Source organism: Rheinheimera muenzenbergensis, assembly GCF_036984005.1.
GTDB classification, from domain to species: Bacteria; Pseudomonadota; Gammaproteobacteria; order Enterobacterales; family Alteromonadaceae; genus Alishewanella; species Alishewanella muenzenbergensis.
The window spans coordinates 57672-115342 of the sequence record NZ_JALAAR010000009.1 but is presented as its reverse complement, the minus strand read 5'-3'; the positions used below and the strand labels follow the sequence as shown (position 1 = coordinate 115342).

General features: G+C 50.9%; 51 protein-coding genes and 1 riboswitch (2 of these 52 cut by a window edge). Of the genes, 32 read left to right on the top strand and 19 right to left on the bottom strand.

Going from position 1 to position 57671, the window contains the following annotated elements; all coding sequences use genetic code 11:
* Both MN202_RS11900 and MN202_RS11895 read left to right on the top strand, forming a co-directional pair.
* A protein-coding gene (locus MN202_RS11900) for a TonB-dependent receptor (RefSeq protein ID WP_335736347.1) crosses the window boundary here: on the top strand, positions 1-513 show its 3' end. Its footprint begins 2460 nt before the window's first position; 513 of the gene's 2973 nt are visible here — the last part of the coding sequence; its start codon lies beyond the left edge, outside the window; its stop codon occupies positions 511-513.
* A gap of 93 nt (positions 514-606) precedes the next feature.
* The gene (locus tag MN202_RS11895) at positions 607-2013 is read left to right on the top strand and encodes a peptide MFS transporter (protein ID WP_335736346.1); all 1407 of its coding nucleotides are present in this window, start codon (positions 607-609) and stop codon (positions 2011-2013) included.
* Between the two features lie 38 nt (positions 2014-2051).
* Here the strand turns inward: MN202_RS11895 and MN202_RS11890 are convergent, their stop codons facing one another.
* Complete coding sequence (locus tag MN202_RS11890) at positions 2052-4289, bottom strand: S9 family peptidase (RefSeq protein ID WP_335736345.1); 2238 nt, start codon at positions 4287-4289, stop codon at positions 2052-2054.
* A 241-nt stretch (positions 4290-4530) separates the two neighbouring features.
* On the opposite strand from MN202_RS11890, the gene MN202_RS11885 reads away from it, so the two are divergent.
* On the top strand, positions 4531-7281 hold the full coding sequence (locus tag MN202_RS11885; RefSeq protein ID WP_335736344.1) for a M9 family metallopeptidase: 2751 nt from the start codon (positions 4531-4533) through the stop codon (positions 7279-7281).
* A 55-nt stretch (positions 7282-7336) separates the two neighbouring features.
* Here the strand turns inward: MN202_RS11885 and MN202_RS11880 are convergent, their stop codons facing one another.
* The gene (locus MN202_RS11880) at positions 7337-7999 is read right to left on the bottom strand and encodes a GntR family transcriptional regulator (protein ID WP_335736343.1); all 663 of its coding nucleotides are present in this window, start codon (positions 7997-7999) and stop codon (positions 7337-7339) included.
* Between the two features lie 141 nt (positions 8000-8140).
* On the opposite strand from MN202_RS11880, the gene MN202_RS11875 reads away from it, so the two are divergent.
* The 11 genes from MN202_RS11875 (at position 8141) to MN202_RS11825 (ending at position 21128) form a co-directional block, all read left to right on the top strand.
* Complete coding sequence (locus MN202_RS11875) at positions 8141-9214, top strand: M24 family metallopeptidase (protein ID WP_335736342.1); 1074 nt, start codon at positions 8141-8143, stop codon at positions 9212-9214.
* Positions 9215-9604: 390 nt separating this feature from the next.
* Positions 9605-10513 carry an ATP phosphoribosyltransferase gene (gene hisG, locus MN202_RS11870; RefSeq protein ID WP_335736341.1) on the top strand — a complete coding sequence of 303 codons (909 nt, stop codon included), beginning with the start codon at positions 9605-9607 and terminating at the stop codon, positions 10511-10513.
* Between the two features lie 2 nt (positions 10514-10515).
* The gene (gene hisD, locus MN202_RS11865; RefSeq protein ID WP_335736340.1) at positions 10516-11835 is read left to right on the top strand and encodes a histidinol dehydrogenase; all 1320 of its coding nucleotides are present in this window, start codon (positions 10516-10518) and stop codon (positions 11833-11835) included.
* Between the two features lie 7 nt (positions 11836-11842).
* A complete protein-coding gene (hisC, locus tag MN202_RS11860) occupies positions 11843-12943 on the top strand; it encodes a histidinol-phosphate transaminase (protein ID WP_335736339.1) in 1101 nt (366 codons plus the stop codon).
* Positions 12940-14010, top strand: a complete 1071-nt coding sequence (hisB, locus tag MN202_RS11855; RefSeq protein WP_335736338.1) for a bifunctional histidinol-phosphatase/imidazoleglycerol-phosphate dehydratase HisB — start codon at positions 12940-12942, stop codon at positions 14008-14010. Before hisC ends, hisB begins: the two co-directional genes overlap by 4 nt.
* Entirely contained in the window at positions 14010-14603 is a 594-nt protein-coding gene (gene hisH / locus MN202_RS11850) for an imidazole glycerol phosphate synthase subunit HisH (protein WP_335736337.1), read from the top strand. Before hisB ends, hisH begins: the two co-directional genes overlap by 1 nt.
* Positions 14600-15337: a 1-(5-phosphoribosyl)-5-[(5-phosphoribosylamino)methylideneamino]imidazole-4-carboxamide isomerase gene (hisA, locus tag MN202_RS11845; RefSeq protein ID WP_335736336.1), complete on the top strand. Its 738-nt coding sequence runs from the start codon at positions 14600-14602 to the stop codon at positions 15335-15337. Before hisH ends, hisA begins: the two co-directional genes overlap by 4 nt.
* Positions 15319-16092 (top strand): imidazole glycerol phosphate synthase subunit HisF, encoded by a 774-nt coding sequence (gene hisF / locus MN202_RS11840; protein WP_335736335.1) that lies wholly within the window; start codon positions 15319-15321, stop codon positions 16090-16092. Before hisA ends, hisF begins: the two co-directional genes overlap by 19 nt.
* Positions 16093-16404: 312 nt before the next feature.
* Positions 16405-17019, top strand: coding sequence for a bifunctional phosphoribosyl-AMP cyclohydrolase/phosphoribosyl-ATP diphosphatase HisIE (gene hisIE, locus MN202_RS11835; protein WP_335736334.1), 615 nt, complete (start codon positions 16405-16407; stop codon positions 17017-17019).
* A gap of 96 nt (positions 17020-17115) precedes the next feature.
* Positions 17116-18813 (top strand): PocR ligand-binding domain-containing protein, encoded by a 1698-nt coding sequence (locus MN202_RS11830; protein WP_335736333.1) that lies wholly within the window; start codon positions 17116-17118, stop codon positions 18811-18813.
* A 161-nt stretch (positions 18814-18974) separates the two neighbouring features.
* On the top strand, positions 18975-21128 hold the full coding sequence (locus tag MN202_RS11825) for a S46 family peptidase (RefSeq protein WP_335736332.1): 2154 nt from the start codon (positions 18975-18977) through the stop codon (positions 21126-21128).
* A gap of 163 nt (positions 21129-21291) precedes the next feature.
* Here MN202_RS11825 and MN202_RS11820 read toward each other — a convergent pair whose 3' ends face one another.
* Together MN202_RS11820 and MN202_RS11815 are read right to left on the bottom strand one after the other, a co-directional pair.
* Complete coding sequence (locus MN202_RS11820) at positions 21292-21723, bottom strand: CBS domain-containing protein (protein ID WP_335736331.1); 432 nt, start codon at positions 21721-21723, stop codon at positions 21292-21294.
* Between the two features lie 82 nt (positions 21724-21805).
* On the bottom strand, positions 21806-22666 hold the full coding sequence (locus tag MN202_RS11815) for an EamA family transporter (protein WP_335736330.1): 861 nt from the start codon (positions 22664-22666) through the stop codon (positions 21806-21808).
* 314 nt (positions 22667-22980) lie between these two features.
* Between MN202_RS11815 and MN202_RS11810 the strand changes: the two genes are divergently transcribed.
* A complete protein-coding gene (locus tag MN202_RS11810) occupies positions 22981-24264 on the top strand; it encodes a DUF3422 family protein (RefSeq protein ID WP_335736329.1) in 1284 nt (427 codons plus the stop codon).
* A 64-nt stretch (positions 24265-24328) separates the two neighbouring features.
* Complete coding sequence (locus MN202_RS11805; protein ID WP_335736328.1) at positions 24329-25024, top strand: lytic transglycosylase domain-containing protein; 696 nt, start codon at positions 24329-24331, stop codon at positions 25022-25024.
* Here the strand turns inward: MN202_RS11805 and MN202_RS11800 are convergent.
* From MN202_RS11800 to MN202_RS11790, 3 genes are read right to left on the bottom strand one after another with little or no spacing between them, the layout of a single operon-like run.
* Positions 25021-25428 carry a CBS domain-containing protein gene (locus tag MN202_RS11800; protein ID WP_335736327.1) on the bottom strand — a complete coding sequence of 136 codons (408 nt, stop codon included), beginning with the start codon at positions 25426-25428 and terminating at the stop codon, positions 25021-25023. The two genes, MN202_RS11805 and MN202_RS11800, sit on opposite strands and share 4 nt — an antisense overlap.
* Before the next feature lie 37 nt (positions 25429-25465).
* On the bottom strand, positions 25466-26590 hold the full coding sequence (locus MN202_RS11795) for a PilT/PilU family type 4a pilus ATPase (RefSeq protein WP_335736326.1): 1125 nt from the start codon (positions 26588-26590) through the stop codon (positions 25466-25468).
* Positions 26591-26595: 5 nt separating this feature from the next.
* Positions 26596-27648 carry a type IV pilus twitching motility protein PilT gene (locus MN202_RS11790; protein ID WP_335736325.1) on the bottom strand — a complete coding sequence of 351 codons (1053 nt, stop codon included), beginning with the start codon at positions 27646-27648 and terminating at the stop codon, positions 26596-26598.
* Positions 27649-27678: 30 nt separating this feature from the next.
* Here MN202_RS11790 and MN202_RS11785 point away from each other — a divergent pair, with 30 nt between their 5' ends.
* The 7 genes from MN202_RS11785 (at position 27679) to MN202_RS11755 (ending at position 34080) form a co-directional block, all read left to right on the top strand.
* A complete protein-coding gene (locus MN202_RS11785) occupies positions 27679-28353 on the top strand; it encodes a YggS family pyridoxal phosphate-dependent enzyme (protein WP_335736324.1) in 675 nt (224 codons plus the stop codon).
* Positions 28354-28373: 20 nt separating this feature from the next.
* Positions 28374-29189, top strand: a complete 816-nt coding sequence (proC, locus tag MN202_RS11780) for a pyrroline-5-carboxylate reductase (RefSeq protein WP_335736323.1) — start codon at positions 28374-28376, stop codon at positions 29187-29189.
* 29 nt (positions 29190-29218) lie between these two features.
* A complete protein-coding gene (locus MN202_RS11775) occupies positions 29219-29758 on the top strand; it encodes a YggT family protein (RefSeq protein ID WP_335736322.1) in 540 nt (179 codons plus the stop codon).
* Positions 29759-29939: 181 nt separating this feature from the next.
* Positions 29940-30362, top strand: a complete 423-nt coding sequence (locus MN202_RS11770) for a DUF4426 domain-containing protein (protein WP_335736321.1) — start codon at positions 29940-29942, stop codon at positions 30360-30362.
* 4 nt (positions 30363-30366) lie between these two features.
* Complete coding sequence (rdgB, locus tag MN202_RS11765) at positions 30367-30969, top strand: RdgB/HAM1 family non-canonical purine NTP pyrophosphatase (RefSeq protein WP_335736320.1); 603 nt, start codon at positions 30367-30369, stop codon at positions 30967-30969.
* A complete protein-coding gene (gene hemW, locus MN202_RS11760) occupies positions 30969-32123 on the top strand; it encodes a radical SAM family heme chaperone HemW (protein WP_335736319.1) in 1155 nt (384 codons plus the stop codon). The genes rdgB and hemW overlap by 1 nt, the downstream gene beginning before the upstream one ends.
* A gap of 112 nt (positions 32124-32235) precedes the next feature.
* A complete protein-coding gene (locus MN202_RS11755; RefSeq protein WP_335736318.1) occupies positions 32236-34080 on the top strand; it encodes a DUF885 domain-containing protein in 1845 nt (614 codons plus the stop codon).
* Between the two features lie 55 nt (positions 34081-34135).
* Here the strand turns inward: MN202_RS11755 and MN202_RS11750 are convergent, their stop codons facing one another.
* The 5 genes from MN202_RS11750 to MN202_RS11730 all read right to left on the bottom strand — a co-directional run bounded on the left by MN202_RS11750 (position 34136) and on the right by MN202_RS11730 (position 39993).
* Positions 34136-34543, bottom strand: coding sequence for a VOC family protein (locus MN202_RS11750; protein WP_335736317.1), 408 nt, complete (start codon positions 34541-34543; stop codon positions 34136-34138).
* Between the two features lie 123 nt (positions 34544-34666).
* The gene (locus MN202_RS11745; protein ID WP_335736316.1) at positions 34667-35203 is read right to left on the bottom strand and encodes a DUF924 family protein; all 537 of its coding nucleotides are present in this window, start codon (positions 35201-35203) and stop codon (positions 34667-34669) included.
* 27 nt (positions 35204-35230) lie between these two features.
* Positions 35231-35674, bottom strand: coding sequence for a GNAT family N-acetyltransferase (locus MN202_RS11740; RefSeq protein WP_335736315.1), 444 nt, complete (start codon positions 35672-35674; stop codon positions 35231-35233).
* A 74-nt stretch (positions 35675-35748) separates the two neighbouring features.
* Complete coding sequence (locus MN202_RS11735; protein WP_335736314.1) at positions 35749-37983, bottom strand: S46 family peptidase; 2235 nt, start codon at positions 37981-37983, stop codon at positions 35749-35751.
* Between the two features lie 153 nt (positions 37984-38136).
* The gene (locus MN202_RS11730; RefSeq protein ID WP_335736313.1) at positions 38137-39993 is read right to left on the bottom strand and encodes an FTR1 family protein; all 1857 of its coding nucleotides are present in this window, start codon (positions 39991-39993) and stop codon (positions 38137-38139) included.
* Positions 39994-40182: 189 nt separating this feature from the next.
* On the opposite strand from MN202_RS11730, the gene MN202_RS11725 reads away from it, so the two are divergent.
* From MN202_RS11725 to MN202_RS11710, 4 genes are all read left to right on the top strand, one after another.
* Entirely contained in the window at positions 40183-41145 is a 963-nt protein-coding gene (locus MN202_RS11725; protein WP_335736312.1) for a magnesium transporter CorA family protein, read from the top strand.
* Positions 41146-41171: 26 nt separating this feature from the next.
* Complete coding sequence (gene mgtE / locus MN202_RS11720; protein WP_335736311.1) at positions 41172-42521, top strand: magnesium transporter; 1350 nt, start codon at positions 41172-41174, stop codon at positions 42519-42521.
* A 102-nt stretch (positions 42522-42623) separates the two neighbouring features.
* Complete coding sequence (gene rimK, locus MN202_RS11715) at positions 42624-43541, top strand: 30S ribosomal protein S6--L-glutamate ligase (RefSeq protein ID WP_335736310.1); 918 nt, start codon at positions 42624-42626, stop codon at positions 43539-43541.
* A complete protein-coding gene (locus MN202_RS11710) occupies positions 43541-44593 on the top strand; it encodes a succinylglutamate desuccinylase/aspartoacylase family protein (RefSeq protein WP_335736309.1) in 1053 nt (350 codons plus the stop codon). The genes rimK and MN202_RS11710 overlap by 1 nt, the downstream gene beginning before the upstream one ends.
* Here the strand turns inward: MN202_RS11710 and MN202_RS11705 are convergent.
* The 4 genes from MN202_RS11705 to MN202_RS11690 all read right to left on the bottom strand — a co-directional run bounded on the left by MN202_RS11705 (position 44590) and on the right by MN202_RS11690 (position 48281).
* A complete protein-coding gene (locus MN202_RS11705) occupies positions 44590-45354 on the bottom strand; it encodes a DUF2884 family protein (RefSeq protein ID WP_335736308.1) in 765 nt (254 codons plus the stop codon). The genes MN202_RS11710 and MN202_RS11705 overlap by 4 nt on opposite strands.
* Positions 45355-45456: 102 nt before the next feature.
* Entirely contained in the window at positions 45457-47115 is a 1659-nt protein-coding gene (locus tag MN202_RS11700; protein ID WP_335736307.1) for a FapA family protein, read from the bottom strand.
* Between the two features lie 108 nt (positions 47116-47223).
* Entirely contained in the window at positions 47224-47559 is a 336-nt protein-coding gene (locus MN202_RS11695; RefSeq protein ID WP_335736306.1) for a hypothetical protein, read from the bottom strand.
* Between the two features lie 59 nt (positions 47560-47618).
* Positions 47619-48281, bottom strand: coding sequence for a DUF2982 domain-containing protein (locus MN202_RS11690; protein WP_335736305.1), 663 nt, complete (start codon positions 48279-48281; stop codon positions 47619-47621).
* A 210-nt stretch (positions 48282-48491) separates the two neighbouring features.
* Here MN202_RS11690 and MN202_RS11685 point away from each other — a divergent pair, with 210 nt between their 5' ends.
* The 3 genes from MN202_RS11685 to msrA all read left to right on the top strand — a co-directional run bounded on the left by MN202_RS11685 (position 48492) and on the right by msrA (position 53312).
* Positions 48492-49544 (top strand): efflux RND transporter periplasmic adaptor subunit, encoded by a 1053-nt coding sequence (locus tag MN202_RS11685; protein WP_335736304.1) that lies wholly within the window; start codon positions 48492-48494, stop codon positions 49542-49544.
* Positions 49545-49546: 2 nt separating this feature from the next.
* On the top strand, positions 49547-52672 hold the full coding sequence (locus MN202_RS11680; protein WP_335736303.1) for an efflux RND transporter permease subunit: 3126 nt from the start codon (positions 49547-49549) through the stop codon (positions 52670-52672).
* 103 nt (positions 52673-52775) lie between these two features.
* Entirely contained in the window at positions 52776-53312 is a 537-nt protein-coding gene (msrA, locus tag MN202_RS11675) for a peptide-methionine (S)-S-oxide reductase MsrA (RefSeq protein ID WP_335736302.1), read from the top strand.
* A 67-nt stretch (positions 53313-53379) separates the two neighbouring features.
* Here msrA and MN202_RS11670 read toward each other — a convergent pair whose 3' ends face one another.
* On the bottom strand, positions 53380-55140 hold the full coding sequence (locus tag MN202_RS11670) for a TonB-dependent receptor domain-containing protein (RefSeq protein WP_335736301.1): 1761 nt from the start codon (positions 55138-55140) through the stop codon (positions 53380-53382).
* A 37-nt stretch (positions 55141-55177) separates the two neighbouring features.
* A riboswitch (cobalamin riboswitch) is annotated at positions 55178-55363 on the bottom strand.
* A 71-nt stretch (positions 55364-55434) separates the two neighbouring features.
* Positions 55435-55917: a YajQ family cyclic di-GMP-binding protein gene (locus tag MN202_RS11665; RefSeq protein ID WP_335736300.1), complete on the bottom strand. Its 483-nt coding sequence runs from the start codon at positions 55915-55917 to the stop codon at positions 55435-55437.
* A 91-nt stretch (positions 55918-56008) separates the two neighbouring features.
* On the opposite strand from MN202_RS11665, the gene MN202_RS11660 reads away from it, so the two are divergent.
* Positions 56009-56365: a VanZ family protein gene (locus MN202_RS11660; protein WP_335736299.1), complete on the top strand. Its 357-nt coding sequence runs from the start codon at positions 56009-56011 to the stop codon at positions 56363-56365.
* Complete coding sequence (locus MN202_RS11655; protein WP_335736298.1) at positions 56332-57240, top strand: ketopantoate reductase family protein; 909 nt, start codon at positions 56332-56334, stop codon at positions 57238-57240. The genes MN202_RS11660 and MN202_RS11655 overlap by 34 nt, the downstream gene beginning before the upstream one ends.
* Here MN202_RS11655 and thiI read toward each other — a convergent pair.
* Positions 57237-57671 carry the final stretch of a tRNA uracil 4-sulfurtransferase ThiI gene (gene thiI / locus MN202_RS11650; RefSeq protein ID WP_335736297.1) on the bottom strand. The gene runs 1023 nt beyond the window's last position, so only the last 435 of its 1458 coding nucleotides appear in the window; its start codon lies off the right edge, out of view; its stop codon occupies positions 57237-57239. The two genes, MN202_RS11655 and thiI, sit on opposite strands and share 4 nt — an antisense overlap.

Below are 57671 nucleotides of genomic sequence, written 5' to 3'. Positions count from 1 at the left end.
TTAATGGACCACGCCGCGGGTAACCTGCCGAACGATCACCGCCATGCCTTTAAACTCAGCGGGGTTTATGACATTAGCGACAACTGGGCACTGGGCTTTGTTGCCCGGGCCACCTCAGGCGCGCCACTGAATAAGTTTAGTATTCACCCCACCGGTGTCGACAGCTGCGCTGAGCCCAGCCTGTGGGCCGACTGGTGTGCCAGCCAGTGGTACGATGAAAGCTCGTTTTACGACTGGGACGGCACCCCGGCACCACGCGGCTCGGCCGGCCGGCTGGACTGGTTATATGAGTTTGACCTGAGCCTGACCTATCAGCGAGAGCTGGGCGATGGCGATTTATCGGTTAAAGCCACGGTGTTTAACCTGTTTAACTTTGACACGCCGCTTAGCGTGAACGAAGTGGCGCAAATTACCCAGACCGACAACAGCTTTGCCGCTAATCCGGACTGGAACACCGCCACTGGCCTGCAAACTAACCGCACTGTGTCCTTAGTGGTGCGTTACCAATTCTAGCCTGACGGCAAAAACCACTCCTAGAGGCGGGATAGCTGCGCCAGCAGCGCCCGCCTTGTTTTCAGTTAACCGATGAATGCGGACCTTGTTATTATGCAAGCAAACTCAACTGACTGCTTTGGCCACCCCAAAGGCCTGTTTTTACTGTTTGGCACCGAAATGTGGGAGCGCTTTTCCTATTACGCTATGCGTGCATTACTGGTGCTTTATCTGGTTGATCACGTTCAGGCGCAGGGCGGCGGCCTGGGCTGGGATCATGCCAGTGCGCTTAAACTGTACGGTAGCTTTACCATGCTGGTGTATGTTACGCCGCTTATTGGCGGCTGGCTGGCCGACAACTGGCTGGGGCAACGCAGTGCCATTCTGGCCGGCGCCGTATTAATGGCGCTGGGCCAGTTTTGTCTGGCGTTGCCGCATAGCTGGTTTGCTTCACCACTGCCGGCATTCTACACTGGCCTGGCCCTGCTGGTGGCCGGTAACGGCTTGTTTAAGCCCAATATTTCTACCATGGTTGGCGAGCTGTACTCAGCGACCGACCGTCGCCGTGACAGTGCCTTTACCGTGTTTTACCTCGGCATTAACGCCGGTATGTTTTTAGCCGGTATTGCCGTCGGTATTACCATTGACGCCTTTGGCTATCAGCAAAATGGTGAGCTGGTGCGTAACTATCAGGCGGGCTTTTTGCTGGCCGGTATCGGCATGTTATTGGCGCTGCTATTGCAACTAAGCCTGGCCAGACCGCTACTCGGTGCCATTGGTACTGAGCCGGCAGCACGCAAAGCCCGGCGTTTACAGCCAGAGCAAAATACAAGCCTGAGCAAAGAAGAAATTGACCGGCTTAAGGTATTACTGGTGATGGGGCTCTTTACCATCATCTTCTGGGCCGGTTTTGAGCAAGCCGGCGGCCTGATGAATATCTACGCCGACCGTTTTACCGAGCGCAATGTCGGCAGCTGGCAGATTAACCCGACTTATTTTCAGTCGCTTAACCCCTTGTTTATTTTAATTTTTGCCCCGCTTATGGCGGCCTTGTGGTTAAAACTGGGTAAAGCCGGGCCTAATTCGCCGGTTAAATTTGCACTGGGGTTACTGCTTTTAGGGCTGGGCTTTTTATTTATGGTTGGTGCCAGTTGGCAAGCCAGCCCGCAACTTGGTGGCGATGGCAAAGCCAGCCTGTGGTGGCTGGTACTGGCCTATTTGTTTTTTACCCTGGGCGAGTTGTGCATATCACCTATTGGTTTAGCCCTGGTATGCAAGCTGGCACCGCTTCGGGTGGTATCGCTGTTAATGGGTGCCTGGTATCTGTTTCTGGCCGCCGCCAACAAACTGGCCGGCCTGATTGGCGCTTTGGTTGGCTCTGGTAGCGCCGATAATGACCAGCAGATGCTGAGCAATGCTCTGGCTATCTTCGGTGGCTTTAGCCTGACGGCGATACTGGCCGCGCTGTTGCTGTATCTGCTGGCCGATAAACTGGTGCACTGGATGCACCGCAAAGACTAAGCGCATGGGGCGCAGCCTGCTGCTGCGCCCTCATCGTGTTAGTTACTGCTTAGCTGAAAAAACGCCGGTGGCGCTTTGCCAACCAGGTGCTGCACAAAATAGTCCCAGCGCCGGCGGGTAAAGTAGCAGTCTTCGCGCAAGTCGTGATCTTTATTCGCTAACATCAGTAAGTCGACATCGCGGTTAGCAGCCTGGATCGCAGCCGCCAGCCGCAAGCTATTGGCCGGGTTAACGTTGTTATCCAGATCGCCGGTAGCCAGTAACAACTTGCCGTTTAGCTGATGCGCCAGCGTCATATTGCTGTTGCTGTCGTAGTGCGTGCCTTCATCTGGCATGCCCATCCACATTTCCGGCCACCAGGCTTTGGACATGCGGTGATCATGATTACCGGCCGAGGACACTGCTACCTTGTAAAAATCGCCATATTTTAGCAGCGCTCTTGCGGCATCATAGCCACCGGCAGAATGGCCGTAGGCGCCAACCCGGTTTAAATCCAGGTACGGCCGTTTTGCTGCCAGCTGTTTCAGGCCGCTTAGGTAATCCGGCCCGCCGATATCGCCAAGGTTTTTATAACTGTGCAAATGAAACGCCCGCGAGCGGTGCGCGGTGCCAAGCGGATCTAAATTCAGCACCACAACCCCTAACTGGGCGATGGGAGTCTCGGTATTGGCAAAGGCGCGCGAGAAGCGCTTGGCACTGACAATGGTATGCGGGCCGGCATACATATGTTGCACCACGGCGTAGCGTTTGGCCGGGTCAAAGTTAACCGGTTTATACAGCAGGCCGTAAAGCGGCGTTTTACCATCCCGTGCCAGCACAGTTACAGGCTCGGGTGGTTGCCAGCCGGTAGCGCGCAGTGCGCTGTCATCGGCTACGGCCAGAGTGTGCAGCAGCTGGCCATCCTTGCTCTGGCGCACGGTGCTGACGGTGGGCAAATCAACCCGCGAGTAGCTGTCGTAAAAATATTGCCAGTCTGGCGACATACTGATCTGATGATCGGCATATTCCGGCGTTAACAGCGTCAGTTCAGTGCCATCGAGGTTAATACGGTACAAGTAACGAAAGTACGGATCGCCACTCTCGCGGCCGGATGCCGTGAAATACAGCTGCCGGTTTGCGTTATCGATACCATGCAGCTGGCGCACAACAAAGTCGCCGCGGGTAAGCTGCTGCGTTGTGCCATCAGCCTGCTGCAGATATAAATGGTTCCAGCCATCGCGCTCCGAGCTAAACACAAACTGGCCGCCATCGAGCCAGGCAATGTCATGTTTGGCATAATCAAGAAACTGCTCGCTGCGCTCCTGCCACTTGATACTTGCCGCCCCTGTCGGGGTGATCTGCCACAGCGTCAGCGCCCGCATGCCGCGATCGCGCGCCACCAGATAAAAAAAGCCGTCCGGGTGCCAGCTGACATCGCCCCAGTTTTGCGTTGTTTCCAGCGGCGGTAGCTGAGCCAGGCTGACTTTGCCGCTTTGCGTATCGACTATTGCCAGTTGATAATGCGAGCGCTGATCATCGCCCGGCAAGGCCCGCTTATAGGAATGCAGCACGGCGCTATAGCCCTGCTGTGGCAGGTTTTGTAACATATGCAGCGTCGGCATAGTACGCCGGTCCAGCACAAAGGTCGCAGCAAAGCGGCTATCGTCTGACCAGACAAAGCGGCTGCTGCGTTTAGGTGGCTGTGCTACGCCATTTAGCGCGTCCAGTTGATACCAGTCATTTAACTCGCCCCAGGCATAATCGGCACTGCCATCTGTAGTTAGCTGCTGTGTCTGCCCCGAGTTAACATCGGTCAGCTGCAGATTATGCGCCACACTATCAAGCTGCCAGCGCTGATCCGGCGATACCACCGCTGTTGGCGCTGTCACCATCTGACACTGATACGCCGAAGCCAGCTGACAACGCCAACTTTGCTGCTGGTACTGCAACCTCGCCTGCCAGTGCTGTTCAGTGCGGTTAAGCGTAAGATTAAGCTTATCAGCCTCCAGCGCGTCATCTGCCGCCAGAGCGCGCGCAAGCTCAGCCATATTTAGCTGTTGCGGCGCCTGCTGCAAACTGTCGGCAAAGTAAAAGCGCCGGCCATCGGCTTCTTGCCGGCTAAACCAATAACCTTGCTGCTGCCAGTAAAACGGCAGTTCAGCATTGCGCACCAGTGGCCGCACCTTGGGGAAAAAAAACTGCGCCGCCTGCTGGTAGGCAGCCTGCATAGCGGCGGGATCAGAGGCAGATACCGGCGCCGCCAGTAAGGCAGCGCTTAACAATATAAAACGGGCCATCGTAGATTTTCCTGTTTAACCATCGGCATTGCAGCTTAGCAAGCTTTTATTTTGTATACAATATCCAATTAGCACCGCTCGGTTGTCCCTTATTTTTCTTATGTCAAAACGCTATTTTCTGCGCGGTTTTAAACGCAAACTAAACTATAGATTATATTGTATACAATATTTTTTATGCTAAGTTAGAGCAGCCATTAACGGCAAATAACTATAATGACAGCTCCAGAAGGAACAAATAGAGATGAAAACCAACACCTTGCTGCTTAGCCTGCTCTTTGGCAGCAGCAGCCTAATAGCTGGCGAGCCGGCCACCTTATCGCACCCGGGCCAGCTTGCTCAGGATTTACAACACGGCCATGAGCACAATGTGCGCCAGCAAAGCCCAAAGCCACCGCGGCTGGTATCACCGCACGAGTTTGAAAAAGTGCAGGCCAAGTTGTATGCCGAACGCAACCACAAGCCGCTGCCGGCCCGCTTAGTTCCGGCAGCCGATAAAGCGATGTGGCCGCAACAAACGTTGCTGGCGCAAAACAGCTGCAACTCGCCGGACACGTTGCTGCCACTTAGCGGTGCCGAGCTGGTCAGCGCGATAGAAAGCGCCAACCTGACCAGCTGCTTGTACGGGCTGTATGACAATAGCCTGCTTGGCAGCGGCCATTTTAACGACGCTAAACTACTTACTGTGGTGCAGGCCATTCAACAACGGATGGCGGCATTTGATGGCTCTGACGCCAGCGGTGCGGCCGAGCTGGAAAAACTGGTGACCTATTTACGCGCTATGCATTGGGTTGAAGCCGGCAGCAACCGCCAGTTTAGTGCTGTGTATTTGCAGACCTTGCAGCAGGCCTTTGATCAGTATTTTGCCGGGGCGCATTTTGTCCGCTTTGATGGCAATGCCTCACGCAATTTTATGCTGCGCTATGAAATGCTGATCCTGGTTAACAGTTCCGGCAGCGATGCACTGCGCTATTTAACCCGCTTTAGTCAGGCGCTTAAGGGTTACAGCGCCAGCGTATCGCGTAGCGATAACTGGGGCCTGGCCTATGAAGAAAATGGCCTTACCCAGGTATTAACCCACTATTTTAACGCCACCAATAACGGCAGTGCCGCGCTGCAGCAATTGCTGCTAAGCGAGCCGCAAATTATTAATAATCTGCGGGATTTTGTCATGACTGACGGCTTATGGCTGGTCGGCCATACCCGCGAATATCAGTGGTCAGATGCGGTAACTGAACTGGGCCGGTTGTTAAAGTTTGGCGGTGCCATTGCCGAGCAGGTTCGCCCGGCTATGCAAAGTATTCTCAGCAATTATCAGTTTGGCGGCACCGGCTCTAATGGCTGGGTTAATGCCCAGGGCATGGTGAAATTTTATGACAGCGCCAATTGTGATCTGTATGGCGATGCCTGCGACTTTGATCTGGAAAGTACAGTGTTAAGCGGCCAGCATAGCTGTGGCGATACACTGAAACTGCGCTATCAACAACCGATAGCAGCCAACAACCTGCAGCACATTTGTACCTCGTTGGCCGCACAGGAACAAAGCTTTCACGCCATGTTTAACCATGCTGGCCCGGTGGCTAATGACAACAACACCGCCCTGGAAATGGTGATTTTCAGCTCATCTGCCGATTATCAGAATTACGCCGGTACCTTTTTTAATATCGACACCAATAACGGCGGCATGTATCTGGAAGGCACACCCTCTGATCCAAATAATCAGGCGCGCTTTATTGCCTATCAGGCCACCTGGTTGCAGCCGGAATTTGTGGTGTGGAATTTAGAGCATGAATATGTGCATTATCTGGATGGCCGCTTCAATCAATGGGGCAGCTTTAGTGATCAACCGGCTAATTCAGTCTGGTGGGGCGAAGGTTTGGCCGAATATGCCTCTAAAGGCAATGACAACCCTACTGCACTGGCAATAGCGCCGGCGAAGACCTATCAGTTAAGTGAGCTGTTTCAGACCACTTATGCCAACAGCAATACCGAGCGCACCTACCACTGGGGTTACTTAGCCAGCCGTTTTATGTTTGAACGCCAGCGCCAGCGCATTGACACTGAATTACTACCCAGCATGCGCGCGGCTAAATATATAATCTCAGACGCGCCGTGCAGTTTTGACTGGGGCTGGCAGAGCAAAAACGATGCGATTGCCAATAACTGGAGCTGGTTATACGACGACAGCGAATGGAGCGAAGGCAACTGGGTTTGGACCTGTGGCCAGATCAACGACGGCAACACGCCGGAGCTGCCGGAATACACGCCTTATGCAGAGATTATTGCCACCTGGGGTACGCAATTTGATGCCGAGTTCCATAGCTGGCTTGATTGTATCGTTAGCAACGAGGATTGCAGCAACACTACTGAGCCGGTAACAGCGCTGCAAAACGGCGTGCCGGTTGCCGTCAGTGGCGCTAAAGATTCTGAGCAGCACTTTCGGATTGCCCTGCCCAACAACGCTTACGATCTTAACATTACGACGGCAGGTGGCAGTGGCGATCTCGACTTATATGTGCGCCAGCAACAGGCTGCCAGCCTGACCGAGTGGGATTACCGGCCTTATGTTATTGGCAACCGTGAGCGGGTCAGCATTTTACAGCCGGCACAACCAGACTGGTTTGTGATGCTGCATGGTTACCGTCAGTTTAGCGATGCCACAGTAACCGCCAGCTGGAAACTGGGTACACTAACTTCATTACAGCAATGGCCCGCGCTTAGCAGCAATCATGCACTATACCAATGGGTATACGTGCCGCCACAGGCCAAAGCGCTGTATTTCACGCTGGAAAATGGCAGCGGCGATGCCCAGCTGTACGTTAAACGCCAGGGTTGGCCAACGCCGGGTAACTACGATGGCGCGTCCAGTACCACCCGTGGTACCACACAGAAGATCCATCTGCCCAATATAGTACCGGGTAGCTACTACCATATAATGGTCAATACGTTAGAAGGCTTTAATAACGTCGATTTAACGGTGTATATGGTGGAATAACTGCACAAAAAAACGGGCAGCCAGGCTGCCCGTTTTATCTTACAAACACAATGGATTAACTGGCATCCAGCTTGGTAACCAGCTGCTTTATTTCCGCAGCCGCGCCAAGGATATGCTGCTTAAGTAGCTTGCAGGCAGCGTCGGCTTTTTTCTGCCGCACTAACTGCAATAAACTACTGTGTTCCGGCTCGGCTTTTTTTACGCCACCAGCCAGCATTAAATGCACGCGGATATAACGGTCGGAATTACTGTTCAGGTTTTGCACCATTTCATAGGTCAGCGGCCGGTTAGCCGCGCGGTATAAGCTCATATGAAAGCGGCTGTTCAGCTCACTCCAACTGCCCGAGGTGTCCGCCGCCTGATAGGCCGTGCTCATTTGCTGCAGTAACTGCTCGCTTTGCGCCAGTTCAGCCTCTGTCAGCTTTGGGATCGCCAGCCGTAATAACTCGCACTCGAGTAAGGCACGCAGTTCAAATAACTCGGTTACCTGCTCAGCCGATAACTTGGTTGCAGTGGCACCTTTATGCGCTTCAAACTCAACCAGGCCTTCGGCTTCCAGTTGCAGCAGCGCCTCACGCACCGGAATACGGCTAACCTTTAACTCCTCTGCCAGCGCCGCCTGGCGCAATGGCTCACCGGCTTTAATGGCACCGGTAAGAATTTTTTCCCGGATCGCCTCAACTACTACCTGGGTACGGGTTTTATATTCAACAACCATCAGTCAGCCTGCTTTTACCTAAACATGGTATGCAGTATATCAAATACATTTATTGCTGCAGCAATAACTTAGCCTGACGTTAAAAACACCACTTGCTGAGACTGGCAACATTGGATACTGTATACAAAAAGGAGATTGCCGATGCGCTTAACTAAATTACGCCAGCTGATGGCCCAGCTGGACTATCAGGCCCTGTTGCTGACAGAACCACTCAATATCCGCTACCTGTCAGGCTTTAGCGGCAGCTCGGCCAGTTTGTTGATCACCGCTGAGCGGCAATTTTTGATCACCGATTATCGCTACACTGAGCAAGCTGAAACCGAATGCGCTGGCTTTGACATTGTCTGCCGCGATCGCTCAGCGCAAAGTCTGGGGCAATGCATCGCCGCGTTGTTGCGGCCCTTACCGGTTAACCGCTTGCAGTTGGAATATGGCCATCTGAGCGTCGAGTTATTTTCACAGTTGCAGCATGATTTGCCGTTAACACTAAGCCCCTCAACCAATCTGGCCGAGCAAATGCGCGCCTGCAAAGATCCACACGAGCTTAAATGCCTGCGCCAGGCGGCCTCTATTGCCGACAGCGCTTTGGCCTGGTTACTGCCGCAACTGCAACTGGGCATGACCGAGCGCGAAGCGGCCGATTTATTACAGCAGAAAATCTATGCACTGGGCGCGGATGAGCTGGCTTTCCCTACCATTTTACTGTCCGGTGAGCGCAGTGCCCTGCCCCATGGTAAGCCGGGCCAGCGCCGCTTTCAGCATGGCGATTTTATCCTGCTTGATTTTGGTGCCCGCATCGAAGGCTACCGCTCGGATATGACCCGCACTGTAGTACTGGGACAGGCCAGTGCAGAACAGCAGCAGTTTTATCAAACCGTTTTTAACGCCCAGCAGGCGGCGTTGGCGGCGGTAAAACCCGGTATCAGCGGCCATCAGTTAAATCACATCGCACAGCAGGTACTTAACGCCTCGCCGTATGCCGCTTATGCCGGTGAAGGTTTAGGCCATGGTGTCGGCTTAGCGCTGCACGAATACCCGCTAATGCGCCGTGGTTGCCAGGTCGCATTGCAAGCCGATATGGTGGTTACCATTGAACCCGGCCTGTATAAACCGGGCTTTGGCGGTGTACGCATCGAAGATGATATTGTGATCACCCGGCACGGTTATCAGCTGTTGACGCTAAGCCCAAAACAGCTGCAGCAGTTACCCGCCTGAGCCAGATTGACTATACAACTAGCGCAATTATTGACCACAAACACAGCAGAAATCAGCCGGCGGCGTGCAAATATATTTTTCACGCCAAAAGCAATAATCATTAAAAGCCATTTATAATCATACATTTAATGGCTTCCCGCTTAATAATAAAAACCAAACTTTTACTTGCAGTTTAATGCGCCAGCGATTAAGTTGTATAACATCTTAGTTAGCAAGAATTGCCCAATGAACAACGTCACTGTACTGCATCATCATAGCGACTAGCCGTCCGGATATTTCGGAGGGCTATTTTCTGGCGCTCCGGTGGTACAGCAACAAAAACCCCGAGCCCAGGCCCGGGGTTTTTGTTTATTCGCATTACATAGTTTAATTATCGTCACGGAGACCAGTATGAGTCCGGCAACAGAATCAAAACGTTTACGCATCGCCATGCAGAAATCCGGCCGTTTATCGGTCGACTCCCAAGCCCTGCTGACCAGCTGTGGCTTAAAAATTAACCTGCGCGAGCAGCGGCTGATTGCCCATGTCGAGAATATGGACATCGATATTCTGCGGGTGCGCGATGACGATATTCCCGGCCTGGTAATGGATGGCGTCTGTGACTTGGGCATTGTCGGCGAAAACGTGCTGGAAGAAGAATCCTTGCAGCGTAAGCTGGATAACGACAGCTTTGATTACACCGTACTAAAGCGGCTCGATTTTGGCGGTTGCCGTTTATCCATTGCAGTGCCGCAGGAAGAAAACTACACCGGCGCAGCCTCGTTAGACGGCAAAACCATCGCCACCACTTACCCGCGCTTGCTCGGCCGTTATTTAAAACAGCAAGGCGTTAATGCCCGCATTGTTAATTTAAAAGGCTCGGTTGAAGTCGCACCGCGCGCGGGTTTAGCCGATGCTATCTGTGATCTGGTGTCTACCGGTGCCACGCTCGAAGCCAATGGCTTAAAAGAAGTGGAAGTGATTTACCGCAGTAAAGCGGTGCTGATACAGCGCAAAGGGCTAAGCGATGAGCGTCAGCTAAAACTGATTAATAAGCTAATGCCGCGTATTAACGGCGTAATGCAGGCCAATGAAAGCAAATACATTATGCTGCATGCCCCGCGCGCGCGTTTAGATGAAGTCATTGCGCTGTTGCCGGGGGCAGAAAACCCGACCATGCTGCCGCTGGCCGGTAACGATGCCATGGTAGCTATTCATGTGGTGAGCAGTGAAACGCTGTTCTGGGAAACCATGGAGCAGTTAAAAGCGCTGGGCGCCAGCTCCATCTTAGTGCTGCCAATTGAAAAAATGATGGAGTAGCCATGTCAGCCGTGATTGATTGGGCTTCATTATCCGAAAGCGGGCAACAGGCGGCGCTGGCAAGGCCAGCGCTGGCCGACTCGGCATCGCTAAGTACGCAGGTAGCAGAGATTATCCGCAATGTACGCGCCAACGGCGATGCAGCGCTAGGTGCCTATAGCCAACAGTTTGATGGCTTAGATAGCAACCCGCTGGCATTAAGCGAAGCAGCGAAACAAGCGCAGCTGGCTAAACTGTTGCCAGAGCGTAAAGCCGCTATTGAGCTGGCGTACGACAATATTCGCAAGTTTCACGCTGCCCAGTTGCCGCGAGATATCGAAGTAGAAACCAGTGCCGGTGTTATGTGCCAGCTAAAAAGCCGCGCCATAGCTGCGGTCGGTTTGTATATTCCTGGTGGCAGTGCGCCACTGCCCTCAACCGTGTTGATGCTGGGTGTACCGGCGCAGTTAGCCGGCTGTAGCCGTATTGTGCTGGTGACACCGCCTGGCAAGCCAGCTGCAGGCGATATCGCGCCGGAGATTCTGTATGCGGCAGAGCTTTGTGGTATCAGCGAGATTTACACTATCGGCGGCGCCCAAGCCATTGCTGCACTGGCCTATGGCACCCAAAGCATCGCCAAAGTGGATAAAATCTTTGGCCCGGGTAACCGTTATGTTACTGAAGCCAAACAGCAGGTGAGTCTGGATGCCAAAGGCGCCCAAATAGATATGCCAGCCGGCCCGTCGGAAGTGCTGGTACTGGCCGATAGCAGCGCCAACCCGGCGTTTGTCGCTGCTGACTTATTATCACAAGCCGAACACGGCCCTGACTCGCAGGTGATCTTGGTCAGCGACAGCAGCAACTTAATTGCTGCCGTACAGGCAGAAGTGGCCAGCCAGCTGACGCAACTGCCGCGCAAAGATATTGCAGAGGCCGCGCTTAGCCACAGCCGCTATATTTTAACCGCCGATTTAGCCCAGGCGGTGACAGTAACCAATGCTTATGCGCCGGAGCATTTAATTGTGCAAACCGCTTTTGATGATGAGCTGATAGAGCAATTTAACAGCGCCGCCAGTATCTTTGTCGGTAAATGGACGCCAGAGTCTGCCGGTGACTATGCCAGCGGCACCAACCATGTGCTGCCCACCTACGGTTACAGCAAAACGGTATCCAGCTTGTCGCTGACCGATTTTTACCGCCGCTTTACGGTGCAAAAGCTAAGCGAACAGGGCATGCGTAATATCGGCCCGGCCATAGTCACGCTGGCTGAGGCGGAAAGCCTGGACGCGCACGCCAATGCGGTGCGGCTGCGTCTGGCAGAACTCACAACTATTGAAGGTTAAGCACAAGATGGCAAACTCAACCCCAACTGGCGTAAATAACCTGGCCAGGCAAATTGTGAAAGACCTCGTGCCCTACGCCTCGGCGCGCAGCAGCATGAGTGGTGGCGCTGTCTGGCTTAATGCCAATGAAAATGCCTTAGCGCCCAGCTATCAGCTGGATGGCACCTTTAACCGCTACCCATCCTGTCAGCCCAAAGCCGTGATCGAATCTTATGCCGCCTATGCCGATGTATCACCTGAGCAGGTACTGGTAAGCCGCGGCGCAGACGAAGGCATTGAGCTTTTGATCAGAAGCTTTTGCGAGCCGAAACAGGACAGCATTACTATTTGCCCGCCAACCTACGGCATGTATGCGATAAGCGCTGAAAGCAACCAAACGGCTGTGAATAAAGTCCTGCTGATTAATAACGAGCAGCTGGATTTAGCCGGCATTTTTGCTACCAGCCCCAAGCTGGTGTTTATCTGTAGCCCGAATAACCCGACTGGCGATCTGATCCCGCGTGAGCAAATTATTGCCGTACTTGAGCATTTCGCCGGTAAAGCTCTGGTGGTGGTCGATGAAGCCTATATTGAGTTTGCGCCACAAGCGACACTGGCCAATGAGCTGGCAAACTACCCGCATTTAGTCATTTTACGCACCCTGTCTAAAGCCTTTGGTCTGGCCGGGCTGCGCTGCGGCTTTACCCTGGCGGCACCGGAAGTGATAAACGCGCTAAAAAAGATGATCGCGCCCTACCCGATTGCCGAGCCGGTAGCGCAAATTGCCGCTCAGGCGTTATCGCAGGCCGGTATTGCACAAATGCAGCAAAGTGTGGCGACAATAAACGCGCTTCTGCAGCAGTTTATCGCCTTTGCCGAAACCCAAAGCGGCATTAACAAAGTCTGGCCCAGTAACGCCAACTATGTGCTGCTGCAGGTAGACAACGCTGCGGATTGCGTAAGCAGCCTAATTAAAAGCGATATTTTAATTCGCAATCAGTCCAGTCAGTTAGGCCTGTCAGAGGTAGTACGGGTATCGATTGGCAACGCCGATGAAATGCAGCGCTTAATGCAAGCGATGCAGCAGTATTTTTCTAACACCGATAGCAAAGAGAGAGTAAGCGCATGAGTGGCCAGCCTATTTTATTTATCGACCGCGACGGCACCATGGTTGAAGAGCCGCCAATAGACAAGCAGCTCGACAGCCTGGAAAAGCTGGCGTACGAGCCTGATTTGGTGCCCTCTTTATTAAAGTTGCAGGCCGCTGGCTATCGATTAGTGATGGTGACCAACCAGGATGGCCTGGGTACTGATAGCTTCCCACGTGATACTTTTGATGCGCCGCACGACAAGATGATGCAGCTGTTAACTTCGCAAGGCATCAAATTTGACGATGTGCTGATTTGCCCGCACTTTGAACGCGATAACTGCAGCTGTCGCAAGCCGAAACTGGGGTTGGTAAAAGACTACCTGCAGCAGGGCAAAATCGACTTTACTAACTCTTATGTGATTGGCGATCGTATTACTGATGTGCAACTGGCTGAGAATATGGGCTTGCCGGCGTTTCAGTATAACCGCGACAGCTTAGGCTGGGCGCACATCACCAAACAGCTGTTAAGTCGTGGCCGTAAAGCAACCGTACGTCGCACCACGCGGGAAACCGATATTGAAATCAGTGTCGATCTGGACAGCAACGGCAATAACAGCTTTAACACCGGCGTTGGCTTTTTCGACCATATGCTGGAGCAAATTGCCACCCACGGCGGCTTTTCACTGCAGGTAAAGGTGGAAGGTGACTTGCACATCGACGATCACCACAGCGTTGAAGATACTGCACTGGCACTGGGCCAGGCGTTAAAGCAGGCGCTGGGCAACAAGCGCGGCATTAACCGTTTTGGCTTTGTACTGCCAATGGATGAATGCCGTGCTGAATGTGTGCTGGATTTATCCGGCCGGCCACTGTTTGTGTTTAACGGTGAGCTCGGCGAAGGCGCCGTGGGCGGTTTAACGCTTGAAATGGTACCGCACTTTTTCCGCTCATTAAGCGATGCCATGCTGATGACGCTGCACCTGAGTATCACTGAAGGCAACAAGCACCACAAAGTGGAAGGCCTGTTTAAAGCCTTTGGCCGCGCATTACGCCAGGCTATCACGGTGTCGGGCGAAGCGCTGCCAAGCTCAAAAGGAGTGCTGTGATGAAGCTGGTGATAGTCGATACCGGCTGCGCCAATATCAGCTCGGTGTATTTCGCTTTTAAACGCCTGGGCGTTGACGCCAGCATCAGCCGCGATGCCAAAGCTATTAAAGCGGCCGATAAGGTGCTGCTACCCGGCGTTGGCACCGCGCACAACGCCATGGCCAAACTTCAGCAAGCCGAACTTATCGATACGTTGCAACACCTGCAGCAGCCGCTGCTGGGTATTTGCCTGGGTATGCAAATGCTGACTGCGCACAGCATGGAGGGCGATGTCGCCTGCTTAAACCTTATCCCGTCAGAAGTACGGCCCATGCAAAGCGCTGGCCTGCGCCTGCCACATATGGGTTGGAATACATTGCACAGCATAAGTGAACATCCGTTAATGCGAGGTTTTTCTGTCACAGACTATCTGTACTTTGTGCACAGCTTTGCCGTGGCACCAGACGAGTACAGCCTGGCACAGTGCGATTACGGTACTGATTTTGCTGCAGTAATTGGCAAAGACAATGTCGCCGGCGCCCAGTTTCACCCCGAGCGCTCGGGTAAAACCGGCGCACGCTTATTACAGAATTTTCTGGAGTGGCAGTTATGATTATTCCCGCCATCGACTTAATTGACGGCAATGTAGTGCGGCTTTATCAGGGCCGCTACGATAACACGACCCAATATGACTTCAGCCCAATCGGGTTGCGTAATCAATACGCCCAAGCCGGTGCAGACTGGCTGCATATTGTCGATTTATCCGGCGCTAAAGATGCCACTAAACGCCAGCTTAAACTGTTAACTGAGCTAATGACAGCTTCACCTTTGCATATTCAGGTCGGCGGTGGCGTGCGCTGCGAGCAGGATGTAATTGATTTACTTGATGCCGGTGCCGGCCGCGTCGTTATCGGCAGTTTAGCCATACGCCAGAGCGAGCTGGTGCAAGGCTGGGTACGCAAATACGGCGGCGAGCACATCGTACTGGCGCTGGATGTCGCCATAAATGACAAAGGCGAGAAAACCCTGCCCTCGCATGGCTGGATTGAGCAATCGAATATCACCTTAGAGCAGGTGCTGGACGGTTATATCACCGCCGGTGCGAAACATGTGCTTTGTACCGACATCAGTAAAGACGGCACCTTAACCGGCTCTAATGTGCAGCTATACAAAGAACTGGCCAGTAAGTATCCGCAGATACAGTGGCAGGCTTCGGGCGGCATTGGCAAGCTGGATGATATCCGCGCCTTAATTGGCAGCGGCGTCGCTGGCGTCATTTTGGGCCGCTCACTGCTGGAAGGTAAGTTTACGCTTGAGGAGGCCATAGCATGCTGGCAAAACGGTTAATTCCCTGCCTGGATGTACGCGATGGCAAGGTGGTTAAAGGCGTGCAGTTTCGTAACCATGAAATTATCGGTGATATAGTGCCGCTGGCACAGCGCTATGCAGAGGCTGGCGCTGACGAACTGGTATTTTATGACATTACCGCCTCCAGCGATGGCCGCGTGGTAGATAAAAGCTGGGTTAAACGTATCGCCGAGGTGATCGATATTCCGTTTTGTGTCGCCGGTGGCATTAAAACAGTGGCCGATGCCGGCAAAATTCTGGAAATGGGCGCGGATAAAATTTCGGTAAACAGCCCGGCCTTGCTAAGACCTGAGCTTATTAACGAGCTGAACCACAGTTTTGGCCAGCAGTGTGTTGTGATTGGCATCGACAGCTTTTTTGATGTCACTTCCGGCCAGTATCAGGTATACCAGTTTACCGGTGATGAAAGCCGCACCCGAAAAACCCAGTGGCTGACCCGCGATTGGGTCAGCGAGGTGCTAAGCCGGGGTGCCGGCGAGATCGTGCTTAACTGCATGAATCAGGATGGTGTGCGCCAGGGCTATGACATTGCCCAGCTAAAAAGCATTCGCGAGGTGTGCAGCGTGCCGCTGATTGCCAGTGGTGGCGCCGGCACTATGCAGCACTTTACTGATGTATTTGAAAAAGCCGATGTTGATGGTGCTTTGGCCGCCAGTGTGTTTCACAAAGGTATTATTGAAATTGCTGAGTTAAAAGCCAAATTGATTGCTGATGGCATCAGTATTCGGCCATAAAGGCACAAACGGAGCTTCGAACACGCAATCGCTGCGTACATTTTTGCTGTGACACGCCGTGAACCCATCCATGGGGGCTCTTCTCAGCCCGTCCGGGGCTTCAATGGTCACAGCAAAAAGTACATCCGCGCTTGCTTTGCTTGTGCCAGCCGGAACGCCAATGTCCCGAGCGACGAGGATTAACTGCTAAACAGAGCGTCTGTGGCAGGGAGGCCACAGAGGAGCCTACAGGGAGGTATTTACAGCGTCTCTGTGTGCAGTTAAACCTCAGAGCCATAACCTGACTGGCATGAAAAATGAACAAGGGTAGTTATGAATAAAGACAATATTAACCAATTAAGCTGGCCGGAAAACCAACTGCTGCCAGCGATAGTACAGCATGCCATCTCCGGCAAGGTGCTGATGCAGGGCTATATGAACCCAGCGGCACTTGAGCACACGCTGCAAAACGGCAATGTCACCTTTTACAGCCGCAGCAAACAGCGGCTGTGGACCAAAGGCGAAAGCTCGGGACATACCCTGCAGCTGGTCAGTATCGACAGCGACTGCGATGCCGACAGTATTTTAGTGCTGGCACTGCCGCAAGGGCCAACCTGCCATGTCGGCACCGAAACCTGCTGGCATGACAACAGCGCCAATAGCCCGCAACTGGCGTTTTTATATGACTTAGAACAGGTAATTAAATCCCGGGAAGGCGCCGATCCGGCCAGTAGCTACACCGCCAGCCTGTTTGCTAAAGGCGTAAAACGCATCGCGCAAAAAGTTGGTGAAGAAGGCGTCGAATCAGCCTTGGCGGCAATGGCTGGCGATAAAGAAGAGCTAACCAACGAAGCGGCTGATCTGATCTTTCACCTGCTGGTTCTACTACGCAGCCAAAAGTTAGCACTAAATGATGTGATTAAAGTGCTGCAGCAACGACACAAATAAGCAGGCATGTTGGCAGTTTCACTATACAGTTGTTGCTAAAATTCATTTGGTTTAGTGGTGGCGCAGCAACATTGTGCTAACTACACTTAAGCTGTCATGACAGTAAAACCACCGCATCTGCATCGCGAGGCAAATCTGATCCAAATGCTGGATCCTATGTCCACCGATTGGAATCAGGCCTTGCCCGCCCCCAATACGACAGTAACCAGTAAACTGGTTGCTGCGCTGGACTTTTCCCGTTTAAATAGCTTGTTCGAGAATTTCCTGCAAGTGATGGACGTGCCAATTGCATTGATCGATCTGCAGGGCAAGGTGCTGGCATCGTCGCGCTGGCAGCGGGCCTGCATTCAGTTTCATCGTCAGGCTGAAACCACATTGCAACGTTGCCTGGAAAGTGATCGCGACCTGGCATTACAGCTGGAGCAAGGCAAAAACTATTCGATATACCGCTGCCGCAACGGTTTAACCGACTGCGCCACACCTATAGTTCTTGATGGTGAGCATATTGCTAACCTGTTTATTGGCCAATTTTTACTGCACGAACCCGATCAGGCTTATTTTACCGAACAGGCTAAACAAGCCGGCTTTGATAAAAATGATTATCTGGCAGCGTTGGCTGAAGTGCCTATTGTCGATGAAAGTCGTTTGCCGGCGATGTTAAATATGCTGGCATCCCTGGCGCTGCAAATTACTGAACTTAGTCTGGCTAACCATCGTTATCAACACAGCTTGCAACTAACCGAAAAACAAGTGCAGCAGCGTACGCAAGAGCTGACGCTACAAAACCAGATTTTAAGCCAGATCAGTGAAGGCGCAGCGTTAAAAACGGTACTGCACAATCTTGTTACCCAGGTAGAGCTACTGCACCCAGATATGCTGTGTTCCATCTTACTACTGGATGAAAACGGCAAAACGTTGCGCCATGGCGCGGCGCCGTCACTACCCGATGCCTACAATCAGGCGATTGACGGTGTCGTTATTGGCGAGGGCGTTGGGTCCTGCGGCAGCGCCGCCTATAGTGGTGAAACCGTGATCGTGACCGATATAAACTCTCACCCTTACTGGAAACCTTATCTGGCACTGGCTGAGCTTGCTGCTGTAAAAGCCTGCTGGTCGCAGCCGGTAAAAAATGCTCAGGGTAAAGTACTGGGCACCTTTGCCATTTATCAGCGCCAGCCTGCCGAGCCTTCAGCCGAGCTACTGGAGAAAATTAAAACCTATAGTAATCTGGCTGAACTTGCCATCAGCCGCAGCTTAAGCAGTTCGCAAATTAGACGCTTAGCCTTTTATGACAGCTTAACAGGCCTGGCTAACCGGCGCTTACTGGAAGAACACTTGTTGCAGGCGATGGCAGCCAGCAAACGCAGCCAAAAGTTTTGTGGCCTGATGTTTATCGATCTGGACAATTTTAAGCCGGTAAATGATCTTTACGGCCATAAAGTCGGCGATGCGCTACTGGAAGAAGTCGCCCGCCGCTTACAAAGTGCAGTGCGCCAGGCCGACACCGTTGCCCGTTTTGGTGGGGATGAGTTTATTGTGCTTTTGCGTGATATTGACGCCGATGACCGGCGCAGCAAACAACATATGCAGGTTGTTGCAACAAAAATTGCACAGGAATTATCCCGCCCTTACCCACTGAATGAAAACAGCATGCACCAGTGCGCCTGCAGTATAGGTTTAGTGTTATTTTTGGGTGACGCTGATAGTGATGAATTACTACGTCAGGCCGATATGGCAATGTATCAGGCAAAAAAACTGGGGCAAAATCGCCCCTGCTGGTATAACAAAGCTTAAACCACCGCTAAACCTAACCGCACAACGCAGCGTGGCACTTAACCGTCGCATTAAAATGTAACAGCCTTTGTCTGTCTATTGACAAGGCCGGCATGGAAACCGACTATAACGGCGGTCTTACGTTTAACACTTCTGTTAACACTAAAACAAAAAGAGTCGCTATGAAAAAATCCTTACTTGTTCTGGCACTGGCCAGCAGCTTCGCCATGGCAGATGAAGGCATGTGGATGCCGCAACAGTTGCCACAAATTGCCAACGAATTAAAAGCTGCCGGTTTAGCGCTAAACCCAACCGATTTAAACAAACTTACTGAATTTCCGGCTGCTGCTATTGTCAGCCTGGGCGGTTGTTCTGCCTCTTTCGTATCGCCAAATGGCTTAGTCGCGACCAACCATCACTGTGCCTACGGCAGTATTGCCCACAACTCGACGCCAGAAAATGATCTGCTGGCCAATGGCTTTTTAGCTAAAACGCTGGCCGATGAAGTTGCCGCTGCACCTGGCAGCCGTATATTCGTAACCAAAGCCGTTGATAATGTCAGCGATCAAGTCATTGATGCCAAAACCGCCAAATTAAGCGGTAAAAAGCGCATTGATGCTATTGAAGCCAACCAGAAAGCACTGGTAGCTGAGTGTGAAAAAGACGAAGGCCACCGCTGTACGGTAGCTGCATTCTACGGCAGCCTGGAGTTTTACCGTATTAAACAGCTGGAAATTAAAGATGTACGTTTAGTACATGCCCCGGCAGAAGGCGTGGGTAAATTTGGTGGCGACACCGATAACTGGATGTGGCCACGTCACACCGGTGACTACAGCTTCTACCGCGCTTATGTCAGCCCGGAAGGTAAATCAGCCGATTACAGCACAGACAACGTGCCATACAAACCAGATTTTCATTTAACCCTGGCCAAAGACGGCGTAAAAGAAGGTGATTTTGTGATGGCGCTGGGTTATCCGGGCCGCACTAACCGCCACCGTTTGCCTAGTGAAGTGAGCGAAACCTTTGAATGGGCCTACCCCAACACCGTAGCACAGTTTAAAAACACGCTGGATATTATCGCCAGGCAAACCGCTGAGGATAAAGATGCCGAGCTGAAATACGCCAGCCGTGTCGCCGGTTTAAACAACTACATGAAAAACCGTCAGGGCATGCTGGACAGCTTTGCCGGCAGCGACTTTTTAAGCCGCAAAACAGCAGAACACGCAGAACTGACCAAGTGGGTTAACAGCAGCCGCGACAATAAAAAAGCCTATGCTGATGACTTAAAAACTATCGAAAAACTGCTGAAACAACGCCAGGACAAAGATCGCAAAGACTATCTGCTGGATAACGCCAAGCCACGGCTGTTAACAGCAGCAGGGGCGATTTATCGGCTGGCAGAAGAAAGCACTAAGCCGGACGCCGAGCGTAAAGCCGGTTTTCAAAAACGTGATTTACCGCGTTACAAAGCCTTTGTTGCCGGTATGGAGCGTAACTTTGCCGTTAGCGTTGAAAAAGCGCTGGATCTGTATAACTTAAGCCGCTACGCAGCTCAGCCGAAAAAACAACGCGACAGCGAGTTTGACAAGGTAATGGGGATTAAAGATGGCATGTCAGAAGCCGATCTGAAGGCACTTATAGACAGCTGGTATGCCAATACCGGTTTAACCGTGCTGGATAAACGCACTGCGCTGCTGGAGATGACACCAGAACAAATCGCCAAGCTTGATGACAGCTTTGTTAAAGCCGCTGTTGCGCTGCACAAGTGGAATTTAAAGCACGAAGCGCAGGAAGAAGAACTGGCAGGCAAAATTCAGCAGGCTTATGCCAGCTATATGCGCGCCAAAATCGCCTTTATGCAGTCTAAAGGCCACGCCGTTTACCCTGACGCCAACAGCACACTGCGGGTAACTTACGGTAATGTAAAAGGCCGCGGCCACGGCAATGAAGATGGCAATGCCTGGGCACCGTTTACCACGCTGCGTGGTATTACGGCTAAAGCCACCGGTGAAGGCGAATTTAACGCGCCACAAAGCCAGCTGGATGCCATTAGAGCCAAACAGTACGGCCCATACAAAGTGGACAGCTTAAACTCAGTGCCGGTTAACTTCTTAGCGACGCTGGATATTACCGGTGGTAACTCAGGTTCTGCGGTACTGAACAGCAAAGCCGAACTGGTAGGCCTGGCGTTTGACGGCACACTGGATTCGATTATTTCAGACTGGGACTACAACCCGGATAACACCCGTTCAATTCAGGTTGATCACCGTTTTATGCTGTGGCAAATGCAGCTGGACGGCGCAGATAATCTGTTAAAAGAAATGGGCGTGAAGTAACCATCTGAAAAAGGGCCGAAAGGCCCTTTTTATTCATCTCTTCGAGTCGAACCGACTTGTTCACACAGACACGCCGTAAATACATCCCTGTAGGCTCGATTCGGCCATCCTGGCCTGCAACGGTCTGTTTAGAACAAGTCGATTCTCATAAAGTCTGTGCTCTCTAGATTGCCTTTTCTAGCAACTCTGCAGCCAGCCGGACAAAATCTGACGAGGTTAGTATCCCCTTCAGCTTATTGTTTTCATCGACTACCGGCATACAACCGTGGCGGTTTGATACAAAAAAACCGGCCACATCTTTTAACGATTGCTCTGACGTGACCGCAGCAAAATCAGTCACCATCATATCGGCCACCAATTGCTGTTTTTCTTTGCGCTCCAGCGCTGTGGCACCAAATTGCGCCATCAAGCCCATTACTTTGGCAATCATAATTTTTTGCGTCAGCATGCCTACCAGTTCACCTTTGGCGTCTATAACCGGAATATGGCGGATATTTTTTTCACGCATTAAATCATGCGCATCTTTTAAACTGGCGTCGCGGGTAACGCATAAAGGATCAACCGTCATCAGTTCGGTAACAATGCTAATAGTCATCTCAGTCTCCATATCGATAAAAATATAGCCTTATAGCGAAAAAGGTAGCTGTACACTTAGCGCTGGATCAAGTTTCTGTTGCTTATTTTGTCGCCGGAGTTAATGAGCTACCCAAAGAGGCGACAATTACCAGCGCTATCGCCAGCCACTGCCATAGCGTTAACAGTTCAGCCAGAATTAAAAAGCCTGCCAGTGCCGCTATCGCCGGCTCCATGCTCATAAACACGCTGAAGTTTTGCGATGTCATATTACGCAGCGCTACCATCTCCAGTGAATACGGAATAGCGCTGGACAAAATACCGACTAAAAAGCCCAGAGGTAATACATCCCAGCTTAGTAACGCCATACCCTGAGTAACAAAGCCGGTTGGTACCAGCACGACAGCAGCAACGGTCATACCCAGCGCCACCGTCATACCACCCGAGCTTTGTGTATTAGTTTTTTTACCGAATAAAATATAGCCAGCCCAACAGGCACCAGCCGCCAATGCCTGTATCACACCAACCGGATCCAGCGCATCCACACCATGCATATCCGGCAGTAGCAGTAAAATACCGGCTAATGCAAAACCAACCCAGATCAGATCACGCTTGCGTCTGGAGGAAAACAGCGCCACGGCCAGGGGGCCGGTAAATTCCAGCGCCACCCCAATACCCAGTGGAATACGGGCAATAGCCAGATAAAACAAAATATTCATGCCACCCAGGCACAAACCGTAAACAATTACAGCCTGCCAGTCCCGCCCCTGTGGCAGCGCACGCCAGGGCTTAAATACCAGACACAACACCAGCGCAGAAAACCCCAGCCGCAGAGCGGTAGTGCCATCCGGGCCAATCAGCGGAAACAATTGTTTGGCTATAGATGCGCCGGATTGAATAGTGATCATCGCCAGCAATACGCTGACAACAGCGACAACCAGGCTGCGATTTACAAAGACAGGCATAACATAGTGATCCGAAAGGACGTACAAGACGCGAACGGCTTAATTGTAGCCTGTGCAGAGCGTAAAACGTAACCGTCGGCGCACTGTAATGCGCCATCTGTGCGTTATTTCGGGGCAAAACGTCAGAGGCTCCAGCTGGAAGCGTTATGCACCAACATTAAGACGTCAAAAAAATATCACGCTATGGCAACTAATTAGCGGCAAATTAAACAGTACGCCAATTTTAGCGCCGCACTGGCATGGCATCTGCTAAGCACTTTTATCGGTATCGGTGCTCACCGCCATTTTTCGTCCTCTGACTCAGGAGCATTACTATGACCGGACTACACAACCGCAGCCATCCTCTGCGCGATGTACTGGATAAAGAATTGCAACAGCGCACCTTCCCTGCCATTGCCGCGCCCTGCCGGCTATGTCAGTTTATGCTGACCGTTGCTCCGGCTTCACGTAGCAGTGAGTTTAGCTTTATGCAGCAACTGGCCAGTCAGCAAGGCAGCCATTTCAGTGAAACTGACCACGATATCAACCTGCCATTGTTTGGTGGCACGCTAAGGTTTGAGAAACACGGCGAGTTTTCCAGTTATGTGTTTATTCAGTATGGTAACGACAAACAGCTGTTTGACGATCCGCTGGATTTTTTGCCCAGTAAAGACTGGCTGGAGGATATTCCCGGCCAGATTTTCCGAGTAGTGCAACTTAGCGTTGTTACACCGGCGCAGCTAAAAGCCAATGGCAATATTGATAAGCTGTTTAATCCGGATAACTGCATCAGTAGCTTGCTGGCAGGACAAAAAGCGCGCATTTGGACCGATTTTCAAAAACATGCCGAAGGCGCCGGCCGCATGCTGTTACTGGATCAGGGGCTAAGCCCGGCGGCACTCGGGCGTTTAGTGCAACAGCTGTTTGATCTGGGCAATTACCGCAAGCTGTCGTTGCTGGGCTGGCCGATGTCACGCCAGGCACTTGCCAGGCTTAACCTGCTGGAGCAGCAACTGTCAGACATTACCCAGCGCATTGAACAGCAGCGCAGCGACGACGAGCGGCTGTTAAACGAAATTACCACTATGGCCGCGCAAACCGAGCATTTAATTGCCGAAACCAGCTCGCGTTTGCAAGCTACCGCTGCCTACTATCAGCTGACACTAGACCGGATAAAAGGCTTAAATGAAACTCCGATAGAAGGCTTATTATCGCTGCAGGACTTTACCGAACGGCGGTTAACGCCGGCGTTTCGCACCAGCGAGTCAGTCGTATTCCGCCAGAATGCGCTGTCGGGCCGGCTAGGCCGTTCAACAGAATTATTACGTACCCGGATTAACTTAAAATTAGAACAACAAAACCAGCAATTACTCGCTTCGATGGACAAACGCGCCAAACTGCAGCTGAACATGCAGCAAATGGTGGAAGGCTTATCACTGGTGGCGATCAGTTACTACGCCGTGCAACTAAGCGACAAAGCCATTAAGGCACTGGGATATTTTATGCCGCAGCTGGATACTGAACGCTGGCACAGTGTCAGCGTGCCACTGGTGATCACCGCCGTCTGTCTGCTGCTGTTTTGGATAAACCGCCGCTTACACCGAGATAAAACCAGCTAACAGCTTGAGAATTTGCCACTGCAGTGCTTTACTTGCGATCCCCTGGCAGAGATTGGATTAAAACGTGTTGCGTGGCGCTGTTGTTATCTGTTGTATTGGTGTTGCTTGTAGCGGTATAGCACAAGAGAATACGGCTGATACGAAAAAACAACTTAAATTGAAACCGGGCCAGGTGTTACATCAGGCAGCGCCGGCAGCAAACAGCAAGCCAAGCGCGCAAATTGCAGTGTATAAATCGGTAAAAGCTGACGGCACGGCGTTCTTTTCTGATCGTCAGCCGCTCAACCGGCCTTATCAACTGCTCAGGTTTGATTGTTTTGCCTGTGATCCGGTGTCAAAAATCAACTGGCATACGGTACCGCTGTACGTTAAACCGTACAATCGCATTATTGCCAAAGCTGCAACCGAACATCAACTTGACCCGGCGTTGATCCGGGCGGTGATACATGCCGAATCATCTTTCCGGCCGCAGGTAATATCGAAAAAGGGCGCTGTCGGCCTGATGCAATTAATGCCGCAAACCTCGGCAACACTGGGCGTGCAGGATGCAAATCATCCGGAGCAGAACATTAACGCCGGCAGCCGCTACCTGGCGCAATTGTTAAAGCAGCATAATAACGACCTAACGCTGGCGCTGGCGGCTTATAACGCAGGCCCCGGCAATGTAAAACGCTACAACGGGATACCGCCCTTTGCCGAAACCCAGGCCTATGTTGAACGGGTGGTAATTTTGCATAAGCGCTATCAGCAGCAAAGTTAAGCGGTTGCCGGCTTGTGTAATGCTGCACGCAGAATGTCTTTCCAGGATACCAAACCCAGCAAATGCTTAAATTCGTCGATGACCGGCAGACAGCTGATATTATGCTGCAACAATAAGGCGGCAGCCTGTTTTACACTGGTGTGTTCAGTAATAGTAATAACAGGTGACACCATAACCTGATGCACTTTACGCGAGCGCAAAAATACACTGATCGTTGGATCTGATGCGGAATCCATCACCGGGCTTAACTCACGGAAATAGTCTTTTACCGACACAATGCCAACAATACGGTTGGTATTGTCTATCACAGGTACATGCTGAAAACGGGCCTTGGCAAACACATCACGCAACGACGCCAGGCTGGCATCGGCCATAGTGGTTACCAGCTTGTTTCGGTGCGTCATAATATGCGCTATGCTCATCACAGCCCTCAGCCTTTACTTATTCGTCTTTGTTTTCAAAACCTTCAATAGTGACACCAGACAAGAAACCGGCACCTTTGGTATCGCCGCTGCGTAACTTGATCATCAGACGCAGATCGTTTGGTGAATCGGCATGGTGCAACGCATCAGCATAACTTATCCGGCCGGCCTGATATAAATCATACAAAGCCTGGTCAAAGGTTTGCATGCCCAACTCGCGCGATTTGGTCATTACCGCTTTAATTTCACCCATGTCACCACGGGAGATTAAATCGGCAATCAACGGCGAGTTAAGCAGTACTTCTATCGCAGCCACCCGGCCCTGGCCATCTGCAGTCGGTACCAGTTGCTGTGCAACTATGCCGCGTAAATTCAACGATAAGTCGAACAGCAGCTTCTGGTGCATTTCTTTTGGTACCAGGTGCATAATGCGGTCAATGGCCTGGTTGGCGTTGTTGGCGTGCAATGTAGCGATACATAAATGGCCGGTTTCAGCAAACGACAGCGCGTATTCCATGGTGTCCTGACTGCGGATCTCACCAATCAGAATAACGTCCGGCGCCTGACGCAGCGAGCTTTTCAGCGCGGCTTCAAACGACTCGGTATCAATACCAACTTCACGCTGTGTAATTAAGCTTTTATGGTGGTCGTGCACAAACTCAATCGGATCTTCAATGGTAAGAATATGACCTTTGGCGTTTTTATTGCGATAACCCAACAGCGCCGCCAGCGAGGTCGACTTACCGGTACCGGTACCACCGACAAACAGCACCAGACCGCGCTTGGACATGATCACTTCTTTCATGATTGGCGGCAGGCCCAAATCATCAACATTCGGAATTTGCGTTACGATTCGGCGCACCACCATGCCAGCACAGTCACGTTGCCAAAATGCCGATACCCGAAAACGGCCAACTTCATTGGCTATAGCAAAGTTACACTCTTTGCTGGTCATAAACTCCTGCTGCTGCTTGTCGTTCATGGCCGACAGCACCAGTTTCAGTGAGGTAGCATCGGTCAGCGGCATTTCGTCTATTGGTGTCATTTCACCGTTAATTTTGGCAGCCACCGGCATGCCGGCAGTGACAAACATGTCAGATGCCCGCATATTTACCATTTTTTCTAAAAAATCATCCAGTTGCATAGCTATTACATCCTACCCATAGCGCCAAAGGTATTTTTGTCCTGTGCCTTAGCCGCCGCGTCTTGCTGGGTTATCCGGCCACGGTTTACCAGATTCAACAAGCATTGATCCATGGTTTGCATGCCATGGGCCGCGCCGGTCTGGATAACCGAGTACATCTGGGCAATTTTGTCTTCGCGAATAAGGTTACGTATCGCCGGTAAGCCGACCATAATTTCGTGTGCCGCAATACGGCCGCCGCCGATTTTTTTCAGCAGGGTTTGTGAAATAACAGCACGTAATGATTCAGACAGCATTGACCGCACCATATCTTTTTCTTCCCCCGGAAACACGTCGATAATACGGTCGATGGTTTTTGGCGCTGACGTGGTGTGCAGGGTACCAAACACTAAATGACCGGTTTCGGCGGCGGTCATCGCTAACCGTATGGTTTCCAGATCACGTAATTCACCCACCAGAATAACGTCCGGGTCTTCACGCAGTGCCGAGCGCAATGCATTGCTGAAACTGTGGGTATCGCGGTGCACTTCCCGCTGGTTAATCAGACAGGATTTATTGTTGTGCACAAATTCTATTGGATCTTCGATGGTTAAAATATGGTCGTGGCGCATGGTGTTAATGTAATCGATCATCGCCGCCAGGGTGGTAGACTTACCCGAGCCTGTCGGTCCGGTTACCAGCACCAAACCACGCGGGTTTTCGGCAATTGTTTTAAAAATATCCGGTGCACCTAAGTCATCCAGTGTTAACACCTCACTGGGGATAGTACGGAACACCGCTGCCGCACCGCGGTTTTGCACAAAGGCGTTAACACGAAAACGCGCTAAGCCCGGCACTTCAAAAGAAAAATCTGATTCGAGACGTTCTTCGTACTCTTTGCGTTGCTTATCGGTCATAATCTCGTACACCAAAGCATGTACTTCTTTATGCGACAACGGCGGTACATTAAGTTTACGTACGTCGCCATCAACGCGGATCAGCGGCGGTACGCCGGCTGAAAGGTGTAAATCTGAGGCTTTATGTTGCACACTAAACGCCAGTAATTCGGTAATATCCATGACAACTTTTACTCCACTTTGCCAATTGATATGAATAACATAGCAGAACAACTACAGCTCGCCTATCACAACCTGACACAAAAGTGCCTCCAGCTGTCTGCCAACATTGACACTGTACAACTGTTAGCCGTTAGTAAAACCAAACCGGTTAGCGCCATTGAAGCGGCGTACCAGGCCGGACAACGGCATTTTGGCGAAAATTACCCGCAGGAGCTGGCGACAAAAGCGACAGAGCTTAGCGGCTATGCGGATATCTGCTGGCATTTTATCGGCCCGTTGCAATCGAATAAAACCCGGCTGGTGGCCGAGCATGCGCACTGGGTGCACAGTATTGAACGGCTGAAGATTGCCCAGCGCCTGAACGAACAGCGCCCGGCAACGCTGAAAAAATTAAAGGTGCTGCTGCAAATTAATATCAGTGATGAAGCCAGCAAAGCCGGTATAGCGCCGGCAGATATGCTGCAACTGGCCGAAGCGGTAAACCAATTACCCCAGCTGGAATTAAAAGGCCTGATGGCAATACCGGCACCCGGGCAAAGCGAAACCGCCTTTGCAGCTATGCAGCAATTGTCGTTACAACTGCAGCAGCGCTATGCGCAAGCGACTGAATTATCGATGGGCATGTCAGATGACTGGCCTTTGGCTCTGCGATATGGCGCAACTATGATACGATTAGGTACCGCAATTTTTGGCGCAAGAGATTAGCACAAGGAATGACGACACAAATGAATGACAACACAGTCGCCTTTATCGGTGCCGGCAATATGGCGCGCTGCGTTATTGCCGCCATGGTTAACGCCGGTTATCCGGCAGACAACATTATCGCCGCTAACCGCAGTCAGCCGAAATTAACCGCGCTGGCTGCCGACTTCGGCATTCAAACCACGCTGGATAATATTGAAGCGGTAACCAAGGCCGATGTGATCGTGCTGGCCGTAAAACCGCAGATGATGCAGGATGTTTGCCAATCCTTGATCGCTGCGGCACCTGAGATTGCCGAAAAGTTGTTCGTTACCTTAGCCGCCGGCCTTCCGGTAAGCCGTTATCAGCAATGGCTGGGGCAGGTTCGTCTGGTTAGGGCTATGCCCAACACACCGTCACTGGTTGGCCTTGGCGTGACCGGTTTATTCCCGTCGGGCTGCTCCAACTATGAAAAAGCCTTTGTTGATCATATGTTCAGCGGCACCGGGCTCAATGTCTGGCTGGAAACCGAAGCGCAAATTAACCATATCATTGCTGTTACCGGCAGCTCGCCGGCCTATTTCTTTTTCTTTATGCAGGCGATGCAGCAAGTGGCAGAGCAGCTGGGTTTTGATGCGGCCCAGGCCAAGCAAATGGTGGCACAAACTGCGCTGGGCGCCGCGACTATGGCGCTGAACAGTGAGCATAGCTTTGCAGATCTCAGAGCTCAGGTTACCTCTAAAGGCGGAACCACGCATGAGGCCGTAACCACTTTTGCCAACCAGGGGCTTGAAAAAATGGTGGCAGACGCCATGTATGCGGCAATTGCCCGTGCAGAAGAAATGGCGCAAAGTCTATAATTTTCATCGTCTAAGATGCGGAGAGCCTGATGCAAGCCTTGATATTTTTAATAAACACTGCCTTTAGTTTATATCTGATGGTAGTGCTGCTGCGGATTTGGCTGCAATGGGCACGGGCCGATTTTTACAATCCACTGAGCCAGTTTGTTGTTAAAGCCACCAACCCGGTCGTTATTCCACTGCGCCGTCTGCTACCCAGTATCGGCAAAATAGACACTGCATCAGTATTGCTGGCGCTTGTGTTGGTTATCGCACAATCTGTATGTTTGCGCTATCTGGCGTTTGGTCAGGTGTTTCTGCCGAATTTACTGGTAATGGCACTACCTATGCTTGTGCGTGAAGCCTTGACGCTGTTTTTCTGGGTGTTGATTATCCGCGCCATTATGAGCTGGTTTAGCCAGGGTAATAACCCAATAGAGTATCTGATGCATCAGCTCACTGAACCGGTGCTTCGTCCGGTGCGGCGTATTATTCCGCCCATAGCCGGGTTAGACTTGTCGGTTCTGGTAGTTATTATCGCCCTTAACGTGTTGAACATTCTTACTTTGGGCTGGCTGCCAAAATTTTGAGCGCTGTGGTAACAGCACAACTTCAGGTTAAGGCTGCATATTTAAACCCAAAGCCAGCCAGGCTGGCTTAAGACCGTTATGAACATAACGCCGAAGCAGGTGCCTGCGCCGATAAAAACGCTGCCGGACAAAACCTGAGCCACTATACTTAACAGCCTGATCTTACTGACTGAGGTGGACTATGAACCGTGTCATTCTTGCCCTGCTATTGGGCTTAATTGTCAGCTTTAGTGCCGCTGGCGAGCAAAAAAAACAACTGGGAAACTGGGATGTGCATTACATTGCTTTTCCCTCACCGATACTGACGCCGGAAGTGGCGCAGCAATACCAGCTGCAGCGCAGTAAATACAATGGCATTGTTAATATTTCAGTATTGGATAAAACCACGCAGCAAGCACAAAAAGTGGCGATAACTGGTAGCGCCAAAGACTTGCAAAGCCGTATCCGCACACTGGAATTTACCGAGGTAACAGAAGGCAATGCGGTGTACTACCTGGCACAATTGCCGTTTCATCACGAACAACGTTACAGCTTTACCATTAGTATCAGCAGCGGCAACCAGACGCAGCAACTGACTTTCGACCAGGTTTTTTACGTAGATTAATTAGATGACAAATAACATAGTGCTGGCCAGCGGTAACAAAGGCAAAGTAACGGAATTAAGCCAGATGCTGGCACCGTTTAAGCTGCAAGTGATACCGCAAACTGAACTGGGTGTCTCAGATGCCGATGAAACCGGGCTGACCTTTATTGAAAATGCCATTATAAAAGCGCGCCATGCCGCGTTAGCCACAGGCTTACCGGCTATTGCCGATGATTCTGGCCTGGCAGTTGACGCGCTTGATGGTGCACCGGGTATTTATTCGGCCCGCTATGCCGGAGAAGCCGCCAGCGATAGCGCCAACATTGATAAACTGCTGTTGGCGCTAAAAGACGTACCGCCCGGGCAACGTGCTGCACAGTTTCATTGTGTATTGGTGTACCTGCGTCATGCTGAAGACCCGACACCGCTGGTATGTCACGGCGTTTGGCATGGCAGCATCACCCAACAACGCGCCGGTTGTGGTGGCTTTGGCTTTGATCCGGTGTTTTATGTCGCCACTGAGGACTGCACCAGTGCCGAGCTAAGCCGTGAGCGCAAACAGCAACTTAGCCATCGCGGTAAAGCCCTGGCGCAGTTGCTTAAACTGTTACAGCAGAGCAAAGCATAGTGGCATTGCAGTTACCGCCCTTGGCGCTTTATATTCACATACCCTGGTGTATTCAAAAGTGTCCGTACTGCGACTTTAACTCCCACGCAGTAAAACAAGGCATTCCCGAGCAGGAATACATCGCCCATTTATTGGCTGACTTAGATCAGGATTTAGCTCTGGTTAGCGGCCGCAGCCTTAGCAGTATCTTTATTGGTGGTGGCACACCCAGTGTGTTTTCTGCTGAGGGCATTGAGCAAATCCTAACCGGCGTTAAGCAACGTATCCGCTGTGACAGCGACATGGAAGTAACCATGGAAGCCAATCCCGGCACGGTTGAAGCCGAGCGTTTTGCCGGCTATGTCAGTGCCGGTGTAACGCGGTTTTCTATCGGTGTACAGAGTTTTCAAACCGCCCAGTTGCAGGCGCTGGGGCGGATACACGACAGTCACGAAGCCATCAACGCGGCGAAACTGGCCCAGCAGTTACTGCACAGTCAGCCGCTGCAAAGCTTTAACCTGGATTTAATGCACGGCTTACCACAGCAGGATCTGGCCGGTGCTTTGGCCGATTTACAACAAGCGATAGATTTAGCCCCTCCGCACCTGTCCTGGTATCAACTGACTATAGAGCCCAACACTGCTTTTGCCTCACGCCCGCCAGTGTTACCACCAGACGATACGTTGTGGGATATCCAGCAACATGGCCTGGCATTGCTTGAACAACATGGCTATCAGCAATATGAAATTTCTGCCTATGCCAAAACCGGCCAGCAGTGCCGGCATAACCTGAACTACTGGCGTTATGGCGACTATTTAGGTATTGGCTGCGGTGCCCATGGCAAAATTACCCTGCCATCACGCAATGCCATTTTACGTACGGTAAAAATTAAGCACCCTAAAGGCTATATGGATATCAGCCGCGGCTATCTGGACAATCGCGAGCAAGTCGCAGCCGATGACCGGCCGTTTGAGTTTTTTATGAACCGCTTTCGCTTGCTCGAACCCTGCCCGATCACCGACTTTACGGCCTACACCGGCCTGCCACTAAGCAGCATCACTGCGGCTATTACTGAGGCAGAACAAAAGCAGCTACTGACGGTTACCGATACGCACTGGCAAATAACCGCTAAAGGTGCGCGCTATCTAAACGACTTACTCACCTTGTTTATCTAGCCTGATTAACCTGTCAGCGCGATACTTTGTCTGTTAATCAGCAGCTGATGGCGTAGAATAACGCCATCAGCTGAGCAATCAGCCAAGCCATACATTCATAACGGGGATAGCTATGACATCCATTTTGCTCCAGCGCGCGTTACTGCCGATAGCGGTAAGCGCAGCTTTATTAACCGGCTGTGGCCCGCAGCAACAAACAACACCCGCGCCACAGCCAGCTGTTGTAGTACAGCAACAAACCGAATCAGACAAAGCCAATGCACTGTTTGAACAAATCTTTATGGCGCAGGTAAAGCGCAACCCCTTGTTGCAAACCCGGCTGGGCATCAAAGATGACTATGACAAATGGCATGACTTATCTGACGAGCATTACCAGGCGTCATTACAGCTGGCCCGTCAACATTTGGCCATGTTGCAGGCCATCGACGTGAGTAAGCTGGACGACAATAGCCGCGTCAGCTATTTGCTAATGCAGCAAGACTTACAGCAAGAATTGGATGACGCCAAATGGCAACTGTATAGTTATCCGGTAAACCAAATGTCTGGCACCCATTCGCGGGTACCTTCAGTGCTGATCAATCAACACAGCATCAGCAGCGAAAGCGATGCAAAAGCTTACATTGCCCGCCTTAATGCGGTACCAAAATTATTTAGCCAATTGCAGCAACAACTGCAGGCCCGTGCTGAAGCCGGCATTATCGCCCCGGCCTTTGTGTTTCCGCATGTGATTTCGGCCAGTGAAAATGTGATCAAGGGCGCACCGTTTGACGAAGGTCCTGACAGCACCCTGCTGGCCGACTTCAGTAGTAAAGTGGCCAAACTTAATCTGAATGAACATGCCAGTAAACTGCTAATCGACGAAGCTAAAGTAGCGCTGCTTACCAGCGTCAAACCAGCCTACAGCAGCCTGATCAATTATCTGCAAACGCTGCAGCAAAAAGCCGGCAACCTTGATGGTGTCTGGCGCTTTAAAGACGGCGATGCCTTTTATAATAATGCGCTTAAACGCACCACGACGACTAACCTTAGCGCCAGCGAAATTCACCAGCTTGGTTTGGATGAAGTGGCACGTATCCATAGCGAAATGCGCGCCATTATGCAGAAAACAGGCTTTGACGGTGATTTAAAAGCCTTTTTTAACTTCATGCAAACCGATGAACAGTTTTATTATCCGGACACGGAAGAAGGCAAAGCGGCTTACCTTGCCGACGCCACCGCCGTAATTGACCATATGCGCTCCCGGCTGAACGAGCTGTTTTTAGTTACCCCTAAAGCAGAGATGATCGTCAAAGCGGTTGAGCCGTTTCGTGAACAAAGTGCCGGTAAAGCCTTTTATCAGCAGCCATCTATGGACGGCAGCCGGCCCGGCATTTACTACGCCAACCTGTACCGCATGAGCGATATGCCCAAATACGAGCAGGAAGCGCTGGCCTATCACGAGGGCATACCGGGCCATCATATGCAACTGGCTATAGCGCAAGAGCTGGAAGACATGCCCAAGTTTCGCCGCTTTGGCGGTTACACGGCTTACATTGAAGGCTGGGGTTTATACACCGAGCTGTTACCGAAAGAAATAGGCCTGTATCAGGACCCGTATTCTGACTTTGGCCGCTTAGCCATGGAATTATGGCGCGCCTGCCGCTTAGTGGTCGACACCGGTATACACGCCAAAAAATGGAGCCGCGAAGAAGCCATTCAGTATCTGCTGGACAATACGCCTAATACGCCAACCGCTATTGAAAAGGCTATTGAACGCTATATTGTGATGCCATCACAGGCTACCGCCTATAAAATAGGCATGATTAAAATTATCGAACTGCGCGAAAAAGCGAAAACTGCACTGGGTGATAAGTTTGATATCCGAGCCTTTCATGATGTGGTGTTGAAAAACGGCGCCGTGCCATTAGATGTACTGGAACAATTGGTTGATGAGTATATTGCCGCAACCAAAGCCTGATAGCAGTAATATCAACATTAAGCCGGTCAACTGACCGGCTTTTTTGTTTGTAGCCTCAGGCTGAGGGTACTGCAGCCGGATCCATCCAGAACAGCTCCCAAATATGGCCATCCGGATCAGTAAAAGCCCGGCTGTACATAAAGCCCAAATCCTGCACCGGGTTAATATCGGCCGTTCCGCCGTGCTTTGCTGCCGCGCCGGTCATCGTATCTACCGCTTCGCGTTTGTCACATGCCAGTGCCAGCATCACTTCACTGGATGTGGCTGCCGGAATAGGTCTGGTCGTGAAACTGTGCCACTTGGCATGCGTTAACAGCATCACATAAATTTGCTCACTCCAAACCATACAGGCGGCGGTCTCGTCGGTAAAATGCGGATTATTACTAAAACCCAGCGCAGTATAAAAAGCCATGGCAGCTTTAAGATCTTTTACCGGCAGGTTAACAAATATCATCGGTTGCATCAGGGGTCTCCGGGTTGAGGTTAACAACAACGTTTTTTAACGCTTCATTCCTAATCGGCTAACCCTAGCCCAAATCGACAACGCAGTACTATATTTTTTACGTATTGTTACTTAGGGATGACGTTAAAAACCCGAGCCCGGTTGTTTAAGAAACGCCACTTCTTCTGCAGTCGACGTGCGGCCTAACAACGCATTACGATGCGGATAACGGCCAAAGCGGTCAATTATCTCTTTGTGTTTTAGCTCGAACTGGTAGTTATTTTCTGGTGCATACTGCTTAAACAAAATCTCAGCCTGTTGATGAATAACAGCTGATTCGCTGTGCATGTAAGGCATTAGCAAAAAATTTCGCTCGTCGGCGTTTAGCTGCGCCAAGGCGCCGGCGGCAACAGCTTCCTGAGCTAATACCAGTGCCATCGCATCCTGGGCAAACGCCTGTGGCGTGTCACGGTAGATATTACGTGAGAACTGATCCAGCACAATAATTTCCGCCAACCGTCCATGCGCCGTCGTTCGCCAGTGGTATAACTCGCCCGCCGCCGCTTGCTGTAACAGCTCGCCAAAGCGCACGCTGATCAAACGGTCAAAAGCCGCATCTTTCGCCCACCACTGCTCGGGCATAATGTCGTTAAACCAAAAATGTAATACTGTTGCAAACATAGCCATTCCTTACGTTATCCCAACCGGCTAGTTGCCCGGTTTAATAACAAAACCTTTTTCGATACCGGCTTTAAACCCTACCGATTCGTATAATGCGTGAGCACTGGTTAAGCTTGCCCCAGACAGTAACATCACTTTATAACAGTTTTTTTGCCAGGCCAGCGCTATAGCAAACTCAAGTACCTGTTTACTCAGGCCCTGACGGCGGAATTTAGCCGCGGTAACGACATGCTCAATAATGCCAAATGGCCGGGCTCCGTTGGCAATACTGAGGTTAATAGCCAAAGCGCAGGTTGATGCCAGTTCGCCGTCGATCTCGGCTACCACTATAGCACTGCGTGGATCTGTGATAATTTCCGCCCATCTTTGGTGTGCCATATCGGCAGTCAGCGCCGGATCGGCCGGGCGTAATTCTTTATACAGCCGCAGCACAGCATTTAAGTCATCAGTAGTTGCGGTTCTGATTATCATCTCTGACATCCTTGTTAAGCGTTAAATTGCTGCAACGGTTTAGGGATTAAACCGCTGCAGCCGTTTAGCCACAGTTAGTTACGCACTATTTGCATTTCCTGTAGCAGGTTATCGGCCTGGTCAACATACTGCATCATCCATAACACGTAGCGGATATCCACGTGTATAGCCCGGGTAATGTCGGGATTAAAATACCAGTCTTTGGTTATCGATTCGTAAGTAGAATCAAAGTTCAGCCCGACCAGCTCACCTTTGCCGTTCATTACCGCTGAGCCCGAGTTACCGCCGGTGGTATCAGCACTGGACAAAAAATTCACCGGCACTGAGTTAAACGCTTTGCGCTTTGGCTGCGGGCAACTGAATACGCTGCAATGCCAGGGCAAATCAGATTGCGCGGCTAAATCTTTGTAGTAATAGCCGGCCGTATTACCGGCCTGATAAGCCTCAACCAGATTTTGCGGTGCATTAAACGGTGCTGTGTTTTGGCGTTTGGCAATTAACCCCGTAACTGAAGTAAAAGGTGTTTTATACACACCGTCAGCTGCCGGATAACCATCAACTGAACCGTAGGTAATACGCAGTGTGCTGTTGGCATCGGGGTATACCGGTTTACCCAGTGCTTTGTTGTAGGCAATAATGGCTTGCATATAGGCCGGACGCACTGTCGATAGCTGGCCTTTTAACTCTTTTTCCTGCGCTTGTAAGGCACGGTTTTTCGCTGATATCGCCACTGCGATACGGATAAAAGGGTCATCGCTGGCGGTAAAGTCTGCGACTGTTTTATCCAGCCAGGCTAAACGCCCTGAACTGCTGACTAAGCTGCTTTGGTTATACAGCGCCTGCAAGCGGTTACTGATTTCAGCCTGGCTCATGCCGGCGCTTAACCCCAGAGCAGTATCAAGCTCGGCAACGCGTACCTGGTCATCCTGAGCCAGATAATCGGCCAGTTGCTCTGACCAAATAGCTAAGTCCATTTTGGGGTGAAAGCTACGCTCCAGCCGGTTTAAACGGCTTTCGATCATTTTAATATCGCGTTGCTGAAACCCCATATCGCGCTCGGCGTCTGGCTTTTGCCGCTCCTGCGCTAAATGGTACAGCTGTATTGCGGTTTGCAACATCGCACTGCGCTTGGCCGCTTCAAAGTAATACGTTTGCCGGCTAAAGGCTTGCTCTGCCGCTATCACCTGCTTTAAGCGGCTTATGTCTTGCAAATAACCACTGCGGGATGTATCGGCGTTAATCCAGTTTTGCAGGGCTTGTTCCTGTTGCGCTTTAATGGCATGAATGTCAGTGACTTTGAAGCCATCCAGCAACCCCTGTAATTTTTTCATCCGGTTGTTATGGCTTTTTACCGTCGAGGCATATTTCACTTTAAGATCTGCATCTTGCGCGCTCAGACGATCTATGGTGTTGATAATTTGCTGATAGCTGTGCACCTGCGCCGGATACTGCCAATTGGCGGCGAAGGCTATTTCATCGGCTAAACGATAGCGGCTGGTACTGCCGGGATAACCGGCCAGTAAAATACCATCGCCCTCACGTACACCATCGGCATTTACTTTCAGGAAGTTTTTGCTTTGATAAGGCACATTGTCAGCTGAAAACGGCGCAGGTTTGCCATCTTTACCGACATAGGCGCGCAAAAAGGTGTAATCACCGGTATGGCGCGGATACTCAAAGTTATCGATATCACCACCGTAGTTACCGACAGCCTCAGAGGGCGCATAAACTAAACGCACATCCTGCAACATCAGCTGTTTAATCAGAAAATATTCTAAGCCGTGGTGAAAGCTCACCACAGAACAGCGATAGTTGGCATCGGTTTCGCAGTGTTTTATTAACGCTTTACGTTTAGTTTCTATGGCTTCAAACCGGGCTTTACCGGATAAATCTGCCGCTATATCACCGGCGACCTGTGCCGTTACGTCGGTTACGGCTTCAGTGATATACAAGCGCTCCTGCGCTCCGGCCGGCAACTCTTCAGCCAGGCTTTTGGCTAAAAAACCTTTTTCAATTAAATTATTGTCTTTGCTGGAATTATTTTGAATAGCGTTGTAAGCACAATGATGATTAGTCACCACCAGGCCTTGCGGCGATACAAAAGACGCCGAGCAATAGCCCATACTGACGATGGCATTCATTGGATACTGGCTTAAATCAGCCAGTTGTTTGCCTGCTATGCTGATGCCTTTAGCGCTCAGTTCATCTTGCAGCTCGGCCAATTGATGTGGCTGCCACTGACCTTCATCAGCAAGGCTGGTAAAACTGCAGGCTAACGCCAGACTGGTGAACAAGTAAATCGGTTTCATAATATTTCCCGGAGGTAAGTCGTGTTGTTTTTATCGCTGCCTGCGATTATCCATACCTGATGCCGCACTGCAACCGGCATCAGCTAAGTGTGGAATTTAGAGCGGCCGCTGGTTGCGGCCTGGTTTTAACTTTTGCCTGCAGGCGCAACGCCACTAGGAGTTCACGGCTTTTCTTTGCCGCAGCAGTAATACTACTGCCAGCGTTATCAACAACAACTGTGCAGCTATGCCCTGCAGGCTAGGATAAAAACCTAACCAGCTAACCGCCGGCAACGACAGCAGGCTTTGCGCCAATACACCGGCTTCTTGCAGTGCCGCTATGCCTTTTCCGGTCATAATCACCGCCAACACAAACATCAGTAGTGCGGTACTGGCAAAAAAGCGTTTTAACGGCAGTTTAAGAGCAAATTTAAACAATGCAACGCCAAGTATCAGCAAGGCCAGCAGCGCCGCGGCAATGCCAGCGACAAAGGCAAGCTGATGCGTATGGCCGCCCTGCAGCCACAACGACTGATAAAACAGAATGGTTTCAAAAACTTCGCGATAAACGGCCAAAAACACGACCACCGCCAGGCCGACATAGGCCCCCGAGGTCATCGCGGTGTTTATTTGCCGGCTGATGTACTGCTGCCATTGTGCGGCCGAGGTTTTGCTGTGCATCCAAAAACCCATATAAAACAGCATAACGGCGGCAACAAGTGCAGTGTAACCTTCAGTCAGCTCACGCGACGCGCCGGAAATGGTGATCACCAGGCTGGCCAGCAGCCAGGTGAGTGCGCCAAGCAGTAATGCGGCTATCCAGCCATAATGCACCGAACGTTTTAGCTTTGGTTGCGCCGTTTTTACCGCCACACTGTATATGGCCGCAACCACTAACAAGGCTTCCAGCCCCTCTCGCAGTAGTATCAGCAATGCCAGTAAAAACACATTAACGCCGGCCAACTGCGTATTATCCAATGCAGATTGCGCCTGTTGCAGTAACTGCTGTATTGCGGCTATTTCTGCTTGCAATTCAACAGCATTGTGTTGCTGTTGCAATAACTGCCGCAGCTGTAACATGCGCTGTTCAATCTGGTCTTTTAACGCGCTGTCGACTGCAGCCAGATTATTTTCTATTAGTTCAAAGCCATCAAGGTAAGCTGACACAGCATGGTTATACGCCTGGTTGTATTGCTGTTGTTGCACCTGCTGTTGTACTAATGTCAGCTGTTGCCCGGCGATTTGCAGCGCTGACAACTGCTTAGCATGGAAAAACTGTGCCGGATGGCGGCGAAACAGCGCCATCTGTGCAGCCCCCTGTTCACCCGCGGTAAGCTGCATATCCTGTGGTGTGGCAGTAAGTAAGCCGCTGATGGCCGACTGGCTGATCAGCGCGTCAGGCAGGCTGCTGACATCGATCTGCTCTGCCGCTATACCAGCAACGTAAAAGGCCAGGTCCCAGCGGCTTTGCAAGTCTAAATCAGCAAAAGACGCCATGGCAGTATCTTCAACTCCCAGGCTGATAGTATTAAACAAACCAAACAAACTCCGTGCCTGATAACGTTCTGCATCATGAAAATTAGTCGGTGCCGGGTCTAACGCTGTGGCTGCCGGGCCATCGCCGGCGCCGCTGCTACCGTGACAAGCCGCGCAGTGTTGCTGATACAACGCACTACCCCGATTGCGATCTGGCACCTGTGGCGGCACAGCGACTGTGGGCATGCTTGCAATAACCGCTTTACGCATCGCAGCTGTCAATTGCTGAATTTCTGCCTCACTGGCATGATTGTCTATCAGATTTTTTAGCTGTGCAGCCTGACGGTGCAACGCCGAATCAGCGGTCGGCAACTGCGCCGGGATCAGGCTGGCAAACTCCTGCATTTCCGCAAACTCAGCAGCATTAACCACCTGGCCCTGCTGCACCGCTTCTTTATAGTCAGCACCGATGTATTCAATTAACTGGATTAACTTATCCGACGCCAACACGGGCAAACTCAGCAACATAAAACAACACAACAGCCACTTTTTCATCTTCACACCAAACTTAAAAAGCAATGATTCGTATTATACTCACATTATCGATGGAAATACTGCCAGCCAAGCGTAACCAACCTGATAAATGACCCGTTTAGCGCGACCTAATTTAGTCACGCTGATATTTGCCCGAAACAGCCTTTTATAGGTATGCTGTAGCAATGCCGTAGCGGCTGGAGAAACTCTATGATTTTACTTAGCTATTTTGAACCAGAAACCAGCAACTGGCGCGATTGTCCCCTGGCTCAGTTACCAACAACAATACCTGCCGATGCGCGGCTATGGATTAACTTAAATGACGCCAGTCAGGACGAGCAACAACAGATCCTGCAGCGTTTTGCTATCACCGCCACACTGGCAGAAGATTTCAGCCGCCAGCGCCATCCGCCAAAACTGGAAAGCCAGTCAGATTTTACCCTGCTGATAATGCGTGGTTATGCCGATGCCGATTTCAGTGAATACACTGGCAGTGCTCAGGTAAATTTACTTTATTCAAACCAGGTACTTATAAGTAAAATAAGCTGCAATAACCCAACACTGCTGCAACAGCTGAAACCACAGATCCAGACAGCAAAAAGCAGCCATATTGCCGATTGGGTAAAGCAGTTCATTCTGACCGTTTCGGCCAGCTATCTGGAAAAACTTATCAATTTCGAAGATGAACAGAGTGAACTTGAAGATGTTATGCTACACAGCGGCAACGATGAAAAGATGACGCTGATCATGCGCTATCGCTCTGTATTGAGAAAAATTAACCGTAATCTGGCCTATCAGAAAGATATTTTCTCCGATGCGTTGTACGAAGAGCATAGCCCGCTGTTGCGGCAATTTAGTACCACCGAAATACGTGACTTTTACGAGAAATTCGAACGGCTGCACAGTATGACCGATATGTACTACGATCAGCTCAGTGATCTGGTCGAAGGCTATTTATCGACAACATCGCATCAGATCAACGAACGGATGAAAGTACTGACCATTGTCAGCACTATTTTCATACCTTTGACTTTTATTGCCGGTATTTACGGTATGAACTTTGTTTATATGCCCGAACTGCAAATGCCCACTGCGTATTTTACTGTGCTGATTGCTATGGCACTGGGCGGTGTAAGTGGGCTGATTTGGTTTAAAATTCGCGGCTGGTGGTAATGCCACCTCAGGCTAGGGAGTAGTAGATGGCTGAAAATCAACCGCTTGATATTGAAGAAATTGTTCGTGACAGCTTTGATGAAAATGAAGCTGAACAGCTTACCGGTAAACTCAGTCAGCTAGAGCCGGAAGAAATTGCTATTGCCTTAGAGGCTATGCCGGTAGAGCAGCGGGTTAGTACCTGGCTGGGGCTGCATCCTGATGATCAAATAGCCGCCCTAACCTATATGCGGGTTGACGCCCGTGACAACGTATTTAAGCAACTGGATGAGGCTCAACTACGCAGTCTGGTAGAGGGCATGGAAGTTGATGACCTGATTGAGTTGCTCGACGAGTTACCACAGCGCATCTACGACTATGCCTGCTCACGGCTGGATGAAAGCCAGCGCCGCTGGCTAGATACCGCTCTGGCGTACAGTGACGATCAATGCGGTCGCTATGCCGACCACGACATGTTGATCATCAATAAAAACGCTAAAGTACGTGATGCCATTCGTTTATTCCGACAGTTAGCCGAAGACGCCGAATATCACGACGCCCTGTTTGTGGTAGACCGCACCGGTCGCTATGTTGGTTTAGTACACGCGACCCAGTTGTTAGGCCTGGGCTCACATTTACCGGTAGAAACGGTTATTGATAAAGATGCGCCGCAGGTAGAGGGTGAAATGGATTTAGATCAGGGCTCAGATATCGTATCACGCTCTGGTTACACCGCCTTGGCAGTGGTAGACGACGAAGGCAAACTGCTTGGCCGCTTATCTATTGGCGAAGCGCTGGAAAACGTGCGCCGCAGCCTGGAAAGCCAATTTATGCATACGGCGGGTCTGGGTGAGGAAGAAGATTTATTTGCGCCCATTTTTGACAGCGCCAAACGCCGGGCATTATGGCTCGGCATTAACTTACTCACAGCGTTTCTGGCCGCCTGGACGATAGGTTTATTTGAAGCCACCTTGCAGCAGGTTGTCGCCCTGGCGGTATTAATGCCAATTGTGGCCAGCATGGGCGGTATTGCCGGCAGCCAGACGCTGACACTTATTATCCGCGGCCTGGCATTAGAACAAATTACCCCACAGACATATTTAACACTGCTACGCAAAGAATTAGGCGTTGGCGCCATTAACGGCTTGCTCTGGGCACTGGTAATCGCAGTTATTACCTATTTTTGGTTTGGCGATTGGATTATCGGTGGCATTATCGGTGCCGCCATCGTGATCAATATCGTAGTGGCGGCCATTTCTGGCGTGCTGATACCTATCTGGCTGGAAAAACTCAACATAGATCCGGCATTGTCCGGCTCGGTTATTTTAACTACAGTAACCGATGTGATCGGCTTTTTTGCCTTTTTAGGCCTGGGCTCACTATTCTTACTCGGTTAAAAAGGCAAGCATTTTATTTAACGTCTGCTAAGGTATTTCTGCTGTCAGGCTAGTCGCGGCCTTCTACAATAGCGGCATTAATTTTCGCTTATCGGAGAGCGCATGAAAATTGCGATTTTATCGCGCAACGCCCAGTTATACTCCACTAAACGGTTGGTGGAAGCGGCAACAGAACGCGGCCACCAGGTACAGGTGATAGATCCGCTGGCCTGCTATATGAATATTAACCGCAGCAATTCGTCTATTCACCACAAAGGTGAAGTGCTGGCCGGCTTTGATGCGGTGATCCCACGTATTGGCGCTTCCATTACCTTTTATGGCACAGCAGTTCTGCGGCAATTTGAAATGATGGGGGTGTACAGCCTGAACGAGTCGGTAGCCATTAGCCGGGCACGCGATAAGCTGCGCAGCATGCAACTGCTGGCCCGCCAGGGCATTGGCCTGCCAGTCACCGGCTTTGCAGATAAGCCCGGCGATATTCCTGATCTTATCGATATGGTTGGCGGCGCACCGCTGGTAATAAAACTGTTGGAAGGCACCCAGGGCATAGGCGTTGTGTTAGCTGAAACCCGCACCGCCGCCGAGAGTGTGATTGAAGCCTTTATGGGATTAAACGCCAACATTCTGGTGCAGGAATATATTAAAGAAGCCAGTGGCGCTGACATTCGCTGCTTTGTTATTGGCAATAAAGTGGTCGCTGCCATGAAGCGGCAGGCTAAAGCCGGTGAGTTTCGCTCTAACCTGCACCGCGGCGGTACAGCCTCGACCGTGCGGCTGAGCAAAGAAGAACGCAGCACTGCGATGCGTGCTGCCAAAACCATGGGCTTAGATGTGGCTGGGGTAGATTTACTGCGCTCTAATCATGGCCCTGTGGTGATGGAAGTAAACAGCTCGCCAGGGCTGGAAGGTATCGAAACGGCAACCGATAAAGACATAGCCGACCTGACGATAGTTTACCTTGAGCAGCAAGTCGCCCGGCATAAAAGCCGGCGCAAACTGAACACAAAAGGAACCGGCTAATGCAAACAGGCAGAGCAGCCTTCAGTCTTGGTAACAGCAGTATCCCTCCCGGCAGCCGTGCCGTGGTAGACATACCTTTTGGCAAGTTATACACCCACACCGAACTGAATATTGGCGCTCATGTGATACATGGCCGCAAAGAGGGCCCGGTGTTGTTGGTGGCGGCAGCCTTACACGGTGACGAAATTAATGGTGTCGAAATTTGCCGCCGGCTGCTGAAATTACCACGGCTAAGCCAGCTAAAAGGCACCTTAATCGTAGTGCCTATTGTTAATACTTTTGGCTTTGTGCAGCAGTCACGCTACTTACCCGATCGGCGGGATTTAAACCGCAGCTTTCCGGGCAGTGAAAAAGGCTCGCTTGGCAGCAGGATGGCATTTCAGTTTACTGACAAAATTTTAAAAAAATGCACCCACGCCATAGATTTACACACCGGTGCCATTCACCGCTCTAACCTGCCGCAGGTACGCGCCAGTGCCAAAGATAAGACGGCGCTGCAAATGGCTGAAGTGTTTAATGCGCCAATCATTATTAAAGCCGCCTCTCGTGAAGGCACCATGCGTGGCACCGCCAATAGCCTTGGCATTCCTATACTGCTGTACGAAGCCGGCGAAGCGCTGCGCTTTGATGAGCAGGCCATTAATATCGGCGTGCGTGGCATACTTAATGTGATGACAGATTTAGGTATGTTAAGAGCCGGCCGGCGTAAACCTGCGACCCGCTCGTTATTTTCGAAGAAAAGCAGCTGGGTGCGGGCCGAGCACGATGGCATAGCACGCTACTATGTTGGGTTGGGACAGACAGTTAAAACCGGCGACACCATGGCACATATCTACTCGCCCTATTCCGACTTTGAAGTCACCGTAACCGCCACCTTTGATGGCATAGTCATAGGCCGCAACAACTTACCACTGGTAAACGAAGGTGAAGCACTGTTTCATGTTGCCGAAGTCAGTTCATTGGCCGAGGCCGAAAAAACGCTGGACGCCATTAACGACGAAGTAGATAACGCGATGCCGCCGGTGTTGGGCGAGGAATATGGTGTAGTTTAATCTTTTAGCGCCAGTACATCATACGACTTTAATGCCGGTATGCGCTGTTGCAACGCCTGCTCTACCTGATCCAGCTCCTGCATGCGCTGGCAAAATAAGGCGGATTTGGTTTCCATTTCTACTACTTTGGCATCCAGACCAAGATTAATTTTATCCACCAGCTGGCCTACCGACTGCCATTCCTGGCTATCGGCGCGTTCAAAGTTATTATCAGAGTGACGTAACGCATCGCGCAAAGCTCCCCAGACAGCGCCTACCGTATGCCGGGCCAGATTGTCTAATTGCGGTTTCAGTTCATCGTTAAGAAAGTAATCCAGCTCTTGCAGGCTTTGCGGCGCCAGATAAAAATGCTCATTAGTGCGGACAAAGCGCGACATCCACTGAAAAGTTGTTTCACGCACCAGTTCACGCCATTCCGCCTGCTGAGCTTTACTGCCAATGCCGGTAAACATGGCTTCAACACTGGATAAGCCCAGCTCTACACCGTCTACTGCAATACTAACTATTTCAGGTACAAATTTGCGTAAATCCTGGCTGTACTGCTGCAGTAATGCTGTATCGGCTTCAGCCAGCGTTATCCATTCGCCACGAATAAATAACTGCTGGTCGGCATTAATCTGTACATGAGTACGGTTGTTTTGCAGGATACGGATATGATCAGGAGCAATGAGAATACCGTGCACAAAAGCCATATTACATTCAGCTGCCTGCAGACCCGACGGCAACATGATGGCCAGAATTAACACAGATAAAAATTTCACTCGGTTACACCTTACTGCCTTAATTCGCTTAAGGGTACGCCAATAGCAGCCGGCGCGCAGCTAACTGCACCGCACAGCAGCGGCTGATTATCGCTAATACCGTTAAAAAAACGCTTCTATTGCCGGACTACCGTCAACCAGCAGAATCTTTGATGGACCGTATTCGCGCCGGCTGCGGATTTGATCGGTGCCAAAATGCACTTCGACTGCTGAATACAATTGCTGACGTGCAACTATGACTGTTTCTGCCAGTTTTTGCTGCCGTTGTGCTTCAAGCTGTTTAACATCATTAATCAGGGCCAGTGCCACATTTTTATGTTCTTCAAACTCGGCCGCCAGTTCCTGACGTCTGGCGTCTATCTGGGCATTGCCTTCTATTTTTTTCAGTTTATCCAGTTGTTCGCGGATATCCTGCATGTCTTTTTTCGCCGCAGTAATGCTGCTGCGTAACACGTCCTGCTTTTCTGCTATCGGATCTATCATCCGGTTCAGTTCGATCAGTACATTACTGCTGGATGGCGCGCCCAAATTGCCGGTATGAATGCCGTAATCCAGATAAAAATAGCCACCAATCACCTTGCCATTCGGGTTATCTTCGGGGCCGGCATAAACTTTTGCTGCAGCCACAGCACAGTGCATAATTTGCTTATTAATATACAAATTACCGTCAGCAACAAACCGGGCATATTGTGCCAGATTACACTGAATATCACCTTTAGCTTGCAGCGTCGTGCTGTAACTGCTGTCTTTCTCGGCTGAAGCCAGCTGATGACCGATAATAGAGCCACCTACTGTAATGTCACCACCGGCGTCAATTAAGGTGCCTTCGACAAAGCCTTTTACAAACACATTGCCACCGGCAACAACCTTCATGCCTTCAGTTACGTCGCCGTTGACGACGACTGAACCTTTAAAAATAATATGGCCAGTTGCCAAATCGACATTCTTGACGGTAAAGACTTCATCGACGGTAGCGCCATGTTCAATCATGCGCGGTAAACCATCACGGGCAGCCAGCAGAAGATCTGGATCTTGCGCGGCTAATTCAACGCCCTCGCCCAGGCTCCATTCAATCACCTGTCCCGGCACAGCCGGCAACAGAGTGCCGGTGACGGTCATACCATCTATACCTGGCGTCGGCGGATGGCGCCGTACCAGTGCCTCACCGGTTTTAACTGAAGGAATAACGCCAAAATCGCGCAAATCGGCTTTATCATCTGACTGCACAACCGGCCGGTTACGCCGGCTTTGCATTTCAGCCATCATGGCCTCAAAACGTGAGTTTTCGCCATTTTTGACCGGCCGACCTTTTGCTATGATCAGCTTTACCCGGCTACCAGGCTCTGCTTTGCTGGCGTGACTCACCAGTTTAATAATGTGATCTTTACTGAAACCAAATACTACGCCGGCTTCCTGCGCACCTTTTACCAAAGAATTAGCCGACACCGGTGCACCGCCCCAGGCAGCAGTAATAACTGCCGCGGCAGAGCTATGATCTTCGGCAATTTCAAAGGCTAATTCAGCATCCTTTTTTTCGGCAATACGATAGGTAAGCGGCGTGCCTAGCGGTTTGAGTTGCTCTTTGATTTTTTGCTGAATTTGCTGGTATTCAACCAACAAATTGGTCAGTTGCTCCTGAATTACCAAACAGCGGGAATACCCCGCCTGTTGGATTGCGGTACTCAGGTCATTGGCGTTTAGCGCGTCCAGGGTTACAGGCACGGTTATTTTTATACTGTTATTTTGCTCGGTAAATTGCATATGGCTTCACACTTTAAGGTTACTGCACTAAAGCACATCTACTGAAACAAATAACCGGCCTAAAGGCAAGCACTGCATCGGCTGGAAAGGCAATTTTATACCCGTTCTTCAGATATAATTTTCCTGATGGATGCGGATAAACAAATCCGAATCTTTTTTACTGTAATCAACTTTATATTCTTTATTGTTTATCGCCTGGATAAACAACAGAGTTTTCGCTTCGCCAAAAACGTCAGAGCTGGAAATATCCACCAACTCTAGATAACGCTCTTTTGCTTCTGCCCGGTTAGCGGGTACCGATTCATTAAAAGGCTTTACACCATGCCGGGTTACTACAATAACCGGATCGTCGTCGTCGTTAACGACCACCAAATCCAGCTTTTTATTTTTGTGGATCAAAGTATTACGACCACTTACCAAAAACGCTTTTTCGTAATTGTTCATTCACTGCCCTGCATTACATAAACGGATTGTAATATTATGATACAGACACTCTGTAGTGTCTAGGTTACTGTATTACGTATTAATTGTAGCCTGTACTGGTTAATTTGCCGACATAACTGTTGTGTCTCAGCATCGCCCAGACTTACCGGTACAAAGACCTCAAACCCGGTTGCCTCAGCTAAGCGCTGCATGCGCCAGGCAAATGCAGCGGCAATACCGTGATAGCGCTGTGTTGCCGTGTCAAAATAATCTTTTTCGCTTAGCAGCTCAGTTGCGCACTGGCCTGTCGCACAGCCCAGGCGCACGGCTTCGATGTACAGCGGCCGTTGCTCTGTCATCAGCTTTACCGCCAGGCGCCGCGGTATATGTTGTAACAGTACATCGTAGTCAGTCAGTTTAAAAGCGATAAACGCCATATTGATCTGATTGAGCTGCGGCACGCCACTGTACAAAAAGCTTTGCCAGGGCAACAGCCAACTGCCCAGCCGGTGATAAAACCGCACGCCCTCATCGTCAAGCTGCAAAAAATATTTCGGCTCGGCCAGTTTGGCCCAGCCGGCAAAAACGCCCAGCACGCAGGCCACAATCAATAACAAATACCACCAGCTTAGTTGCTCCAACCCAATGCCGATAATACTAAGCAACAACATGGCCCCTGCACTGAAGAGCAATAATTTTGCGCCGCCTTTGCTGGCACTGGACTGAATTTGCACCGGTTGCATTTACATCTCCTTATCAATTCTGCGATGGAGCATATTGCGCCGTCGAATAAATTTAAAGCTGTTTATGGCGATATTCTGGCCATTTCGTATTGCGGTATCGCTCATTCAAGCGACCAATGCCGTAGTCACTGCGATAACAGGAAATCTAAAACCCGGTTTATTCCATACAATAAGGCAGTATATTAAAATTAGCTGTTACACGGGGTTATAGTGGCAAAATTACATTCTAAATTAATCTGGACAATACTGTTTATCTTGCTGCTGTTTATCGGCTATCTGTACTTGGTACCGGGGCAAAAGCAGGACAGCCAACGCAATGCGCCGATTGTTGCCGTTACCACCGCTAAGGTCGAAACCAAACCGATGATCAGCAGCGTCAGCTCACTTGGTACCGGTATTGCCAACCACTCTATCAGCCTGATTGCCCCCACCAGCGACTTTATTACTGAACTTAATGTACGCGAAGGTAAAGCGGTACAACGCGGTGATGTCATTGCACGCTTACATGATGTGCAGGAGCGTGCCCGGGTCACCGAACTCGAAGGCGTACTGGACGAGCAAAAGCGCCAGCTTAACCGGTTAAAAAATCTTGCCACCACCCAGGCTACTGCCCAGTCATTGCTCGATGAGCAACAAACTAAAGTGAATACTACCCTGGCTCAACTTGACATTGCCCGGGCACAATTAGCCGAGTTGACTATCAGCGCGCCCTTCAGTGGCTACCTTGGACTACGTCAGGTCAGCGTAGGGGCTTACGTTAATAGCGGCACCACTATTACAACTCTGGATGATTTAAATGTGCTGCGTGTTGCCTTTAGCGTGGCAGAACATTATCTGGCCGAGATAAACGTTGGCATGCCGCTGTTTGTTACCAATGCCGCCTATGGCGACATTCGTTTTAACGGCACTGTCAGCGCTATTGATACCCGGATTGATCCGCTTACCCGCACTGTAACGGTGCATGGCACTATAACCAATGCCGATCTGCGCCTGCGTCCCGGTATGTTGTTAAATGTACAATTAGAATTGGACAACCACATGGCGATGCAAATTTCCGAGCGCGCTCTGGTACCGCAGCAACAAAAGCAATTTGTGTATAAAGTTGCCGCAGATAACACCGTCAGCCAGGTAGAAGTGGTTATTGGCCAGCGCACGCCGGGCTGGGTTGAAATTATCAGCGGCCTGCAGCAAGGCGATGAGGTAGTGGTAGAAGGCACGCAAAAACTGCGCTCTGGCGTGGCGATTAACCGGGTTGGAGGCTGATTATGTGGCTTTCAGATACCTCGGTTAAACGACCGGTTTTTGCCACTGTCGTCAATTTGTTGTTATTGGTGTTCGGCATTGTCTGTTTTACCATGTTGCCACTGCGCGAATACCCGGATATCGACTCGCCTATCGTCAGCATCAGCACTAATTACCCGGGTGCCTCAGCAGAAATTGTTGAATCAAAAATTACCCAGCTGTTAGAAGACCGCATCAGTGGTGTCGAAGGTATAAAAAATATCACCTCTACCAGTCGCAATGGCCGTTCTAATATTTCTATCGAGTTTAATGTTGAACGCGATATTGACTCGGCCGCCAACGATGTGCGCGACCGGGTGTCACGGGCGTTAAATAACCTGCCGGATCAAGCCGATCCGCCGGAAGTATCTAAAGCCAGCGACGATGAAGATACCATCGCCTGGTTTGTACTCAACAGCGAGTCGATGACCACTTTGGAACTTACCGATTACGCTAAACGTTATATAGTGGAACGTTTTTCTGTGGTAGACGGTGTGGCGCGGCTGCAACTGGGTGGCTCGCGCGATTATGCCATGCGAATTTGGCTTAATCGCGATGCCATGGCGGCGCGCGGCGTAACAGTGCAAGACATTGAAAGCGTGCTGCGGGCAGAAAACGTAGAGCTGCCGGCCGGTAATATTAAATCGGATGACCGTGACTTTACGGTACGGGTTGAACGCAGCTATAAAACCCAGCAGGATTTTCGTCGGCTGGTCATTAAGCGCGGCGCCAATAATTATCTGGTACGGCTCGGTGAAGTAGCCGACGTGCTGCTAACCTCAGAAAATGAGGAAAGTGAGTTTCGTGGCGATGGCAAAAACCTGCTCGGTATCGGCATTATTAAACAGTCTAAGGCCAATACTCTTGAAGTTGTCAGAGCGGCCCGGGCTGAGATGGAGCGTATCAAACCGACGCTACCGGAAGGCACGACCATTGAGCCGGGTTATGATTCTTCGTTATTTATCGCCGAATCAATAAAAGAGGTATACAACACCCTGGCTATTGCCATGACCCTGGTTGTGGTGGTGATCTTTCTGTTTCTGGGTAATATCCGCGCTACCTTTATCCCGGCGGTTACCGTGCCGGTAGCCCTGGTTGCTGCCGTTACCGTGTTATTTGCACTGGATTTTTCCGTCAACCTCCTGACGCTATTGGCGATGGTATTGGCCATTGGCCTGGTGGTAGATGACTCTATCGTGGTACTGGAGAACATTTACCGCCGTATTGAACTTGGCGAGCATCCACTGCTGGCGTCTTATCGCGGTGCCCGTGAAGTGGGCTTTGCTGTTGTGGCCACTACGCTGGTACTGATTTCGGTGTTCGTACCGCTGGTGTTTATGCAGGGCCAGTTGGGTAAACTCTTCACCGAATTTGCCCTGGCCATAGCCGCTGCAGTTGCTTTTTCCAGTGTTACGGCCCTGACATTATCACCTATGCTGTGCAGCAAGTTACTGACGCATCAAAAACGCGAAAGTAAACTGGGGCTATGGCTGCATGGTGCCTTTCATAAACTGGAAGCAGCCTATCAGCGCCAGCTGAACGTGGTGTGTGACACAAGCTGGCCAGTGATGATAGTGGTCGCGTTATGCTTTGTTGCCAGCTATATGCTGGTGCGCTTACTTCCCAGTGAACTGGCACCGCAGGAAGACCGCGGCACCTTTTTTGTCATGATGAGCCCGGCCGAGGGCGCCAGCTATAACAGCAACAGCCGCAATATGCGCCTGATAGAAGACGTGTTGATGCCGTATTACCACGATGGCGAGTTTAACCGTTTGCTGGTACGGGTGCCTGGTTGGGGCAACAGTGGCGGCGTAGCCATAGTGGGTACCGAAAACTGGCACAACGGTAATCGGCGCACGCAGGAATTGATGGCTGAAGTCAGCCCGAAATTAAATGCCATTCCGGACGTACGCGCCTTTACATTTATGCGCAGTGGTTTGGGCGGCGGCGGCGGTGGCGGCCGGCCAATCCAGTTTGTATTGCAGGGCAATACCTATGAAGATTTGGCGCGCTGGCGCGATATCGTTATTGCCAAGGCAGCAGAAAACCCTAACATCCTGATGCTGGATCATGACTACAAAGAAACCGTGCCGCAGGTTCTGGTAGAAATTAACACCGAAAGAGCCGGTGACCTGGGCATATCAGTAGGTGCCATTGGCCGCTCGTTGGAGGCCATGCTGGGCGGACGGCGGGTTACCACCTTCCTGGATCGGGGTAAAGAATATGACGTGATCATCGAAGGCCTGGATGAAGACTTTAGCGCACCTGGCAGTATCACTAACGTCTACTTACGTTCTGACACCTCGGGTGAGCTGATCCCGCTGGACAACCTGGTAACCTTGCGTGAAGAAGCCACGTCTTCCAGTTTAAACCGCTATAACAGAATGCGCAGCATTACCCTTACAGCCAGTATGGCGCCGGGATATAGCCTGGGCGAAGCACTGGAATATCTGGAAAATATCGTACAAACCGAAATTCAGGATACCGTCGGTATAGATTACAAAGGCGAGTCCTTACTGTTTCAGGAAAGCGGCAGTTCTACCTTAATGGTGTTTGTGCTGGCGCTGCTTATTACTTATCTGGTACTGGCGGCGCAGTTTGAAAGCTTTATTCATCCACTGGTGATCCTGATCACCGTGCCACTTGGCTTGGTTGGCGCTTTATCCGGCTTATACTTTACCGGTATGACGCTGAACATTTACAGCCAGATTGGCCTGGTCATGCTAATAGGCCTGGTAGCGAAAAACGGCATTCTGATTGTCGAATTTGCTAACCAGCTGCGTGATGCCGGTGTCGAATTTAGCAGCGCGATAAAACAAGCGGCCAGCCAACGCCTGCGCCCTATAGTGATGACAGCCTTTACTACCGCCATGAGCAGTATTCCGCTGATTATTGCCAGTGGCCCGGGCTCAGAAAGCCGGATGGTAATAGGTATGGTGATCTTCTCCGGCGTGGCGCTGGCGACGCTGATGACGATATATGTGGTGCCTGTCACTTATATGGTGTTTGCCCGCAATACCGGCTCGCCGAAACGGCTGGAGCAAAAACTGCAGCGGCTGGAGCGTGCTGCTCCGGATGAGCACGCAGCAGACGAGGTACACCCCAAATAAGGTATTAAGGGCACGCAAGTGCCCTTTTTATTGCCGGAATAATTGCAAAAAGCTGACTGGGCAGTACCCTTAAACTCAGCGTAAGTTAGACAGAGGACATAGTATGCCGATACAAACTGCAACCTTTGGCGCTGGCTGTTTTTGGTGTCTTGAGGCCGCAATGAACCAGCTAACCGGCGTGGTCCAGGCGTTAAGTGGCTATATGGGCGGCACCGCAAACGATGCCAATTATCGCCGGGTTTGTGATGGTGATACCGGCCATGCTGAAGTGGTACAAGTTGAGTTTGATGACAGTATTGTCAGCTATCAGCAGCTTTGTCTGGTGTTTTTCAGCCTGCACGACCCGACACAACTTAACCGGCAGGGAAATGATGTCGGCAGCCAGTACCGTTCAGTCATTTTCTATCAGGATGCAGAACAACAAAAGCTTGCCAGAACTTTAATCGATCAGCTTGCTGAGAAGCAGATTTACGCTTCGGCTATAGTGACTCAGCTGTGTGCTGCCGAGACGTTTTATCCGGCAGAAAGCTATCATAAGGGCTACTTTGTTGCCAATCCCCAGCAAGCTTACTGTCAGTATGTCGTGGCACCTAAACTGGCTAAATTTCGCCAGCAGTTCACCGAAAAATTAAAGCGCTAGCAAGGGTCGGGACAACCGTGTCAACATTAAGCTGACACGGTACACCCCGTCTAACCTTTGGCCATACTTAGTGCAGCAGATAACTGACACCGACATTTGCCGTCACACCGTAGCTGTTGTATCCCGCCACAGTCTGATAATGTTTGTCGGTCAGGTTATCAATTTTCGCCCGAATCACTAACTGATCAGATAAATCAAATTGCGCGCCAAATCCCCACTGGGTAAAACCGGGTAATTTCGGTAATGGGTCAAAGGGGCCTTGCTGCGTTTTACTTTGGTAATCTGCAGTAATAAACATTGACCAGTCAGTAAACTGGTAAGCGCCGCGCCAATGTGCTGCGTGCTCGGGCCGGCGTGCAAGACGCTTGTTGGCATCATCACGGGCATCCAGCCAAGTGTAACTAAAGCTATAGCTGAACGCTTGCAGCGTTACCTCGGCGCTGGTCTCAACACCGCGGATATTCGCTTTGGCAATGTTTTCCATCTTGCCGTTTCCCCACTGCAGCAAGTCGGACACGTTACGGTCAAACCATGTCAGGTTTAGCGTCAGGCTGGCATCACGATAGCGAAGTGCAATTTCATCTTCGATGGCGCGTTCAGGCCGCAAGGCCGGATTTTCTGAGCCGGGATAGTATAAATCATTAAACGATGGCGCTTTAAACGAGGCTGCCCGCCCTGCCCGTAACGACCATAACGAATTCAGCTGATAAGCTGCTGCTAATTGCCAGGTATTAGCGCCACCAAATTGGCTGTCCAGATCGCGTCGTACCACGGCATCAAAACTCACGGCCGCCTGGTCAACACTTATACCACTGAACAAAGCCCGGTTTTTTCGGGCTGATTGCAGGTACGCCGGGGCCGATGCTGCAACACTTTCCTGATACCAGTTAACGCCGCCAATGGCACTAACAGCTTCAGTTAAGGGGCTCGTAAGCTGGTAGCTGAACTCATCGCGGTCGGTCTGGAACGGGCTGCGCGATTGCGGCCCAAAACTGACATCACGATCGCGCTGCCGGCTAAGCTGAGCCTGATGTTGCGTTGCACCTATGTCGTGCTGCCAGCCCAGAATGAAAGTCCGGTTTAACGTATCGGCCGCGTCTTCACTGCCCCATTGGTTATCGTATTGATAATAGCCTGAGCTCACGTCGGCTTGCGCTGACCACTGGCCGACATGGCTTTGATAGGCACCGGCTAACTTGGCAAACCGCTGGCGGTAGCCATCGCGATCAGGGTCGGCATTGGTTTGCGCATTAATGCCATCAGCTTGCTGTGTACCTACGGTAGCGTGCAGATTAACGTTGTCACCACGATAGGAAGCGCTGACATCGGCGCCAATCTGGCCATTGCTGCCGGCGTTAGCGTTAATTTCTGCCACTTCAGCGCGACGGGTGCTGATTGCAATAACACCGGCCATAGCATCAGCGCCATAAAACGCCGCCCGCGGACCACGGATTATCTCTATGCGTTCTATCAGCTCAAGCGGCAACATAGCCAGGGATTTAGCGCCCGCAGTGGCAGAACCGCTTCGCACGCCATCAATCAGGATCAAGGTGTGTTTTGCTTCACCACCGCGAATAAAAACACTACTTAACTGGCCACGGCCACCACTACGGGCCACATTAATACCTGGCAATTGTGCCAATAATGCGGGTAAATCTGCGGCCTGACGCGCAACAATATCGTCGCGCTCAAGCAGGGTAACGCTGGCTAATACTTCCGCTTCGGCAGTGGCGGTACGGTTGGCGTAAATACTGATATGTTCGATGTCTTCAGCGTTGGCTGAAAAACAGGATGCGACCAGCACGGCCGCCAAAGCAGGTTTAAACATGTAAGCTCCGAAAACGTGCCCGCCGCACATTTAGTCTGGTTGAAGGATTTTTCCGGCCGGTCTCCGGGCTGACAACCTGCTTGCGCCCGTATTCGCCTTCCCATCTTACGACAGTGGCTTTGAATACAGTTCAGTTGTTTACCGTTGCGGGGGCAGCTCTGGTTTTACACCAGATTCCCGTTTACCTGCAGTTTACTGCAGCACCAGAAAAAGCGGCTCCCTGATGGAGCCGCGTGCAGTTTAACGTGGCGAAATTAAAAGTCAACAGCGCTCTGGATGGCCAAATCCAGCCGGTTAATCGCGGAAGTTTTTGAATTGGAAAGGTTGGCCCAGATCGCTGGTACGCACTAACTGCATTACGGCTTGCAGATCGTCACGTTTTTTACCCGTTACCCGCAGCTCTTCGCCCTGAATAGCCACCTGTACCTTAATATTGCTGTCTTTAACCAGTTTAATGATTTTCTTCGCCTGGTCTTTGTCTATGCCTTGCTTAATGCTGACATAGCGTGTGACGAACTTACCATGCCGCTCTTCTTTTTCAATCTTAAAACTACTGACATCAAGCTGCAGCTTGCTGGCTTTAATCGCAAAAATATCAAACAACTGCATTACCTGCTGATCGGCTTCAGCGGTCAGTTCAATCTGCTCTTTGTTTAGCTCAATTTTGGCGTTAACGCCGCGAAAATCAAAGCGGGTTTCAAGCTCCCGTTTAGCGTTATCCACTGCGTTTCGCGCCTGGTTCATATCAATTTCTGACACGATATCGAATGAGGGCATTAAAATCTCCTTAGCATAAGCCATTCTGTCTGCTGGTGATTATAACCAGAAAACTGCTACAATCCGAGCGCCATCTGCTTCGGGGGTTTTTGTGCCGCAATCTTTTTATCGTTGGTTATGTGTATTTTGTTTTACCGCCGCCACCGCGTCTTTTCTGGCGGAGTTAAGCGGTCACCGTATTGCTGGCGGTATAGCGCATATCGACAAACTGGCCCATTTTGCCATTTTTGCCGTGCTTAGCGCCTTATTGTGGAAAGGCTTTAAATTGCGCCCCCTGCCTGCAGTTATTTTACTGGGCTCTTATGGAGGCGCTATTGAATTGGCGCAGCATTTCTTCACCCGCCGCAATGGCGATTGGTGGGATCTGCTGGCTGATATCACTGGTATTGCCAGTTTTTACCTGCTCAGAGCATTATGGCACGCCCTGCGCCCCCGCAGTCAGCGTTAAACTGGGTCGTTGTTGGCCAGGGTGCCATTGGCCTGCTGGCAGCCAGTCGTATGCAGTTGTCTGGTATGCCTGTATCACTGCGGCTGCGCCACGATACGGCGTTATCCATTAACTTTATTCAACCGCAGCAAACACAACAACTTCACTTTGCACCTGCAATCGCGCCGTTAAATGCGGTATTACTGCCGGTTAAAAGCTATGCCGTAATCAATGCGGTAACAGAGTTATTACCGCAGCTTAGCTCAAACGCCCAACTGGTGTTAAGCCATAATGGCATGGGCACTATTGCCCAGGTATTGAGCTTAATCGGTGAACAGCAAGGTTTGTGGTTTCTAACCACAACACATGCTGCTCTGCGGCACCAGCATGATGTCATCCGTACAGGTATCGGCCAGAGTGTATTGGCGCCGGTAAATGCTGCGGCCAGGAGCTGCCGGGAAAAGGTACCACACGCCATGGATAAAGCACTGGGGCCACTGGTCGTCGTTGATGATATTCAGCCGTATTTGTGGCAAAAGCTGGCTATCAACGCAGTAATTAACCCGCTGACGGCTATCCATAACTGCCGTAACGGCGAGCTGGCGAAGCCCTGCTATCAGCAACACATTAGTCAGCTGCTGCAGGAAGTATGCGCGGTAAGTGCGGCCTGCGGACAGGCGCTGGAATATCAGGCCACGCTGGACAAAGTACAGCAGGTGATAACGGCGACGGCGCAAAACTTCTCATCAATGCAACAGGATATTGCGCATCGGCGCCGCACCGAGATAGAGGCGATTAATGGTTATGTAGTACAGCAAGCCGCGCGCTTTAACCTTGCTGTACCCTATAACAGTGGGCTGCTGCAGCAAGTACAGCAGCTTGAACAGCGCGGTTAAGGCCGGTACACCGCTACATTAGTAAAGCCTTGCTCTTGCAAAACCACCGCCTGTAAGCGGCTCATTACGCCACGGGCGCAATAACAATAATATTGCTGGCTTTGATCCAGGCTGGCAAATTGCGAGCTCAGGCGGAAAAACGGCATTTCAATTACCTGATGTCCGGCAACGGTCAGTGGTTTATCTTCGGTTTCTTCCGGCGCCCGTATATCCAGCACTATGGCATTAGCCGGTAGCTGGGCCAGTTCGGTCACTACGTGCGCCTGTTGCTCTGCCTGATACTCCACCGTGCGGATATCCAGCACCTTGGCTTCGTTTATCACTTGCTCCAGTACGCTGAAATCAAACTGCAGCTCGGTCTGTTCAACTTCGGCCAACACGGCATTTACTGTTGGCTTTTTCGAAATAACGCCACAATATTCCGGCATACT

Coding starts and splice junctions, on each gene's coding strand:
- MN202_RS11895 (WP_335736346.1), top strand. CDS start 607: ATGCAAGCAAACTCAACTGACTGCTTTGGCCACCCCAAAGGCCTGTTT.
- MN202_RS11740 (WP_335736315.1), bottom strand. CDS start 35,674: ATGATAATCAGAACCGCAACTACTGATGACTTAAATGCTGTGCTGCGG.
- hisG (WP_335736341.1), top strand. CDS start 9,605: ATGAGTCCGGCAACAGAATCAAAACGTTTACGCATCGCCATGCAGAAA.
- MN202_RS11790 (WP_335736325.1), bottom strand. CDS start 27,648: ATGGATATTACCGAATTACTGGCGTTTAGTGTGCAACATAAAGCCTCA.
- MN202_RS11735 (WP_335736314.1), bottom strand. CDS start 37,983: ATGAAACCGATTTACTTGTTCACCAGTCTGGCGTTAGCCTGCAGTTTT.
- MN202_RS11665 (WP_335736300.1), bottom strand. CDS start 55,917: ATGCCCTCATTCGATATCGTGTCAGAAATTGATATGAACCAGGCGCGA.
- rimK (WP_335736310.1), top strand. CDS start 42,624: ATGAAAATTGCGATTTTATCGCGCAACGCCCAGTTATACTCCACTAAA.
- MN202_RS11695 (WP_335736306.1), bottom strand. CDS start 47,559: ATGAACAATTACGAAAAAGCGTTTTTGGTAAGTGGTCGTAATACTTTG.
- MN202_RS11815 (WP_335736330.1), bottom strand. CDS start 22,666: ATGCCTGTCTTTGTAAATCGCAGCCTGGTTGTCGCTGTTGTCAGCGTA.
- MN202_RS11890 (WP_335736345.1), bottom strand. CDS start 4,289: ATGGCCCGTTTTATATTGTTAAGCGCTGCCTTACTGGCGGCGCCGGTA.
- proC (WP_335736323.1), top strand. CDS start 28,374: ATGAATGACAACACAGTCGCCTTTATCGGTGCCGGCAATATGGCGCGC.
- MN202_RS11690 (WP_335736305.1), bottom strand. CDS start 48,281: ATGCAACCGGTGCAAATTCAGTCCAGTGCCAGCAAAGGCGGCGCAAAA.
- MN202_RS11880 (WP_335736343.1), bottom strand. CDS start 7,999: ATGGTTGTTGAATATAAAACCCGTACCCAGGTAGTAGTTGAGGCGATC.
- hisB (WP_335736338.1), top strand. CDS start 12,940: ATGAGTGGCCAGCCTATTTTATTTATCGACCGCGACGGCACCATGGTT.
- hisIE (WP_335736334.1), top strand. CDS start 16,405: ATGAATAAAGACAATATTAACCAATTAAGCTGGCCGGAAAACCAACTG.
- hisD (WP_335736340.1), top strand. CDS start 10,516: ATGTCAGCCGTGATTGATTGGGCTTCATTATCCGAAAGCGGGCAACAG.
- MN202_RS11885 (WP_335736344.1), top strand. CDS start 4,531: ATGAAAACCAACACCTTGCTGCTTAGCCTGCTCTTTGGCAGCAGCAGC.
- MN202_RS11745 (WP_335736316.1), bottom strand. CDS start 35,203: ATGTTTGCAACAGTATTACATTTTTGGTTTAACGACATTATGCCCGAG.
- MN202_RS11655 (WP_335736298.1), top strand. CDS start 56,332: ATGGCACGCCCTGCGCCCCCGCAGTCAGCGTTAAACTGGGTCGTTGTT.
- MN202_RS11670 (WP_335736301.1), bottom strand. CDS start 55,140: ATGTTTAAACCTGCTTTGGCGGCCGTGCTGGTCGCATCCTGTTTTTCA.
- hisH (WP_335736337.1), top strand. CDS start 14,010: ATGAAGCTGGTGATAGTCGATACCGGCTGCGCCAATATCAGCTCGGTG.
- MN202_RS11795 (WP_335736326.1), bottom strand. CDS start 26,590: ATGCAACTGGATGATTTTTTAGAAAAAATGGTAAATATGCGGGCATCT.
- rdgB (WP_335736320.1), top strand. CDS start 30,367: ATGACAAATAACATAGTGCTGGCCAGCGGTAACAAAGGCAAAGTAACG.
- MN202_RS11750 (WP_335736317.1), bottom strand. CDS start 34,543: ATGCAACCGATGATATTTGTTAACCTGCCGGTAAAAGATCTTAAAGCT.
- MN202_RS11725 (WP_335736312.1), top strand. CDS start 40,183: ATGATTTTACTTAGCTATTTTGAACCAGAAACCAGCAACTGGCGCGAT.
- MN202_RS11710 (WP_335736309.1), top strand. CDS start 43,541: ATGCAAACAGGCAGAGCAGCCTTCAGTCTTGGTAACAGCAGTATCCCT.
- msrA (WP_335736302.1), top strand. CDS start 52,776: ATGCCGATACAAACTGCAACCTTTGGCGCTGGCTGTTTTTGGTGTCTT.
- MN202_RS11800 (WP_335736327.1), bottom strand. CDS start 25,428: ATGACGCACCGAAACAAGCTGGTAACCACTATGGCCGATGCCAGCCTG.
- hisF (WP_335736335.1), top strand. CDS start 15,319: ATGCTGGCAAAACGGTTAATTCCCTGCCTGGATGTACGCGATGGCAAG.
- MN202_RS11825 (WP_335736332.1), top strand. CDS start 18,975: ATGAAAAAATCCTTACTTGTTCTGGCACTGGCCAGCAGCTTCGCCATG.
- MN202_RS11755 (WP_335736318.1), top strand. CDS start 32,236: ATGACATCCATTTTGCTCCAGCGCGCGTTACTGCCGATAGCGGTAAGC.
- hisC (WP_335736339.1), top strand. CDS start 11,843: ATGGCAAACTCAACCCCAACTGGCGTAAATAACCTGGCCAGGCAAATT.
- MN202_RS11700 (WP_335736307.1), bottom strand. CDS start 47,115: ATGCAATTTACCGAGCAAAATAACAGTATAAAAATAACCGTGCCTGTA.
- MN202_RS11680 (WP_335736303.1), top strand. CDS start 49,547: ATGTGGCTTTCAGATACCTCGGTTAAACGACCGGTTTTTGCCACTGTC.
- MN202_RS11830 (WP_335736333.1), top strand. CDS start 17,116: ATGACAGTAAAACCACCGCATCTGCATCGCGAGGCAAATCTGATCCAA.
- MN202_RS11785 (WP_335736324.1), top strand. CDS start 27,679: ATGAATAACATAGCAGAACAACTACAGCTCGCCTATCACAACCTGACA.
- mgtE (WP_335736311.1), top strand. CDS start 41,172: ATGGCTGAAAATCAACCGCTTGATATTGAAGAAATTGTTCGTGACAGC.
- MN202_RS11810 (WP_335736329.1), top strand. CDS start 22,981: ATGACCGGACTACACAACCGCAGCCATCCTCTGCGCGATGTACTGGAT.
- MN202_RS11820 (WP_335736331.1), bottom strand. CDS start 21,723: ATGACTATTAGCATTGTTACCGAACTGATGACGGTTGATCCTTTATGC.
- MN202_RS11730 (WP_335736313.1), bottom strand. CDS start 39,993: ATGAAAAAGTGGCTGTTGTGTTGTTTTATGTTGCTGAGTTTGCCCGTG.
- MN202_RS11775 (WP_335736322.1), top strand. CDS start 29,219: ATGCAAGCCTTGATATTTTTAATAAACACTGCCTTTAGTTTATATCTG.
- MN202_RS11875 (WP_335736342.1), top strand. CDS start 8,141: ATGCGCTTAACTAAATTACGCCAGCTGATGGCCCAGCTGGACTATCAG.
- hisA (WP_335736336.1), top strand. CDS start 14,600: ATGATTATTCCCGCCATCGACTTAATTGACGGCAATGTAGTGCGGCTT.
- MN202_RS11770 (WP_335736321.1), top strand. CDS start 29,940: ATGAACCGTGTCATTCTTGCCCTGCTATTGGGCTTAATTGTCAGCTTT.